Source organism: Burkholderia paludis (assembly GCF_000732615.1).
Lineage (GTDB): Bacteria > Pseudomonadota > Gammaproteobacteria > Burkholderiales > Burkholderiaceae > Burkholderia > Burkholderia paludis.
In genome coordinates, this window is sequence record NZ_JPGL01000034.1 from 56,876 (window position 1) to 100,864 (window position 43,989).

The 43,989-nt window shown below is 68.1% G+C and carries 38 protein-coding genes (1 of these 38 running past the window's edge); 26 read left to right on the forward strand and 12 right to left on the reverse strand.

What is annotated here, in order from left to right:
- A protein-coding gene (locus GQ56_RS0121730) for a CerR family C-terminal domain-containing protein (protein WP_031400637.1) crosses the window boundary here: on the forward strand, window positions 1-102 show its final stretch. Its footprint begins 720 nt before the window's first position; the window shows 102 of its 822 coding nt (coding positions 721-822); its start codon lies beyond the left edge, outside the window; the stop codon is at window positions 100-102.
- Between the two features lie 27 nt (window positions 103-129).
- Here the strand turns inward: GQ56_RS0121730 and GQ56_RS0121735 are convergent, their stop codons facing one another.
- Window positions 130-2,574 (reverse strand): mechanosensitive ion channel domain-containing protein, encoded by a 2,445-nt coding sequence (locus tag GQ56_RS0121735; protein ID WP_031400638.1) that lies wholly within the window; start codon window positions 2,572-2,574, stop codon window positions 130-132.
- Between the two features lie 618 nt (window positions 2,575-3,192).
- Here GQ56_RS0121735 and GQ56_RS40200 point away from each other — a divergent pair.
- The 5 genes from GQ56_RS40200 to GQ56_RS0121760 all read left to right on the forward strand — a co-directional run bounded on the left by GQ56_RS40200 (window position 3,193) and on the right by GQ56_RS0121760 (window position 8,270).
- Window positions 3,193-3,567, forward strand: coding sequence for a lysozyme inhibitor LprI family protein (locus tag GQ56_RS40200; protein WP_052001443.1), 375 nt, complete (start codon window positions 3,193-3,195; stop codon window positions 3,565-3,567).
- Window positions 3,568-4,678: 1,111 nt separating this feature from the next.
- On the forward strand, window positions 4,679-5,575 hold the full coding sequence (locus tag GQ56_RS0121745; protein WP_031400640.1) for an NAD-dependent protein deacetylase: 897 nt from the start codon (window positions 4,679-4,681) through the stop codon (window positions 5,573-5,575).
- Window positions 5,572-6,216: a DUF938 domain-containing protein gene (locus GQ56_RS0121750; protein ID WP_031400641.1), complete on the forward strand. Its 645-nt coding sequence runs from the start codon at window positions 5,572-5,574 to the stop codon at window positions 6,214-6,216. The genes GQ56_RS0121745 and GQ56_RS0121750 overlap by 4 nt, the downstream gene beginning before the upstream one ends.
- A gap of 97 nt (window positions 6,217-6,313) precedes the next feature.
- Window positions 6,314-7,726, forward strand: a complete 1,413-nt coding sequence (gndA, locus tag GQ56_RS0121755; protein ID WP_031400642.1) for an NADP-dependent phosphogluconate dehydrogenase — start codon at window positions 6,314-6,316, stop codon at window positions 7,724-7,726.
- 199 nt (window positions 7,727-7,925) lie between these two features.
- Window positions 7,926-8,270 (forward strand): DUF4148 domain-containing protein, encoded by a 345-nt coding sequence (locus GQ56_RS0121760; protein WP_031400643.1) that lies wholly within the window; start codon window positions 7,926-7,928, stop codon window positions 8,268-8,270.
- 111 nt (window positions 8,271-8,381) lie between these two features.
- On the opposite strand, the gene GQ56_RS0121765 is transcribed toward GQ56_RS0121760, so the two are convergent.
- The gene (locus tag GQ56_RS0121765) at window positions 8,382-8,702 is read right to left on the reverse strand and encodes a hypothetical protein (RefSeq protein WP_031400644.1); all 321 of its coding nucleotides are present in this window, start codon (window positions 8,700-8,702) and stop codon (window positions 8,382-8,384) included.
- Window positions 8,703-9,127: 425 nt separating this feature from the next.
- Between GQ56_RS0121765 and GQ56_RS0121770 the strand changes: the two genes are divergently transcribed.
- Complete coding sequence (locus tag GQ56_RS0121770) at window positions 9,128-9,865, forward strand: peptidoglycan DD-metalloendopeptidase family protein (protein ID WP_031400645.1); 738 nt, start codon at window positions 9,128-9,130, stop codon at window positions 9,863-9,865.
- 58 nt (window positions 9,866-9,923) lie between these two features.
- On the opposite strand, the gene GQ56_RS0121775 is transcribed toward GQ56_RS0121770, so the two are convergent.
- Entirely contained in the window at window positions 9,924-10,562 is a 639-nt protein-coding gene (locus GQ56_RS0121775; protein WP_031400646.1) for a Pr6Pr family membrane protein, read from the reverse strand.
- A 230-nt stretch (window positions 10,563-10,792) separates the two neighbouring features.
- Between GQ56_RS0121775 and GQ56_RS0121780 the strand changes: the two genes are divergently transcribed.
- The 5 genes from GQ56_RS0121780 to GQ56_RS0121800 all read left to right on the forward strand — a co-directional run bounded on the left by GQ56_RS0121780 (window position 10,793) and on the right by GQ56_RS0121800 (window position 16,427).
- Window positions 10,793-11,329 carry a cytochrome b gene (locus tag GQ56_RS0121780; RefSeq protein WP_031400647.1) on the forward strand — a complete coding sequence of 179 codons (537 nt, stop codon included), beginning with the start codon at window positions 10,793-10,795 and terminating at the stop codon, window positions 11,327-11,329.
- 155 nt (window positions 11,330-11,484) lie between these two features.
- Window positions 11,485-11,853: a DUF2946 domain-containing protein gene (locus tag GQ56_RS0121785; protein ID WP_031400648.1), complete on the forward strand. Its 369-nt coding sequence runs from the start codon at window positions 11,485-11,487 to the stop codon at window positions 11,851-11,853.
- Window positions 11,854-11,936: 83 nt separating this feature from the next.
- On the forward strand, window positions 11,937-14,069 hold the full coding sequence (locus GQ56_RS0121790; protein WP_031400649.1) for a TonB-dependent copper receptor: 2,133 nt from the start codon (window positions 11,937-11,939) through the stop codon (window positions 14,067-14,069).
- A 228-nt stretch (window positions 14,070-14,297) separates the two neighbouring features.
- Entirely contained in the window at window positions 14,298-15,389 is a 1,092-nt protein-coding gene (locus GQ56_RS0121795) for an alpha/beta hydrolase (RefSeq protein WP_031400650.1), read from the forward strand.
- A gap of 3 nt (window positions 15,390-15,392) precedes the next feature.
- On the forward strand, window positions 15,393-16,427 hold the full coding sequence (locus GQ56_RS0121800) for a lipase secretion chaperone (RefSeq protein WP_031400651.1): 1,035 nt from the start codon (window positions 15,393-15,395) through the stop codon (window positions 16,425-16,427).
- Window positions 16,428-16,454: 27 nt separating this feature from the next.
- Here the strand turns inward: GQ56_RS0121800 and pdxR are convergent, their stop codons facing one another.
- Window positions 16,455-17,978 carry a MocR-like pyridoxine biosynthesis transcription factor PdxR gene (gene pdxR / locus GQ56_RS0121805; RefSeq protein WP_031400652.1) on the reverse strand — a complete coding sequence of 508 codons (1,524 nt, stop codon included), beginning with the start codon at window positions 17,976-17,978 and terminating at the stop codon, window positions 16,455-16,457.
- Window positions 17,979-18,086: 108 nt separating this feature from the next.
- Between pdxR and GQ56_RS0121810 the strand changes: the two genes are divergently transcribed.
- From GQ56_RS0121810 to GQ56_RS0121830, 5 genes are all read left to right on the forward strand, one after another.
- Window positions 18,087-19,181: an ABC transporter ATP-binding protein gene (locus GQ56_RS0121810; protein ID WP_031400653.1), complete on the forward strand. Its 1,095-nt coding sequence runs from the start codon at window positions 18,087-18,089 to the stop codon at window positions 19,179-19,181.
- A 76-nt stretch (window positions 19,182-19,257) separates the two neighbouring features.
- Window positions 19,258-20,304, forward strand: coding sequence for an ABC transporter substrate-binding protein (locus tag GQ56_RS0121815; protein ID WP_031400654.1), 1,047 nt, complete (start codon window positions 19,258-19,260; stop codon window positions 20,302-20,304).
- A 102-nt stretch (window positions 20,305-20,406) separates the two neighbouring features.
- Window positions 20,407-21,663: an ABC transporter permease gene (locus GQ56_RS0121820; protein WP_031400655.1), complete on the forward strand. Its 1,257-nt coding sequence runs from the start codon at window positions 20,407-20,409 to the stop codon at window positions 21,661-21,663.
- 48 nt (window positions 21,664-21,711) lie between these two features.
- Window positions 21,712-22,548, forward strand: a complete 837-nt coding sequence (locus GQ56_RS0121825) for an ABC transporter permease (protein WP_031400656.1) — start codon at window positions 21,712-21,714, stop codon at window positions 22,546-22,548.
- Window positions 22,549-22,765: 217 nt separating this feature from the next.
- Window positions 22,766-24,184, forward strand: coding sequence for an MFS transporter (locus GQ56_RS0121830; protein WP_031400657.1), 1,419 nt, complete (start codon window positions 22,766-22,768; stop codon window positions 24,182-24,184).
- 113 nt (window positions 24,185-24,297) lie between these two features.
- On the opposite strand, the gene GQ56_RS0121835 is transcribed toward GQ56_RS0121830, so the two are convergent.
- From GQ56_RS0121835 to GQ56_RS0121865, 7 genes are all read right to left on the reverse strand, one after another.
- Window positions 24,298-26,037, reverse strand: a complete 1,740-nt coding sequence (locus GQ56_RS0121835; RefSeq protein ID WP_034199139.1) for a S53 family peptidase — start codon at window positions 26,035-26,037, stop codon at window positions 24,298-24,300.
- Window positions 26,038-26,872: 835 nt separating this feature from the next.
- Window positions 26,873-27,550: a class I SAM-dependent methyltransferase gene (locus tag GQ56_RS0121840; protein ID WP_235212728.1), complete on the reverse strand. Its 678-nt coding sequence runs from the start codon at window positions 27,548-27,550 to the stop codon at window positions 26,873-26,875.
- A gap of 208 nt (window positions 27,551-27,758) precedes the next feature.
- Complete coding sequence (gene acnA / locus GQ56_RS0121845; protein ID WP_031400660.1) at window positions 27,759-30,476, reverse strand: aconitate hydratase AcnA; 2,718 nt, start codon at window positions 30,474-30,476, stop codon at window positions 27,759-27,761.
- Between the two features lie 52 nt (window positions 30,477-30,528).
- Window positions 30,529-31,980 (reverse strand): bifunctional 2-methylcitrate dehydratase/aconitate hydratase, encoded by a 1,452-nt coding sequence (locus GQ56_RS0121850; RefSeq protein ID WP_031400661.1) that lies wholly within the window; start codon window positions 31,978-31,980, stop codon window positions 30,529-30,531.
- Window positions 31,981-32,002: 22 nt separating this feature from the next.
- Window positions 32,003-32,515, reverse strand: a complete 513-nt coding sequence (locus GQ56_RS0121855; protein WP_031400662.1) for a hypothetical protein — start codon at window positions 32,513-32,515, stop codon at window positions 32,003-32,005.
- 205 nt (window positions 32,516-32,720) lie between these two features.
- A complete protein-coding gene (locus tag GQ56_RS0121860) occupies window positions 32,721-33,740 on the reverse strand; it encodes an HpcH/HpaI aldolase/citrate lyase family protein (RefSeq protein ID WP_031400663.1) in 1,020 nt (339 codons plus the stop codon).
- Between the two features lie 182 nt (window positions 33,741-33,922).
- The gene (locus GQ56_RS0121865; RefSeq protein ID WP_014899969.1) at window positions 33,923-34,909 is read right to left on the reverse strand and encodes a malate dehydrogenase; all 987 of its coding nucleotides are present in this window, start codon (window positions 34,907-34,909) and stop codon (window positions 33,923-33,925) included.
- 288 nt (window positions 34,910-35,197) lie between these two features.
- Between GQ56_RS0121865 and GQ56_RS0121870 the strand changes: the two genes are divergently transcribed.
- The 7 genes from GQ56_RS0121870 (at window position 35,198) to gltA (ending at window position 41,120) form a co-directional block, all read left to right on the forward strand.
- Window positions 35,198-36,022 (forward strand): GntR family transcriptional regulator, encoded by an 825-nt coding sequence (locus GQ56_RS0121870; RefSeq protein ID WP_034199136.1) that lies wholly within the window; start codon window positions 35,198-35,200, stop codon window positions 36,020-36,022.
- Window positions 36,023-36,192: 170 nt separating this feature from the next.
- Complete coding sequence (sdhC, locus tag GQ56_RS0121875; protein ID WP_031400665.1) at window positions 36,193-36,609, forward strand: succinate dehydrogenase, cytochrome b556 subunit; 417 nt, start codon at window positions 36,193-36,195, stop codon at window positions 36,607-36,609.
- Between the two features lie 4 nt (window positions 36,610-36,613).
- A complete protein-coding gene (gene sdhD / locus GQ56_RS0121880) occupies window positions 36,614-36,982 on the forward strand; it encodes a succinate dehydrogenase, hydrophobic membrane anchor protein (protein WP_031400666.1) in 369 nt (122 codons plus the stop codon).
- 3 nt (window positions 36,983-36,985) lie between these two features.
- A complete protein-coding gene (sdhA, locus tag GQ56_RS0121885) occupies window positions 36,986-38,761 on the forward strand; it encodes a succinate dehydrogenase flavoprotein subunit (RefSeq protein ID WP_031400667.1) in 1,776 nt (591 codons plus the stop codon).
- 22 nt (window positions 38,762-38,783) lie between these two features.
- On the forward strand, window positions 38,784-39,485 hold the full coding sequence (locus tag GQ56_RS0121890; RefSeq protein WP_006479352.1) for a succinate dehydrogenase iron-sulfur subunit: 702 nt from the start codon (window positions 38,784-38,786) through the stop codon (window positions 39,483-39,485).
- A gap of 7 nt (window positions 39,486-39,492) precedes the next feature.
- A complete protein-coding gene (locus GQ56_RS0121895) occupies window positions 39,493-39,765 on the forward strand; it encodes an FAD assembly factor SdhE (protein WP_031400668.1) in 273 nt (90 codons plus the stop codon).
- Window positions 39,766-39,818: 53 nt separating this feature from the next.
- Complete coding sequence (gene gltA / locus GQ56_RS0121900) at window positions 39,819-41,120, forward strand: citrate synthase (protein ID WP_011355741.1); 1,302 nt, start codon at window positions 39,819-39,821, stop codon at window positions 41,118-41,120.
- A gap of 91 nt (window positions 41,121-41,211) precedes the next feature.
- Here gltA and GQ56_RS0121905 read toward each other — a convergent pair whose 3' ends face one another.
- Complete coding sequence (locus GQ56_RS0121905) at window positions 41,212-42,177, reverse strand: helix-turn-helix domain-containing protein (RefSeq protein ID WP_031400669.1); 966 nt, start codon at window positions 42,175-42,177, stop codon at window positions 41,212-41,214.
- A gap of 72 nt (window positions 42,178-42,249) precedes the next feature.
- Here GQ56_RS0121905 and GQ56_RS0121910 point away from each other — a divergent pair, with 72 nt between their 5' ends.
- Window positions 42,250-42,639 carry a VOC family protein gene (locus GQ56_RS0121910; RefSeq protein WP_031400670.1) on the forward strand — a complete coding sequence of 130 codons (390 nt, stop codon included), beginning with the start codon at window positions 42,250-42,252 and terminating at the stop codon, window positions 42,637-42,639.
- Window positions 42,640-42,749: 110 nt separating this feature from the next.
- A partial coding sequence (locus tag GQ56_RS0121915) for a DUF1479 domain-containing protein (protein WP_052007293.1) occupies window positions 42,750-43,989 on the forward strand: 1,240 nt, incomplete at its 3' end.

The following is a 43,989-nucleotide window of genomic DNA, read 5'->3' on the forward strand; positions in this document are numbered from 1 at the left end:
GGGCGGGGGGCGAGCGCCGTGGCGAAACGCACGGCGAAGGGGGGCGCGGCGAAGCCCGCCGCCAAAGGCGCGCGGCGCGCGAACAAGCCTGCCCAGGGTTGAGCGCGGCGGGCCGCCGGTTCCGGCCGGTCAGCCGGGCTTGCGTTCCGGTTCGGCGCTCGGCGATGGCCGGGATGCCGTCGCGGCAGCCGGGCCGTTGACGTCGTTGCCGCCGCTGTCGCGGTTGCCGGCGGGCTGCGATCCGCCCGCGTACGTGACGGCGCTGCGCTGCGGATCGGCGATCCGGATGCCGCGCTCGCGGAACGTCTCCGCGATCCGTCGGTTGAATTCGCGCTGCACGCTCCAGCGCGTCGAGTCGGTGCACTGCATCTGTCCGGCCAGCGCGAGCGCCGCGCCGTCGACCTGGTCGATGCCCCAGTAGCTGAAGTCCGACAGGATGCCGTCGCGGTAGGCCGGATCGTCGCGCAATGCGGCCCCGATCTCCTTCAGCGTCGCGATCGCGCGATCGATGTCCTCGCCGTAAGCGATGCTGACCTTGACGGCCGCATTGCCGAGCCCGCGATTCGTGTTGTTGACGGTCGTCACCGAGCTGAACGGGATCGTGTACAGCGACCCGTCCCCCGCGCGCAGCCGCACGGTACGGATCGACAGGTACTCGACCGTGCCCGACACGCCGGCGAGCGTGACCCAGTCGCCCACCTGCATCGCGTTTTCCATCAGCAGGAAGATCCCGGTGATGAAATCCTGCACGAGCTTCTGCGAGCCGAAGCCGAGCGCGACGCCGAAGATGCTCGCGCCGGCAAGCAGCGGGCCGACGTTCACGCCAAGCTGGCTGAGGCCCGTCAGCACGACGACGAGCGCGATCATCACGAACAGCAGCGAGCGCAGCATCGGCAGCAGCGTGCGCAGCCGCGCCGCGCGCACGAGATTGCCTTCGCGGGTCCAGCGCTGCAGGCGGCGCTCGATCGCGATGTTCGCCGCTTCCCATACGACGAGCGCGACGACGGCCGCGATCGCGATCGTCACGAGCGCCGACGCGAGCCGGTGGCCGATCGTGCCGGTTTCGAACGCGCGGAAGATCGGCACGCCCCAGATCTGCAGCAGCAGCACGACGGTCACGACGCCGAGCGCGCCCGACACGATCTGGCGCAGCAGCGGGTAGTAGCGGGATGCGTGCAGATGGACGAGCGTGCGATCCTCGTCGCTGCCCTGGAACAGCCGCGCGAGCGCGCCGAACACCACGATCGACACGATCCGCATGGCGATCATCACGGCGATCGAGCGGCCGCCGAGCGTGATCAGCACGCGGTAGCCGTTGTGGACGTCGAGCGCCCACACGAACCAGAGCGCCATCACGACGAATACCGATACGGGCGCCCATGCGTCCGCGAGTGCGTTGCCGAGCATCGCGAAGGCCGGACGTTGCGCGCCGGCCGCGCGGATGCGCTCGGCGACCGGCCGGCGGCATGTCAGGATCAACGCGGAGACCATCAGGTGCGCGGCGAGCGCGACGGCTTTCAGCAGCGCGACGTGACCGGCCTCGCTGAGGCCGAAGTTCGCGGCGATCTCGACGGCGGCCGTGCAGGCGCCGACCACGATCACGATCCGGGCGATCGAGCGCTGCGCGAAGCCGGCCCCTGCGTCGCTGACATGCAGCAAGCGCAATTGCCGCGCATCGGGCTGGAAGAACAGCCGGCTGACGATCGTGACGAGCCGGCAGATCACGTAGATGTCGATCAGCGCTTCAAGCGCGGATTCGACCGGGGTGCCCGCGTCGCCGATCGCCGACATCGTCAGGCTCGCGACGCCGACGAACACCAGCAGCGGCACCGTGCGCAGCGCGAGGCTGACGAGCGCGCGCGGCATCCGGTGCAGCAGCGTGGTGTGGCGTCGTGCGTGGCCGCGGCCTTGCGACGACGCGGGCGCGGCGTTCGACGCGCCGGGTGCGGCCGGTGCGTCCGGCGGCGCTGCGTTGCCGTTGCCGGCCGGGCCGGAACGGGGCGCGGCGCGGCGCGACGTGTCGGCGCGCCGCGCGGCCACCGTGGCCAGCGCGCGTCGCAACAGCCGCTTCGCGAACCATTCGACGAGGAGCGCGGGCGCGAGCACGACGACGATGAGCCAGAGCGCGTGCGCGAGATCCGCGCGCGCGTCGGCGCGCACCAGCTTGTCGTGCCACCAGTTTCCGACCGAACCGACGTCGAGCAGCGAGTGCAGCGATTCCTTCAGCGCGCTGCCGATTTCGGTGGCCCACCGCGAGCCCTGGCGGACGAGCATCGATGCGAGCCCGTTCGACGTGAGCGCGGCAGGGGCCGCCGCCGGTGCGCCGCTGGCGGCGGCCGGCCCGCTCGCCGCCAGCGCGGGCGCGCTCAACGCGCCGACGGCCGCGATCGCGCGCAGCGTCGTTTCGACCTGCGCGCGATCGCGGGGATTCTCGAGCACATCCAGTGCCTGCCGGGCCTGTTGCGGCGTCAGTGCGGGCGCGGCGCCGGAGGCGGCCGGCGTGGGGGCGGGGGCGGCCGCGTGGGCGGCCGAGACGACGGCGGCAAGCAGCCAGCCGAGAAGGAAATGTCGCATGGAGTGGGCATGCGGGCGCGCATCGGGGCGCGGCCCGCCGGGCTGAACGATGGACGGAAGTTAACATGATCGCGGCGGGAACCGAATAGTTCCGCAGACGAATCGTCGGATCGGGCGTGCGCGAGGCGGTGCGGGCGCATGCCGCCGGCTCGCGCGTCGCATCGCCGGTTGTGCGTTCGGGCACGCATGCGTCGGGCGCAAACGGTGGTCGGTCCGGCTGGCGAGCACGTCACGTCTGCCTGATCGCGGGACCGGAAGCGCGTGTTTGCCGGTCACGGCCGGCGCTGCGCGTATCGCACCGTATTAATCAGGAATGCTTCTCGATCGTGCTTCCCTTCGCGAAGGACCGGACGCGCGCATGCTTCGGTTGCTTCCGCGATGTCACGCAGGGGCCGTGTCGATCCCGGCTTCGACGCGACCTGACAGGCGCCCGCCACGTGCATGTCCGGTGAATACTGGCGACGTTGCACGGCGGCTGCGAAGCACGGCATGCGCGAATGCCGCCGAGGCTGGGCAGGTCGCTTCGACGCAGCGGGGCTGAAGGCGGCGGGGCGTGCATAATCGGTGCCCTCTGTCATTGAGCGGCGAATCCGGATGAATGCACGGCGGCAAGTAACGATGGGTCTGGTGGCGGGCGCGGCGCTCGCCGTGGCGATATCCGGTGCGCGCGCGGACGAAGCGCAGCGTGACGGGATCTGCAGGACGGCCGAGGAAACGGGCTACACGGCCGATATCCGCAATTGCCTCCGGCTGAAATACGACGCGGCCGACCAGCGGTTGAACGCCGTCTACCAGGCGAAGATGGCGAGCCTCGATGCCCAGGACAAGTTGCGGTTGCGTAACGACGAGCGCCGCTGGCTCGCGGCGAGGGACGCGACATGCGCGGAGTCGCGGCAGCCCGATGCCGGCGGCACGCTCGGGCTCGTGGAGCACGACGGTTGCCTCGTCGACGAAACCGAACGTCGCATCAAGGTCATCGCCGCCTTTCGTTGAGGTGCGGCGCCGCGCCTTGCGCCGCGTGATCCGCAGTGTCGTGCCCGCGCAGCGCGCGACCAGAACGTGGCGCTACGCGTCACGACGGGTGGTCGTGCCGTACCGGCTTCGAATGCGGGCGTCCGGACGGACGAGGGCGGGCCGCGCACGGGCCGCAAGTGCGTGCGGCCGGCGTGAAGCGTTTGCAAGCCGATCGACGTCGACGCACGGACGCAACGGCGCAACGCCGTGAAGCCGTGACGGCGGCGCGGCAGGCGCGGTCGACCGTCATCGAACCAGCGGGTGTTTCAGTTTCGAAACGTTCGTGCATCCGGCCGGTGCGCGAGTCGCGCCGATCGCAGGGATTCGGCCCGCGCGGCCTTGCGGCACGAAGCATGGTGCGCTCCTTGCATGTGTGTACGCGCCGTGAGCGCGGTCGAGGACGCAGTCGGTCCGGCGATCGCTTCAGTGGGTCGGACGCACCGGAGACGGGGACAAGAGAATGAAAAGAGACCGAATCGCAACGTATCGTGTCGCAAACATGAATCGCCGACCTGCCAGGATATTCGCCTCGCCGTTGATTGCGGCGACGTGAGTGCGGCTTTCCGTTCCATCCGAGCAATCGGGTTCGTTCTGAACGACGACGTGCAGGCATGACGCACGAGGCCGACTGGTGCCGGTCGGCCGTCGGGGATGAACCACGAGCGCCCGCGGATGGCCCGGTTTCGATTCCGGATCGTCATTCCGCCGCGCGCAACGCGAGTCGCCGCGCGACGCATGCGTTCGCTTGCCGTGCCCGGCAGCGGCGCGACGGGCACGGACCGGATCGCACCGGGGAGCCGGCGGCGCAGCGATGCGCGCGGCATCCCGGGACCCGCGCAGTTCAGGGGGAGCGTTCGCCGGCCGTGGCGAGGCGGACGCAGCGGAATCGTGCTGTCAGTTGATCCACTACCCCGATGGATCAATTGTTGAAGCGCCCATCGCCCGGTGGCGGATGGGCGTCTTTTTTTGTGCGCCGGCGCGTGTCGCGGGCTCCGGCCCGATCGTGCGGCGTTCTGTATGATGTGCTGGCGTGCCTGGCCGCCCGTGCGGGCGCACGGCTTGCCGGCGCGCCCGATTACGCGTTGCCGACATGAACGATACAACCCTGCACGACCCTTCGACCGCCAGCATCGATCCCGCCGCGCTCGATGCGCTCCATACGTTCGTCGAACGTCATCCACGCCTGCTCGTGCTCACCGGCGCGGGCATCAGCACCGATTCCGGCATTCCCGGCTATCGCGACCGCAACGGGCAATGGATGCGCTCGCCGCCGATCCAGCTCCAGGAATTCCTCGGCTCCGATGCCGCGCGGCGGCGCTACTGGGCGCGCAGCATGATCGGCTGGCCCGTCGTCGGCCGCGCCCGGCCGAACGGGTCGCACGTCGCGCTGGCGCGGCTCGGCGGCGCGGGTCGGATCGAGCGCCTCGTCACCCAGAACGTCGACGGCTTGCACCAGCGCGCGGGCAGCGGCGACGTGATCGAACTGCACGGCGGGATCGACGGCGTCACGTGCCTCGGCTGCGGCGCGCATCATGCGCGCGCGACGATCCAGGTCATGCTCGAAGCCGACAACCCCGACCTGCTGGGCGCGCAGGCCGAACCGGCGGCGGACGGCGACGCGCATCTCGAATGGGCCGCGCTCGACACGTTCCGGATCCCGGCGTGTCCCGCGTGCGGCGGCCTGCTGAAGCCGGCGGTCGTGTTTTTCGGCGAAAACGTGCCGCGCGAGCGCGTGGCGCTCGCGTCGCAGGCGCTCGATGCGGCCGATGCGCTGCTGGTCGTCGGCTCGTCGCTGATGGTGTATTCGGGCTACCGCTTCTGCGTGTGGGCGCAGGCGCAGCACAAGCCGGTCGCCGCGCTCAATCTCGGCCGTACCCGCGCCGACCCGATGCTGGCGCTGAAGGTCGAGGCGCGCTGCGCCCCCGCGCTCGACGCACTGGCGGCGCGGCTGGGGCTTGCGGGCCACGCGGCGGGGCAGCCGTCATGACCGGCGCGACACCTTCGCACGACGATCCGTCCGCGCGGCTGTCGGCGCCGGCGGCCGAGCGCAATCGCGGGCCGATCCTCGACGTGTTGCGCCGCGTCCTGCCGGCGAGCGGCGCCGTGCTCGAGATCGCGAGCGGCACGGGCCAGCACGTGGTCCACTTCGCGCAGGCGCTGCCGGGCCTCCACTGGCAGCCGAGCGATCCGGACGCGCAGGCGCGGCGCTCGATCGCCGCGTGGGTGGCGCACGCGGGCCTCGGGAACGTCGCCGGGCCGCTCGCCTTCGACGTGCGCGATGCGACGTGGCCGGTCGCGGCGCTTGACGCAATCGTCTGCATCAACATGATTCACATCTCGCCGTGGGCCTGCACCGATGCGCTGTTCGCGGGCGCCGCGCGCCTGCTGCGGCCGGGCGGCGTGCTGTTCCTGTACGGGCCGTACCGCCGCGAGGGGCGGCACACGGCGCCGTCGAACGCGGCCTTCGACCTGCAGTTGCGCAGCCGCGACCCGTCGTGGGGCGTGCGCGATCTCGAGACCGTCGTCGCGCTGGGCCTCGATCGCGGGCTCGACTGCGTGGAGGTGGTCGAAATGCCGGCGAACAACCTGAGCGTCGTGTTCCGGCGGCTGCCGCACGCGGAGCAATGACACGCAAACGCGCATCGCAGCCGGGTTTCCACTATCCTTTCGCCTGTGCGCGCGGCCCGGTTCGGGTTGCGCCCCGTTTTTTCCGGAGAATTGACTAATGGGCAAACAAGCAATCGGTGTGATCGGGCTGGCGGTGATGGGCCGCAATCTCGCACTCAATATCGAGAGCCGCGGTTACGCGGTGTCGGTGTACAACCGCAGCCGCGAGAAAACCGACGAACTGATCGCCGAATTCCCCGGCCGCAATCTGGTGCCGACCTACACGCTCGAGTCGTTCGTCGAATCGCTCGAGACGCCGCGCCGGATCCTGATGATGGTGAAGGCCGGCGAGGCGACCGACGCGACGATCGCGTCGCTCAAGCCGCTGCTCGAGAAGGGCGACGTGCTGATCGACGGCGGCAATACGCACTTTACCGACACGATCCGCCGCAACCAGGAGCTCGCGCAGTCGGGCCTGCATTTCATCGGCACCGGCGTGTCGGGCGGCGAAGAGGGCGCGCTGCGCGGCCCGTCGATCATGCCGGGCGGCCAGCGCGACGCGTATGACCTCGTCGAGCCGATCCTCAAGGAGATCGCAGCGAAGGCGCCGTCGGACGGCGAGCCGTGCGTCGCCTACATGGGGCCGGACGGTGCGGGCCACTACGTGAAGATGGTCCACAACGGCATCGAATACGGCGACATGCAGCTGATCGCCGAGAGCTATGCGGTGCTGAAGGACGTCGCGGGCCTGACCAACGACGAGCTCGGCGCGGTGTACACCGAATGGAACCAGGGCGAACTCGACAGCTACCTGATCGAGATCACGTCGAAGATCTTCGGCAAGAAGGACGAAGAGACCGGCAAGCACCTCGTCGACGTGATCCTCGATCGCGCCGCGCAGAAGGGCACCGGCAAGTGGACGAGCCAGAACGCGCTGGATCTCGGCGTGCCGCTGCCGCTCATCACCGAGTCGGTGTTCGCGCGCGTGCTGTCGTCGCTGAAGACCGAGCGCGTCGCGGCCAGCAAGATCCTGTCGGGCCCGGCCGCCGCGCCGTTCGACGGCGATCGCGCCGCGTTCGTCGAAGCGGTGCGCCGCGCGCTGTACCTGAGCAAGGTGATCTCGTACGCGCAAGGCTTCGCGCAACTGCGCACGGCGTCCGGCGAGTACGGCTGGAACCTCGATCTCGGGACGATCGCGAAGATCTTCCGCGCGGGCTGCATCATCCGCGCGCGTTTCCTGCAGAAGATCACGGATGCGTACGCAACGGATCCGGCGCTCGCGAACCTGCTGCTCGATCCGTACTTCAAGGACATCGCCGCGAATTACCAGGCGTCGCTGCGCGACGTCGTGGTCGCGGCGGTGAAGGCCGGCGTGCCGGTGCCGGCGTTCGCGTCGGCGGTCGCGTACTTCGACAGCTACCGTTCCGAGCGGCTGCCGGCGAACCTCGTGCAGGCGCAGCGCGACTTCTTCGGCGCGCACACGTTCGAGCGCACCGACAAGCCCGGCAGCTTCCACGCGAACTGGTCGTAACTGCCGGCGAGCGAAGCATTGTTGCGAAAATCTATTCTTTGAATAGGGTTTTTCTATCCCGGATGCCGACATTGTTGGCTCCGGGGAAACAGTGTTTTCGTTCTTTCATGGTTTTCCCTAGGGGACGCCGGGACTAAACTCTGTTCCATCGCTGCAGACATGGTGTGTGCGGCGGAGCAAAAAAATCCCGGAGGTAATCATGAAATCGCTGATCGCAACGTTCGCCGCAGCTGCCGTCCTCGCCGTTCCCGCCGTCTCGTTCGCCCAACAGAACGTACCCGTCACCCGTGCTCAGGTGAAGGCCGATCTGGTGGCCGTCCAGCAGGCAGGCTACAAGCTGGGCAGCGACCGCACGAACTACCCGGCAAGCATCCAGGCCGCTGAAGCCCGCGTGAACCCGCAACAGAACGTCGCCGCGGCCGACACGACCGGCTATGGCGCGCAACCGGCCGCCGCGCAGGAATCCGGCTCGCCGGCCAAGGCGAAGACCGGCTGGCAAGTCAAGCGCATCGCTGACGACGCCCCGATCTACAAGGGTCGTTAATGGTGCGGCCGCTGCGGCGGCCTGATCCGACCCCTGAAGTACAGGCAGCCCGCCGTTCCGTCATCCGGAACGGCGGGCTGTTTCATTTGGGGGGCGCGTCGCGCGCCGGGGTCAGTGCAGCGGGCGCTTGCCGCGCCCGATATCCCGGAACAGTGCTTCGGCCGGCTCCAGCACCTGCAGCCACGTTTCGTCGTAGCCGCTCAGCGTGTCGAGCGCATCGCGCAGCCGCTCGATCGCGAGGACCGGCAGTTCGACGCTGTGGCGCGTGGCGCCGGTCAGGTGCGCGACGCTCGCCAGCTGCACGAGCGCATCGGCCGCCTCGGCGACGTCGTTCGCGAACAGCAGGTGCCGGTTGAGCAATTCGACCAGGCCGCTGGAACCGGCGAAATCGTCCGCGTTGAGCTGCACGGAAAGAAACGTCGCGTTGTTCATCGTCATGCTCCTCGTTGTCGTTGGGTCGCGTTGCGCACCACCGAGTATAGGCGTCCATCGAAGGGGAGAATGTGACGCGGCCGGGGCGGCGGGCAACGGCGGCGCGGCATGGGTCGGACCCGCGCCGGGCCGGCCCGGCGGCCCGCGCGGCGGGCCTGGCGGGCGTCCGGCGCGCCGGTTCGGCGCCGGAAGATTGTTGCCGGAACAGCCAACTGTCGCGGTCATGACCGCCACAAATGGTATCTTTGCCGGTCGGGACGACGCGAACAAGGGGCCGATGAGCCCATTCGCGCCGACGTTCCGCAGTGGAAACTGACGGCCGCGCGAGCGGTCGGAAACTGGTTGACCCGGCCGTTCGGCCGGACATCGTGCGTCGTGCGCCGGGGGGCGGCGGGCGGCGCGACGACGCAAATCCGGGAGGACCCTTGAGAGAAACTTTTCCCATCCACGATGCGCTGACGCGCTGGTTGCCGCCGGCGGCGCTCGTCGCCGCGGCCATCGCGCTGACAGGCTGCACACTGACGCCGTGGACCGACACCTGGCAGCCGGCTCGCCAGCCGGCACCCTCGTCGGCGGCGACGCCGGGCGTGATCGCCGGTTATTACCGCGTGAACCCGGGCGACACGCTGGCGAGCATCGCGAATGCCTACGGGCAGCGCGTGCAGGACGTGGCCGGCTGGAACCACATGGCGCCTGCCGATGCCGTGTATCCCGGCCAGGTGCTGCGCGTCGCGCCGCCGGCCGTCGCGGCCGCCCCGCCCGGGCAGCCGCCCGCCGCGGCCGCGCAGCCGGGCTCGCTCGCCTGGCCGGCCACGGGTGTCGTGGCGGCGCCGTTCTCGGCCGGCAAGACGCGCGGCATCGTGATCGCGGCATCCGGGCCCGACCACTCGGTCCGGGCCGCGGCCGCCGGGCGCGTGGTGTACGCCGGGTCCGGCGTGAAGGCCTACGGCCCGCTCGTGATCCTGAAGCACGAAAACGGGCTCATCACGGCCTACGGCCACAACGACAAACTGCTCGTCAATGAAGGCGACGCGGTGCGTCAGGGCCAGCCGGTCGCCGAAATGGGCATCGACGCGAGCGGCCGGTCGACGTTCGAGTTCGAGGTTCGCCAGAACGGCAAGGTCGTCGATCCGATGAACTTCCTGCCGCGCAACGGCGGCTGACGGCGCCTGGCGCCACGTGTGCGCCGGGCGGCGCACACGCTCCCGCCGCTTCTCCCTTTCAACCTTCCCTGAGCGTCGCGGCGCCGGGTCGTCGCACGTGATTGCCGAGCCAGCGGATGCCCAGTGCGAGCGCGGCCGCGCCGAGCGCGATCAGCGAGCACTGGATCGCGACCGGCAGATAGCCGTGCGGCCGCGGATCGACGAACGGGTAGGGATACCAGTTCTCCAGCGCGCCGCGCACGAGCGTGTAGCCGAGGTAGACGACCGGAAAGGCGAGCCACGCGAACGCGCTGCGCCGCGGAATCGGCAGGCGCGGCTCCACGTACAGCCAGTCGCACAGCATGACGAACGGCACGATCCGGTGCAGCACCCAGTTGTTGAACGCCGGCGTGATGTGGCGCAGCGCGTCGAGCCGCGCGAGCAGGAGTTCGTAGACGATCGCGGTGATCAGCACGTACAGCACGGCGGCGCCGCGCATCGACTCGTAGCGGGCGGAGCCGGGGCGCGCGATGCGCCAGAGCCCGGCGGCGAGCATCGCGGCCGCGTAGAGGCTGCTCAGTTGCGTGAAGTAGCTGAGGTAGTTGCCGAGACGGAAATCCGGCAGGTGCCAGTAGTTGGCGACGCTGTGCAGCGTGGTGGACACCGCGAGCAACGCGGCGGTCAGCCGATAGGCCGCTACGAAGAACGCCTTGCTCATGATGCCCGCGCGCCGTCGCACCAAAGCTCCATCGTGCCACAGCGGCCCCGGCGCGCGATGCGTACTTTCCATATGAGCACCGGGCCCGCCGCGCCCCGGCGATTCGTCGGATATTTGCGCGCGTCGGGCAAAACCGGGCGCGCGTGCGGCTACAATCGGGGCAGCCTTGCCGGCCTGCCCGGGCCGGTTGCGCCATGCGCCCATTCCCCGCACACAACACGAGACGAAGCATGAGAAACATCCTCGCGAAACAGACGCGCTACAGCTCGCCCGCGATCTTCTTTCATTGGGCCGTATTCCTGCTGGTGGCGCTGGCCTATCTGGCCATCGAGATCCGCGGGCCGAAAGGCAGCGACAGCCGTGTGTTCTGGATGAACGTGCACCTCACCGCGGGCACGCTCGTGCTCGTGCTGTCGGTGCTGCGCGTGCTGTGGCGGGCCGTCAGCCGCGCGCCGCAAGCCATCCCGCAAGCGGCGCTGCTGCGCTGGCTGTCGAAGCTCGCGCATGTCGCGCTCTACGTGTTCATCATCGCGCAGCCGCTGCTCGGCATCATGATGATCAACCTGGGCGGCAAGCCGGTGTCGCTCGACTGGCTCGGCGTGTCGTTCACGCTGTTCGGCCCCGACAAGGCGCTGCGGCCGACGATCAAGGAAGCCCACGAACTGATCGGCAACGCGTTCTACTTCGTGATCGGCCTGCACGCGCTGGCCGCGCTCTACCATCACTTCATCCGGCGCGACGACGTGCTGCGGCGCATGGCGCCCTGAACGCCGCTGTCCGGCAGCTCGCGGCAAGCGGGGGCGCATGGTTGCGTTGACAACCATGCGCCCCCGCTTCGTTTACCGCTTTCCGCACTGGCCTTCGCGGTAAACATTCTGTAACATCTCGGCTGTTTTTACATTCCGCTTACTCGCCGCCGCGCATGCTGCACCGACATCGTCACCTGACCGCCTGGCTTGGCGTGCTCGCGATCTGGTTCGCGATCGCGGCGCCGCTGGTGTCGCAGTGGCGCGTCGCGCAGGCGGCCGCGCCCGACGCGATCGTCTGCAGTACGGAGCATGGCGCGCATCCGTCGAGCGATGCGGGCCGCATGCACGATCATGCGCCGCATCTCGATGCATGCGGCTACTGCGGCTTCTTCGCACACAGCCCCGCGATCGGCGCGCCCGCCGTCGCGCCGGTCGCCACCGTTCCCGCCTTTGCCGTTTCCGCCGCCGCGCCGCCTGCCGTCGCGGCGCGCGCCGACCGCTATCCGCGCGCGTACCCGCGCGCCCCGCCCGAGCGCGCCTGACGCGCTGTTTCCGTTCTTTTCACCGCCACTATCCGTGCGGCCCGTCGAGGCCGCGTGGAGGGCGTCACTCGGGCTTTTTGATCATGACCATTTTCCAGTTGCGCGCGCCGCGGGCGTCACGCAATACCTGTGCGCGGCGCTTGCCGCGGATGCTGAAACTGACCGTTCCCGCGCTGGCCGTCGGCGCGCTGGCCGCGAGCGCTGCCGCCGCCGAGACGGCGCACGCGGCGGGCACGTCCGCGGACGATACGGCCGCGCCGCTGCCGGCCATCGAAGTCGTCGCAACGCCGCTGAAGACGCCGCTCGTCGTCGTCACCGATCCGAAGACCCCGCGCCAGCCGTTGCCGGCCAGCGATGGCGCCGACTACCTGAAGACGATTCCCGGTTTCACGTCGATCCGCAGCGGCGGCACCAACGGCGACCCGGTGCTGCGCGGGATGTTCGGCTCGCGGCTGAACATCCTCGCGAACGGGATGTCGACGCTCGGCGCATGCCCGGGCCGGATGGACGCGCCGACGTCGTACATCGCGCCGGAGAGCTACGACAAGGTCACCGTCGTCAAGGGGCCGCAGACCGTGCTGTACGGCCCGGGCGCATCGGCCGGCACCGTGCTGTTCGAGCGCGTGACGCCGCGCTTCGACAAGCCCGGCATGCGCTTCGAGGGCAGCCTGGTCGGCGGATCGTTCGGCCGCAACGACCAGAACGTCGACGTGACGGCCGGCACGCCGGACGTCTATGGCCGCGTGACCGCGAACCACGCGCATTCGCAGGACTACAAGGACGGCAACGGCAACACCGTGCCGTCGCAGTGGGACAAGTGGAACGCCGACGCGGCGCTCGGCTGGACGCCGGACGACCGCACGCGCGTCGAACTGACCGCCGGCACCGGCGACGGCTACGCCCGCTATGCGGGGCGCGGCATGGACGGCGCGCATTTCCGTCGCGAGACGTTCGGCCTGTCGTTCGACAGGAAGCATCTCGGCGACGTGCTCGACCGGATCGAGGCGCGCGTGTACTACAACGAAGCCGATCACGTGATGGACAACTACACGTTGCGGCAACCGGACCCGACCAGCAGCATGCCGATGCGGATGGCGTCGGAAGTGCGTCGCCGCACGATCGGCGCGCGCGCGGCGGCGACCTTCCGTTTCGGCGACGCGTTCAAGCTCGTGACGGGCGTGGACGCGCAGTCGAACCGGCTCGACTCGCGCTCGGCGATGGGGCGGCAAAACTACGGCGACATGCCGTGGGATGCGCAGGCGACGATGTGGAACGCGGGGACGTTCGGCGAGCTGACGTGGTACGCGAGCGACGTGTCGCGCGTGATCGGCGGCGCGCGCGTCGACTATGCGAGCGCGCGGGACAAGCGCGCGACGACGAGCGGCATGATGATGACCATGCCGAATCCGACCTTCGACGACGATCGCTCGCGCGTGCTGCCGAGCGGCTTCGTGCGCTACGAGCGCGATCTCGCGTCGCTGCCCGTCACGTGGTACGCGGGGCTCGGCCATACGGAGCGCTACCCCGACTACTGGGAGCTGTTCTCCGCGACGCGCGGGCCGGCCGGCGCGGTCAACGCATTCTCGGCGGTCCAGCCGGAGAAGACCACGCAGCTCGACATCGGCGCGCAGTACAGGAGCGACCGGTTCGATGCGTGGGTGTCGGCCTATGCGGGCTACGTGCAGGACTTCATCCTGTTCAACTACGCGGCCGGCATGATGGGGCCGACCACGCAGGCGACCAACGTCAACGCGCAGATCATGGGCGGCGAGGCGGGCCTGTCGTGGCGGCCGGTCGCGCCGCTGCGCGTCGAGACGTCGCTCGCGTATGCGTGGGGGCGCAACGTCGCAAGCGGCGATCCGTTGCCGCAGATCCCGCCGCTCGAGGCGCGCTTCGGGCTCGAATACACGCGCGGCGCATGGTCGGCCGGCGGCCTGTGGCGCATCGTTGCGCCGCAGCATCGTTATGCGCTGAACGAGGGCAACGTGGTCGGCAAGGACTTCGGGCCGAGCGCCGGATTCGGCGTGCTGTCGCTGCATACGCAATACAACGTCAGCAAGACCGTGCAGATCTCGGTCGGCGTCGACAACGTGCTGAACAAGGCCTACACCGAGCATCTGAACCTGGCCGGCAACGCGGGCTTCGGCTATCCGGCGAATTCGCCGGTGATGGAGCCGGGCCGGACCGCGTGGGTGCGCGTGAGTGCGAAGCTGTAACGCATCGCGCGTGTGCGTTGCAGCATGCGCATGCACTGGCGCGGCCCCGCCCGAACGGGCGGGGCGCGTCAACCGATTAGAGAACCGTATCTAGTCGGGGCGCAAACGTTCGCGACTCGTGATTCACTCCCGCATTCGACGCACACGGCGTTCGCGAGGCTGGCGACGCATGATGGGCGTCGATCCGGCTGCATTCGCACCGGCAGCACAATAATCAGGAGAACATGCATGGCCAGATCGATGCGTTCCAGGGTGGTGGCAGGGGCAGTGGCATGCGCGATGAGCGTCGCGCCGTTCGCGGGGGCGACCGCCGTGATGACGCTCGCGACGACACACGCGGCGATGGCGGCGACCGCCGCCGACAACTACGCGGCGACGCGCTATCCGATCATCCTCGTGCACGGGCTGTCGGGCACCGACAAGTACGCGGGCGTGCTCGAGTACTGGTACGGCATCCAGGAGGATCTGCAGCAGCATGGCGCGACCGTCTACGTCGCGAACCTGTCGGGCTTCCAGAGCGACGACGGCCCGAACGGGCGCGGCGAACAGCTGCTCGCCTACGTGAAGACGGTGCTCGCCGCGACGGGCGCCACCAAGGTCAATCTCGTCGGTCACAGCCAGGGCGGGATGACGTCGCGCTATGTCGCGGCCGTCGCTCCCGATCTTGTCGCGTCGGTGACGACGATCGGCACGCCGCATCGCGGCTCGGAATTCGCCGACTTCGTGCAGGGCGTGCTCGCGTACGATCCGACCGGCCTGTCGTCGACGGTCATCGCCGCGTTCGTCAATGTGTTCGGCATCCTGACGAGCAGCAGCCACAACACGAACCAGGACGCGCTCGCCGCGCTGAAGACGCTGACGACCGCGCAGGCCGCCGCATACAACCAGAACTATCCGAGTGCGGGCCTCGGTGCGCCCGGCAGTTGCCAGACAGGCGCGCCGACGGAAACCGTCGGCGGCAGCACGCATCTGCTGTATTCGTGGGCCGGCACGGCGATCCAGCCGACGCTGTCCCTGTTCGGCGTCACCGGCGCGACGGATACGAGCACCGTGCCGGTCGTCGATCCGGCCAATGCGCTCGACCCGTCGACGCTCGCGCTGTACGGCACCGGCACCGTGATGATCAACCGCGGCTCGGGTCAGAACGACGGGCTCGTATCGAAGTGCAGCGCGCTGTACGGCAAGGTGCTGAGCACGAGCTACAAGTGGAACCACCTCGACGAGATCAACCAGTTGCTGGGCGTGCGCGGCGCGTACGCGGAAGATCCGGTCGCGGTGATCCGCACGCATGCGAACCGGCTGAAGCTGGCGGGCGTGTAACCGATGACGGCACGAGGAGGACGCGCGCCGCTCACGCGGCGCGCCGTGGTGTACGGCGTGGTGGGGCTGGCGGCGATCGCCGGCGTCGCGTTGTGGAGCGGCGCCGGGCGGCATCGCGCGACGGGCGCCGCCGGCGATTCCCCGGAGGCGGCGGCGGTGGGCGGCGTGGCTGCCGCCGCGCCGCAGGCCGCCACGCCGGCGAGCGACGGCCTGCCGCCGTCGCTCGCCGGTTCCAGCGCGCCGCGGCTGCCGCTCGATGCCGGCGGCCATCTGGCGAAATCGCGCGCGGTGCGCGATTTCTTCGACTACTGCCTGACCGCGCAGAGCGACCTGGGCGCGGCCGCGCTCGATGCGTTCGTCGCGCGCGAGATCGCCGCGCAGCTCGATGGCACGCCTGCGCAGGTCGAGGCGCTCGACGTGTGGCACCGGTATCGCGCGTATCTCGATGCGCTCGCGAAACTGCGCGATGCCGGCGCGGTCGACAAGTCCGACCTGGGCGCGCTGCAGCTCGCGCTCGACCAGCGCGCGTCGATCGCGGCCCGCGCGCTCGGCGACTGGAGCCAGCCGTTCTTCGGCGCGGAGCAGTGGCGGCAGCGCTACGATCTCGCGCGCCTGAAGATCGCGCAGGATCCCGCGCTGACGGACGCGCAGAAGGCCGAGCGCCTCGCGGCGCTCGAGCAGCAGATGCCGGCGGAGGAACGCGCCGCACAGCAGCGGGTCGACCGGCAGCGCGCCGCGATCGACCAGATCGCGAACCTGCAGAAGAGCGGCGCGACGCCCGACGCGATGCGTGCGCAACTGGCGCAGACGCTCGGCCCCGAAGCCGCCGCGCGTGTCGCGCAGATGCAGCAGGACGACGCCTCGTGGCAGGGCCGCTATGCGGACTATGCGGCGCAGCGCGCGCAGATCGAGGCGGCGGGCCTGTCGCAGCAGGATCGCGATGCGCAGATCGCGGCACTGCGGCAGCGCGTGTTCACGAAACCCGGCGAGGCCGTGCGCGCGGCCTCGCTCGATCGCGGGGCGGGCGGTGCGCCGTGACGCCGGCGCGCCGCGGGCGATCGCCGGCTATGCCGCGCGCGTGACGTGCCGCGGCAGATGCTGCTCGATGGTGTCCGCGAGCGTGTCGAATGCCGGGCCGATGTTTTCGTGCGGGACGCACGCGTAGCCGAGCAGCAGGCCGCGCTGCGCGGTGTCGAGCTTGCTGTAGTAGCTGGTGAGCGGGCGCACGATCACGCCCGCATCGAACGCGCTCTGCGTGACCGCGCGATCGTCGCAGGCGTCGGGCAGGCCGAGCACGAGATGCAGGCCGGCCTCGTCGCCCATCACCGGCAGCGCGTCGCCGAAGCGTGCGCGGATCGCGTCGATCATCAGTTGCCGGCGCTCGCCGTACAGCGTGCGCATCCGCCTGACGTGCGAAGTCAGGTGGCCGTCCATGATGAATTCGGCGAGCACGGCCTGCTGCATCAGCTGGCCCTCGCGATACAACTCCGACAGCCCGGTGCGGAAGGTGTCGACCAGATGCTCGGGCACGACCATGTAGCCCATCCGCAGCCCCGGGAACAGCATCTTGCCGAGGCTGCCCACGTAGATCACGCGGCCGCTGTCGTCGAGCCCCTGTAGCGACGCGAGCGGGCGGCTGCCGTAGCGGAATTCGCTGTCGTAGTCGTCCTCGATGATCCAGCAGCGGTGCTGGCGCGCATATTCGAGCAGCATGCGCCGGCGGGCGAGGCTCATCACCATCCCGAGCGGATACTGGTGCGACGGCGTGACCAGCACGAGCCGCGGCGGATGCTGCATGTCGCCGGCGCGCGGGGCCAGCCCCTCGTGGTCGACCGGCACCGGCGCGAGCGTGAGGCCGGCCGCCTGCAAGACACTTCGCACCCCCCAGTAACAGGGCTCCTCGACCCACGCGGGATCGCCGATGTCGGACAGCAGCCGCACCGCGAGATCGATCGACTGGTGGATGCCCGTCGTGATGACGACCTGGTCGGGCGAGCACTTGACCGAGCGCGCGACGCGCAGGTAATCGGCGAGCGCGCGCCGCAGCGGCCGGTAACCGCCGCCCGGCGCATAGGTCAGCAGCTCGGGATTCGCCTCCTTCCACAGCCGCGCCTGCAGGCGGCTCCACGTGCGGCTCGGGAATTCCGACACGTCCGGCACGCCCGGCATGAATGCCCCCCACTGGCGCCGCGACACGCCCGCATGCTCGATCAGCCGCCGGCCGCGCATCGACAGCCCGCCCTGCGCGTCCGGCTGCGGCGGCGCATCGGCGCTCGACGGCGCCGGCGCCCCGCCCGGCGCGGGGATCGCGGCGGCGTCCGGCCGCGTGTCCGCCACGTACGTGCCGCTGCCGGTGGTCGTCAGCACGTAGCCCTCGGCGGTGAGCTGGTCGTACACGTGCAGCACGGTATTGCGCGCGATCGACAGGTCGGCCGCGAGCGTGCGCGAGCTCGGCAGTTTTGTTCCTGGCCCCAATTCCCCGGTCAGGATGGCCTGCTGCATCAGCTGCAGCAACTGGCGATACATCGGCTCGGGCGAGCCACGGTCGAGGCGGGCGGAGAGCCAGTCGGCGACGATCACGGTGTCCAAAGTGGTCCCATGCGGAATATTGAAATGGTTCCCTATTGTAGAACCGTACGCGCCGTATAGTGGCTCGCATCTTGAAAACGTATGTCGCGGAGCAAGGGGACAGCCACGATGAAGTCAGATGATGTGATCGTCAGTTTTCGCGGCGTGCGGAAGACTTACGACGGCGAGACGCTGGTCGTCAAGTCGCTCGATCTCGATATCCACCGGGGGGAATTCCTGACGCTGCTCGGGCCGTCGGGCTCGGGCAAGACGACCTGCCTGATGATGCTGGCCGGCTTCGAATTCCCGACCGGCGGGGAGATCCGCCTCGACGGCGAGCTGCTGAACAACGTGCCGCCGCACAAGCGCAACATCGGCATGGTGTTCCAGAACTACGCGCTGTTTCCGCACCTGACGGTCGAGCAGAACGTCGCGTATCCGCTGACCGTGCGCAAGCTGCCGGCCGCCGAGCGCGCGGAGCGCGTCGCGCACGCGCTGAAGATGGTGCAGATGGAGCGCTTCGCGAAGCGATATCCGGCGCAGTTGTCGGGCGGCCAGCAGCAGCGCATCGCGCTGGCGCGCGCGCTGGTGTTCGAGCCGAAGCTCGTGCTGATGGACGAGCCGCTCGGCGCGCTCGACAAGCAGCTGCGCGAACACATGCAGTACGAACTGAAGGCGCTGCACGAAAAGCTCGGCGTGACCTTCGTGTACGTGACGCACGACCAGGGCGAGGCGCTGACGATGTCCGATCGCGTCGCGGTGTTCGACAAGGGCATCGTGCAGCAGCTCGACACCGTCGACCGCCTGTACGAATCGCCGTGCAACGAATTCGTCGCGAACTTCATCGGCGACAGCAACCGGCTGCGCGGCACCATCGCGCGCGTCGACGGCGATTTCTGCGAATTCCGGCTCGACGACGGCACCCGGCTCGTCGGCCGCCGCATCGGCGAGGCCGCCGAAGGTGCGCCGGCCGTCGCGTGCATCCGCCCCGAGCGCATGAGCCTCGCCGCGCACGGCGGGGCCTGTCCGGCCGCGAACCGGCTGAGCGGCGAGGCGCGCAGCCTCATCTATTTCGGCGATCACGTGCGCATGCGCTGCGCGCTGCCGGGCCAGGACGAATGCTTCGTGAAGGTGCCGCTCGGCACCGGCGCGCTCGACAGCTTCGCTCCCGGCGCACCGGTCGCGCTCGCGTTCGCGCCCGAACACCTGCGCGTATTCGCGTAAGCCGGCTTTCCCGATTTTCCGCAGCACGTCGTCCACAACAACTGCCCACTTCCACTACAAGAGGAGAGGAACCACCATGAACCGAGCAAGCTTTACCGCGCGTCGCACCGCGCTGGCACTGGCGCTCGCCGTCGTCGGCGCATCGGCTTCGGCCGCCGAGCTCACGGTCGTCAACTTCGGCGGCGCGAACGGCGACGCGCAGAAGGCCGCGTTCAACCAGCCGTTCGAGAAGACCACCGGCAACAAGGTCACGGCCGTCGAATACAACGGCGAGCAGGCCAAGGTGAAGGCGATGGTCGAGGCGAAGCACGTCAACTGGGACGTGGTCGAAGTCGAGTCGGGCGACCTGAACCGCGGCTGCGACGAAGGGCTGTACGAGAAGCTCGACTGGTCGAAGATCGCGAAGAAGTCCGACCTGATCCCGGAAGCGCCGCAGGTGTGCGGCGTGGGGTTCTTCGTGTGGTCGACGGCGCTGTCGTACAACGCGGACAAGCTGAAGACGGCGCCGACCGGCTGGGCGGATTTCTGGAACGTGAAGAAATTCCCGGGCAAGCGCGGGATGCGCAAGGGCGCGCGCTATAACCTCGAATTCGCGCTGATGGCCGACGGCGTCGCGCCGAAGGACGTCTACAAGGTGCTCGGCACGAAGGCCGGCCAGGACCGCGCGTTCAAGAAGCTCGACGAGCTGAAGCCGAACATCCAGTGGTGGGAGGCGGGCGCACAGCCGCCGCAGTTCCTCGTCGCCGGCGACGTCGTGATGTCGACCGCGTACAACGGCCGCATCGACGCCGCGCAGAAGGAAGGCAAGAACCTGAAGGTCGTGTGGACCGGCAGCATCTACGACCTCGACTACTGGGCGATTCCGAAGGGCACGCCGAACAAGGCGCTGGCCGAGCAGTACATCGCGTACTCGCTGACGCCGAAGCCGCAGCAGGCGTATGCGCAGCACATCGCGTACGGCCCCACGAACCTCGCGGCGATCAAGTCGCTCGACGCGAAGACGCTCTCGAACCTGCCGAACTCGCCGGCCAACGGCAAGAACGCGGTGCTGGAGGACATCGGCTTCTGGACCGACCACAGCGACGAGCTCGAACAGCGTTTCGCCGCGTGGGCGACGAAGTAAGCGCCGTTCAGGTGTCCTGATGCAACCGGCCGCGCGACGCGTCGATCGCGTCGTGCGGCCTTCCGCCGAAACCTGTCCGGCCGGAGAGAACCGTTGAATACGATGACGATCGCGCCTGCCCAGCCGTCGACCGCCGCGCTCAAGCGCGAGCTGAAGGCCGCCGAAGCCCGCAAGCGCTCGATGGCGCTGCTGCTGGTCGCGCCGCTTGCGATTTTCCTGCTGCTGATCTTCGTCGTGCCGATCGGCGCGCTGCTCACGCGCGCCGTGCAGAATCCCGAGATCGCCACCGCGTTGCCGGACACGATCGCCGCGCTGTCGGGCTGGGACCGCAAGGCGTTGCCGGCCGATGCCGCGTACGTCGCGCTCGCGGCCGACATGACGAAGGTGGCCGACAGCGAGGCGATGGGCGCGCTCGCACGGCGCCTGAACACCGAGATTCCCGGCTATCGCTCGCTCGTCGCGAAGACGGCGCGCGCGATGCCGTTCAAGGGCGACAGCGACGCGGCGCTGACGCCTGCGCAGACGCGCGCGAAATTCATCGAACTCGATGCGCGCTGGGGCGACGTCGCGTACTGGCAGTCGATCGCGAAGAACGGCAGCCAGGTGTCGCCGTTCTACCTGCTCGCCGCGCTCGATCACAAGCAGGACGGTTTCGGCCACGTCGTGCAGGCCGATCCCGACCAGTCGATCTATCTCGCGATCTTCGGCCGCACGTTCGTGATCGGCGTGGCCGTCACGCTGTTCGCGCTGCTGCTCGGCTATCCGCTCGCATACTGGATCTCGACGCTGTCGGAGCGGCGCGCGAACCTCGTGATGATTCTCGTGCTGATCCCGTTCTGGACCTCGGTGCTCGTGCGCGTCGCCGCGTGGATCGTGCTGCTGCAGAGCGAAGGGCTCGTCAACAAGGCGCTGATCGGCAGCGGGCTGATCTCGCAGCCGCTGGCGCTGCTGTTCAACCGCGTCGGCGTATACATCTCGATGACGCACATCCTGCTGCCGTTCATGATCCTGCCGCTGTACAGCGTGATGAAGTCGATCCCGCCGACCTACCAGCGCGCGGCCGTGTCGCTCGGCAGCCATCCGTTCGCGGCGTTCTGGCGCGTGTACGTGCCGCAGACCTATCCGGGCGTCGGCGCGGGCGCGCTGCTCGTGTTCATCCTCGCGATCGGCTACTACATCACGCCCGCGCTGCTCGGCGGGCCGAACGACCAGATGGTCAGCTACTACGTCGCGTACTTCACGAACGTGACGATCAACTGGGGCATGGCGTGCGCGCTCGGCGGTCTGCTGCTCGCGGCGACGCTCGTGCTGTACGCGGTATACGGGCGCTTCACGCGCACCAGCGTGAGCCTCGGCTGAACGCCGGACCCGGCAAAAACGCACGGAAACGGGAAGGGGAATCCGACCATGAAACTCGCCAGGCCGCTGTTCGCGCCGCACATGTCGTTCGTCGAGCGCGCGTGGTACGTCGCGCTGCGCGTGCTCGTCGTACTCACGCTGCTGTACCTGATCCTGCCGGTGCTCGCGATCGTGCCGCTGTCGTTCTCGTCGAGCACGTTCCTCGTCTATCCGATTCCGGGCTTCTCGCTGCGCTGGTACGAGAACCTGATCGCGTCGGACGAGTGGCGGATGGCCGCGAAGAACAGCTTCATCGTCGCGCCGTCGGCGACCGTCGTCGCGACCGTGCTCGGCACGCTGGCCGCGATCGGCCTCACGAAGGCCGATTTCCGCGGCAAGGGGGTGCTGATGGCCGTGCTGCTGTCGCCGATGATCGTGCCGGTGGTCGTGGTCGGCGTCGGCATGTACCTGTTCTTCGCGCCGCTCGGGCTCGCCAATACCTACACGGGGCTGATCGCCGCGCACGCGGCGCTCGGCGTGCCGTTCGTCGTGACGACGGTCGCCGCGACGCTGCAGGGCTTCAACCAGAACCTGGTGCGCGCGAGCCTGTCGCTCGGCGCGAATCCCGTGTCGACCTTTTTCCGCGTGACGCTGCCGGTGATCGCGCCGGGCGTGATGTCGGGCGCGCTGTTTGCGTTCGCGACGTCGTTCGACGAAGTCGTCGTCACGCTGTTTCTCGCCGGCGCGGACCAGACGACGCTGCCGCGCCAGATGTTCACGGGCATCCGCGAGAACATCAGCCCGACGATCGCTGCGCTCGCGACGATCCTGATCATTTTCTCGACGAGCCTGCTGCTTGCGCTCGAATGGCTGCGCGGGCGCAATGCGCGGCGCGCGATCACCTGACGGCGCCGGCACGCGCGGCCTGCATCGCCGTGCGCGAGGCTGGGCGCCGCCGCCGCTTTCATTTCGCTGACTGACGAGGCGGCCGCCTGCACGTTCGATGCGGCTCTGCAACAATACGGGGGCGCGGCGGCGGCATGCGGTGCGGTTCGACCGGAATGCCGCCGCGACTCCAATCCGCGACGCGGCGTCATGCGTCGCTTGTCAGCCGAGCCTCATCTTGTCCGAATTCGCTTCCCCTGCCGGCGCGCCTGAGCCGGCCGTCAACTGGCGCGCGCTGTCCGCCGTGCTGCTGGCCGTGGCGCTCGCGACGCTCGACACCGCGATCGCGAACACCGCGCTGCCCGCGATCGCGGCCGACCTGCATGCCACGCCGGCCGCGTCGGTGTGGATCATCAATGCGTACCAGCTCGCGATGGTGGCGACCTTGCTGCCGTTCGCGTCGCTCGGCGACATCGTCGGCCACAAGCGCGTCTATATCGCCGGGCTCGCGGTGTTCACGCTGGCGTCGCTCGGCTGTTCGCTCGCCGCGACGCTGCCGATGCTGACGGCCGCGCGGATCGTGCAGGGCTTCGGCGCGAGCGCGATCATGAGCGTCAACGTCGCGCTGATCCGCGGCCTGTTTCCCGCGCACCGGCTCGGGCGCGGCGTGGGCTTCAACGCGCTCGTCGTCGGCGTGTCGTTCGCGGTGGGGCCGACGATCGCGTCGCTGATCCTGTCGGTCGCCGCATGGCCGTGGCTGTTCGCGGTGAACGTGCCGCTCGGCGTGTTCGCGCTCGCGGTGGCGATTCCGTCGCTGCCGCAGACGGCGCGCGGCAAGCATGCGTTCGATCCGGTCGCCGCGCTGTTCAACGTGATCACGTTCGCGTCGCTGATCTTCGCGCTCGGCGAATTCGCGCAGCGCGGCCCGCTGCACGTCGTGCTGGCGGCGGCGGGCGTCGCGCTCGCGTTCGGCTGGCTGCTGATCCGCCGCCAGGCCGGGCACCCGGCGCCGATGCTGCCGGTCGACCTGTTTCGCCGGCCCGTGTTCACGCTGTCCGCGCTGACGGCCGTGTGCGCGTTCGCCGCGCAGGGGCTCGCGTTCGTGTCGCTGCCGTTCTATTTCGAGACCGTCCTGCATCGCGACGCGGTCGAGACGGGATTCCTGATGACGCCGTGGTCGGCGATCGTCGCGCTCGCCGCGCCGATCGCGGGGCGCTTGTCGGATCGTTATCCGCCCGGTCTGCTCGGGGCGATCGGCCTGGCGTTGCTGAGCGCGGGCATGGTGTCGCTCGCCGCGTTGCCGGGCGCGCCCGGCGTCGTCGACATCGGCTGGCGGATGATGCTGTGCGGCGCGGGCTTCGGCTTCTTCCAGTCGCCGAACCTGAAGGCGCTGATGTCGAGTGCGCCGCCCGAGCGCAGCGGCGGCGCGAGCGGGATCATCGCGACCGCGCGGCTGATCGGGCAGGCGACGGGCGCCGCGCTCGTCGCGCTGTCGTTCGGGATCGCGGGTCGCCACGGGCCGACGCTCGCGCTGATGCTCGGCGCGGGCTTTGCCGGGGCCGCGAGCGTCGCGAGCGGGTTGCGGCTCTTTGCGCCGTCGCATCGGGCCGGCGTGCCGGCCGCGCCGGAGCGCGCGGGCGAGGGCGCGGCGAAGTAGGTGGAGCAGGCGGCGCGCGCGGATGCGCGCAAGCCGGTAACCGGCGACCGTCGCGGGACGGTCGCGGCCGGCGCGCGGCGACCCTCCGCCGCGCGCCGGTTTTCACGCATCGCTCAGAACCCGCCCGACTTGATCAGCTGGTTGAGGTTCGAGATGTTCAGGCTGCCGAAGCCGGTCGTGTAATCCCAGCCGGTGCCTGCGTTGTAGCCATACCCCTGATAGCCGTTGTTCCCCGAGACGACGTCGTAACGCACGAGCGACGGGTTCGACGGAATGTCGGCGTAGAAATTGCCGGCCGGGAAGCCGAGGCCCGTGCCGTTTGCCGCGAGCAGGCGCGCCCACAAGCCGGTGAAGATCGGCGCGGCGAGGCTCGTGCCGCCGATCTGCTGCAACTGGCCGTAGTTGTAGATGTACGCCCCCGTGCTTTGCGCGGCGTCGAACGCGACGTCCGGCAACTGGCGGTTGCTGCCCGACTGCCACGACGGTGCGGGCAGGATCGTGCTGACGCCGCCGCCCGTCGCCCACAGCTTGCCGTTGCCGTCGAGCCCTTCGTTCCACACCGTTTCGCTCGAGAACGCACCGGCCGACGTGGTGTAGAGCGTCGTGCCGCCGATCGCGAGCACGTGCGGCGACGAAGCCGGCCACGACACCGTGTAGTTCGAGCCGTCCGGATAGCCGCGGTTGTTGCACTCGTACACGCCTTCGTCGCCCGACGACACCGAGAACGTCTGGCCCTGCGCGACGCCGGTCGTGAAGATCTGCTCCTCGGCGTTGAGCGTGCCGTCCGCGTTCGCGTCGGTCTCGCACCAGCCGAGCGACACGTTGATCACCTTCGCCGTGTTGTCCGACACCGCGCGGTTGAACGCCTGCGTGAGGCCCGTGTTGCCGGATGCATTCAGGTCGGCCATGTAGAACACCAGCTTGCCGACCTGGCCGCCGGCCGAGCCCACGATCGACTGGCTGTCGAGATCCCATTCGCCCTGGCCGTCCTGGTCGTCGCTGTAGCTGCCGCTCGTGCCGGCGCCATTGGTCTTGACGGTCTGCGTCGAGACCGTGCCGTAACCGTTGCTCGACGTGAACTGCTTCAGGTCGGTGAGGGTCTGCGAGACGCCGCCGATCGTGATGATGCCGACGGTGACGCCGGCCGCGGTCGGCACGCCGGTCGCGTTGTAGAGGCCCGGGAATTCCTTCGGATAGTGGCCGGTCGCCGTGCCGGCTGCGAGCGCCTGCGGCTTCGACACGTTGCCGATGCGCAGCAGCGGCCGTGCGCGTGCGACGTTCTGCAGCCCGAGCACCGAGCCGACGACGTCGCCGAGTGCGCGCGGCACCTGGGCGGTCGACGCGTTCGCGAAGCCCGAGCGGCCCGCATAATCGAAGTGCACGAGCGACGTGTTGAAGGCCGCCTTCACCGTGCCGGCCGTGCCGCGTGCGGACACGAGCAGCCGGTTCGGCGCGACCTCGATGTCGACGAAGCCGCTCTTGCGCAGATAGTCGACGACCGACTTGACCTGTGCTTCGGTCGGCGCGTAGTTCGCCAGGAACTGCTCGTGCGTGAGGAATCGGCGATAGTGTGCGTTGCCGGGGCGATTCACGTCGCGTGCGAGCTGCTTGAGCTGCGCGGCGTTGCGCAGGTTCAGGCTGACGACGACGTTGGTGGTTTCACCGGCCGCGAGTTCGAGCGACGGTGCCGCGCTGCGCGCCATCAACTGCGGGCCGGTCAGAAAGGCCTTCGTGTGAGTATCGACCCAATCCGTTGTCGCATGCGCCGCCGCGGCGGCGAACACGAGCGGTGCCACACACGCGAGGCGGCGGGGCGACGGAAGGGGAAGGGCAAACCAGGTGTTCCTTTTCATCGGGAGTCCTTTTTAGGAGAAGCGACGCTACTGGAACCCCCGGCCCTTGTGGGGCCGCGAGCGGAGACGAGCGTAGGGCGTCGGTGCCGTTCGGGTAGCTGCCATTTTCCATAGCTGTCAGTTCTGACATCGGCGCACGCGCACGCACGCGTTGCATCGCATGCGCAAGCGACCGCGGCCGCGCGCGTGGAACCGGTCCGGGGTACGCCGGCGCGGCAAGGCGTGACGTTCGCGCGCACGAGTCGCTCGTCGCCGCATCGGAACGTGCGCGATCGCGGAGCGGGGCGCCGCGCGGATGCATCGCGCGTGTCCGGCAGGCCGCGGCGTGCTGCGTCGCACTATGTGGTCAAACGAAGCGGCGCGGCCGAAACGGATTCGCACGTGCACAAAAACGGGGCCGGTCGGGAGCCGGCGTTTCCCGAACTGTGGAACGGCGCATCGGGCAGTCTTGCAGACGCCTTTCGGATTGCGCGCCGCGATGTCCGATTAGAGGGAATACTCGAATTCGAAGGCGGGCATACGCCGATGCGATTGGGCGCGCGCCCGCCGTGCAGGATCGCGCGATGCGGCTCGCCCGGGCCTCGTAGCGGGGAGCCCGCGCAGGCGCGAGCGGCGATGCCGGAGACGGGGTGTGCGGCGCTTGCGTGAGCCCGCGATCCGATGCCTCGTTCGGCGCATTCATCTGCGTGACGTGTTCAGCGATGGCCATGCGCGATCGCTGCGCGCGGCGCCTGACCGCCATCGCCCGGCATGCGGGCAGCGGCGGCTTGGCGAAGGCAGGGGCGGAAGCGAACGCGAACGCCGTGCCCGGAGCGGTCGCCGGGCCGTGGCGGGCCTACTGGTTCGTCGACGACGGCCGCTCGAGGACGATTTCCCAGGCCGCCTTGGGCTGGCGATATTTGTCGGTCATGACGTGCTCGAGCGCGAGCGTATTCCAGCCGTCGGCGAACAGCCGGCGCACCGCGTTTTCGTCGAAGAACCGTTTCGGCTGCCCGTCCACCAGAAAATAGCCGGGCTCGATTTCCTCGTGTCCCTCTGCACCGAAGTTGCTGTCCAGCGTGGAATTCAGTCGGCAAAGCAGCACGCCGCCCGGGCGTATCGCCGACCTGACTCGATCCACGATCGACACGGTTTCGTCCCAGGAGAAGTAGTGAAGCGACAGGCTCGCCAACGCCACGCCTACGTCCGTCGCGTCGTCGGGCAGCGGATCCCGAATGTCGCGTCGTGCGATCTTCGCGGAAGGCACCCTGATTTTCGTCGCCGCCACTGCCGCGAGGGAGAGATCGAAGCCGATCACGTGCAGGCCGGCGCTGGCCAGGGTCGCGGTGTCGTCGCCGTAGCCGCAGCCGATCTCGAGCACGGGCCGGTCGGCGGCGCGTGCGTTGATCAAGGGTAACCATCGGTCCAGCCAGGGATCGGGAAACATGCGTACGTATTCCGGAGTAGGTTGTTTGAACGATTTCGGTTGCGGGCCCGACGTCGCGTCGAAGCCGGTGAAGCGGATTTCGAGCATACCCGATGTGCGTGTGAAATTCGGGTCAGTTGGCCGCCTGCGGCAAAATGCTCGGAGCGGCCGACGCCGTCGGCATCCGGCCGGACGCGAGCCCGCTATCGCGCGGCCCGGAATGCCGCGACGAAAAAAAAAGCCCGACACGAGGTCGGGCATCCAAATCGGCCGCAACCGCCGCGAGGCGGCTGCGGCACCTGCAAAAGCAGGCCGCTTACGCTGCGAGCAGCGAGCGCAGCACGAACGGCAGGATACCGCCGTGCTTGTAGTAGTCGACCTCGATCGGCGTGTCGATGCGCAGCAGCACCTGCACGCGCTGCGTGTCGCCGTTCTTGCGGTTGATCACCAGCGTGACGTCCTGCTGCGGCTTGAAATCGTCGCCGAGGCCTTCGATGTCGAACGTCTCGTCGCCGGTGATGCCGAGCGACTGGACGCTGTCCGCGCCCTTGAACTGCAGCGGCAGCACGCCCATGCCGACCAGGTTCGAGCGATGGATGCGCTCGAAGCTGCGTGCGATCACGGCCTTCACGCCGAGCAGCTGCGTGCCCTTCGCGGCCCAGTCGCGCGACGAGCCCGTGCCGTACTCTTCGCCCGCGAACACGACGGTCGGCGTATCGGCGGCGACGTACTGCATGGCCGCGTCGTAGATCGACTGCTGTTCGCCGCTCGGCTGGTGAATCGTCAGGCCGCCTTCGACGCGCGTGCCATCCGCCTTCACCGGGATCATCAGGTTCTTGATCCGGACGTTCGCGAACGTGCCGCGCATCATCACGTCATGGTTGCCGCGGCGCGAGCCGTAGCTGTTGAAGTCGGCCTTCTGCACGCCGTTTTCCTTCAGCCACTTGCCGGCCGGCGAGTCTTCCTTGATCGAGCCTGCCGGGCTGATGTGGTCGGTCGTGACGGAGTCGCCGAAGATGCCCAGCGCGCGGGCGCCCTTGACCGTCGGGATCGACGCGGCCGGCTCCATCGAGAAGTCGCTGCCGAAGAACGGCGGCTCCGCGATGTAGGTCGACTTCGGCCAGTCGTAGACCTGGCCCGATTCGCCCTCGATCTTGCTCCAGAGGTCGCCCTTCTTGGTCAGGTGCGCATAGTTCTTCTCGAACTTTTCCGGATCGAGCGCGAACTTGAGCAGCGCGTGGATTTCCTCGCTCGACGGCCAGATGTCGCCGAGGTAGATGTCGTGGCCGCCCTTGCCCTTGCCGACCGGTTCGGTCATCAGGTCGCGCGTGATGTTGCCGGCGATCGCGTACGCGACGACCAGCGGCGGCGACGCGAGGAAGTTCGCGCGGATGTTCGGGTGAATGCGCGCTTCGAAGTTACGGTTGCCCGACAGCACGGCCGCCGCGACGATGTCGTTCTTCGTGATCGCGTCGTTCAGTTCCGGCGTCAGGTCGCCCGCGTTGCCGATACAGGTCGTGCAGCCGTAGGCGGCGACTTCGAAGCCGAGCTTCGACAGGTAGGGCAGCAGGCCCGTCTTCGTCAGGTACTCGGTGACGATGCGCGATCCCGGCGCGAGCGAGGTCTTGATCTTCGGGTCGACCGTGAGGCCGGCCTCGACCGCCTTCTTCGCGAGCAGGCCGGCTGCCAGCAGCACGCTCGGGTTCGACGTGTTGGTGCACGACGTGATCGCGGCGATCAGCACGTCGCCGTTCTTCACGTCGACGCCGTTGCTCGTCGTGTACTGCGTGTCCAGGTCTTCCGCCTTCTTCGCGAAGCCGTTCTCCGCGACCGGCTTCGAGAACAGGTCGGTGAACGTCGACTTGACGTGGCCGATCTCGATGCGGTCCTGCGGACGCTTCGGGCCCGCCAGCGACGGTGCGACCGTCGCGAGATCCAGCGTCACCGTCTTCGTGTAGTCGATCTCGCCGGCCTTCGGAATGCCGAACAGCTTCTGCGCCTTGAAGTAGTTCTCGAACGCGGCGATTTCCGCCTTCGTGCGGCCCGTGCCTTCGAAGTAGTCGATCGTCTTTTCGTCGACCGGGAAGAAGCCCATCGTCGCGCCGTATTCCGGCGCCATGTTGCCGATCGTTGCGCGGTCCGGCAGCGACAGCGACTTCGTGCCTTCGCCGAAGAACTCGACGAACTTGCCGACGACCTTCTCCTTGCGCAGCATTTCGGTGATCGTCAGCACCAGGTCGGTGGCCGTCACGCCTTCGCGCAGCTTGCCCTTCAGTTCGACGCCGACGACGTCCGGCGTCAGGAAGTACACCGGCTGGCCGAGCATGCCGGCTTCCGCCTCGATGCCGCCCACGCCCCAGCCGACCACGCCGATGCCGTTGATCATCGTCGTATGGCTGTCGGTGCCGACGAGGGTGTCCGGGTAGTACACGGTGTCGCCGCCGTCCGCCTTCTTGTGGACGCCGCGCGCGAGGTATTCGAGGTTCACCTGGTGGACGATGCCGACGCCCGGCGGCACGACCTTGAACGTGTCGAACGCCTGCATGCCCCACTTCATGAACTGGTAGCGCTCGTTGTTGCGCTGGAATTCCAGCTTCATGTTCAGGTCGAGCGCGTCCTTCTGGCGGAAGTAGTCGATCTGGACCGAGTGATCGACGACGAGATCGACCGGGACCAGCGGTTCGATCTTCTTCGGGTTCTTGCCCGTGCGCTCCGCGACGCCGCGCATGGCCGCGATGTCGGCGAGCAGCGGCACGCCCGTGAAGTCCTGCAGCACGACGCGCGACACTACGAACGGAATCTCGTCGACGCGCTTCGCGGCCGGCTTCCAGTTCGCGAGCTGCTCGATGTGCTCTTCGGTGATTTTCTTGCCGTCGTAGTTGCGCAGCACGGACTCGAGCACGATGCGGATCGACACCGGCAGGCGTTCGATCTTCGTCTTCAGCTCCTTGCCGAGTTGCGGCAGCGAGTAGAACTTGCCTTTGCCGGAACCGCTGTCGAATTCCTTGAGGGTCTTGTGGAGATTGTGGGCCATGGTGATTTTCCTGGGTTTAAGGCTAGGAAACAACGTGTCCTGTATCTGACGGCTATATCACATACAAGTCGACGTACTCATCGACCGGCATCGCTTCGAGCTTTGCCTGGTCCAGCGACACGTCGAGAATCGCTTGTTGCTGCTTTGCCGGAAAACGACGGGCAAGGTTGGTCCTGAACTTCTCGACCAGGAGCGGGATGCCTTCCGTGCGCCGCCGCCGATGGCCGAGCGGATACTCGACCGCCACTTCGGCGAGCGTCGAGCCGTCCGTGAACTCGATCGTCAGCGCATTCGCGATCGAGCGCTTGTCCGGATCGTGGTAATCCTTCGTGAACTGCGGATCCTCGACGCAGACGGTTTTCGCGCGCAGCGCGTCGATGCGGGGATCGGCGGCGGCCGAATCTTCGTAGTCGGCCGCGGTCAGCCGGCCGGACAGCAGCGGCACGGCGACCATGTACTGGATGCAGTGGTCGCGGTCGGCCGGATTGGCGAGCGGGCCCTGCTTGTCGATGATGCGGATCGCGGCCGCGTGCGTGCGGATCGTGATCCGGCCGATGTCGTCGGTCGTGCGGCCGGCGGCGGCGAGCTGCGCGTGCAGCTGCAGCGCGGCCTCGACGGCCGTTTGCGCGTGGAATTCGGCGGGGAACGCGATCTTGAACAGCACGTTTTCCATCACGTACGTGCCGTAGGGGCGCTGGAAGCGGAACGGCCGCCCGTCGAACAGCACGTCGTAGAAGCCCCAGGTTTTCGCGGTGAGCGCCGACGGGTAGCCCATTTCACCCGTTTTCGCGATCAGCGCGAGGCGCACCGCGCGGGCGGTCGCGTCGCCGGCCGCCCATGACTTGCGCGAGCCCGTGTTCGGCGCGTGGCGGTAGGTGCGCAGCGCCTGGCCGTCGACGAAGGCGTTGGACACGGCGTTGATCAGCTCGTCGCGGGTGAGCCCGAGCAGCCGGCCGACGACGGCCGTCGACGCGACCTTCACGAGCAGCACGTGGTCGAGCCCGACCGCGTTGAACGAATTCTCGAGCGCGAGGCAGCCCTGGATTTCGTGGGCCTGGATCATCGCGACCAGCACGTCGCGCATCGTGAGCGGCTTCCGGCCGGCCGCGACGGCCGTGCGGGAAAGCCAGTCGGCCGTCGCCAGGATGCCGCCGAGATTGTCGGACGGATGCCCCCATTCGGCGGCGAGCCAGGTGTCGTTGAAGTCCAGCCAGCGGATCATTGCGCCGATGCCGAAGGCGGCCTGGACAGGATCGAGCTGGAAGGACGTGCCGGGCACCTTCGCGCCGTTCGGCACGATCGTGCCGGGCACGACGGGGCCGAGCAGCTTGGTGCAGGCAGGGTAGGAGAGCGCCTCGAGTCCGCAGCCGAGCGTGTCGATCAGGCAATGGCGCGCCGTCTCCAGCGCGGGCGCGCTGTCGATGCCGGCATTCAGCACGTAGTCGACGATGTCGACGAGTACCGTATCCGGAGCAGGGCGGGCGTTGGAGACCGGGGCGGACATCGAGGGGCCGATGGAAACGCGCTTAGTTCGTGGCCGGCTTCAGTTCGTTCGACTGGGTCGGTGCCGGCGTGCCTTGCGCCATTTCCGGCGTCACGCATTCGTCCGCGAGGCGTTCGCCGCCGTTCGCGTCGGAGAACAGCATTGCCTTGGTCGGGATCACGACCAGCTTGAAGCCGGCTGCCGGATCGTAGAACGTGTCCGCGCCCGTGGTCGTGGCCTGACGCGGCAGCTTGTAGTTCTTCTTCGCCCAGTGAACCGTGACGACCTGGTCGCGCTTCATGTCGCCGGCGAGGTCGAACGACAGGCCTTCCTTGCAGGACCACTTGACCGCGCCGTCCGGTACCGGATCGACCTTGGCCGCGGCACGCGCCTGCGCCTTCTTGCTGCGCGGGATGATGCGCTTGGCCGGCGCCGGGCGCTTGGCCGTGGCCTTTTTCGCGGCCGGAGCCGAAGCCTGGGCGAACGCGCTCGGAGCCGAGACCAGCATCGTGGCGGACAAGGCGCCGATGGCGGTGGCGATCAGGAGTTTCTTCATGGATTCAGAACCTTTCGATAATCAGTTGACAAGGGCCGGCAATCCACGCTGCCGGCCGGTTTGAAACTGCACGCGCCCCGAAAGCGCGCAGCGGCCGCTATTTTCACCTATTTGGCCGTGCATTCATCAGGTTTTCGGGCTCCGTTACGTTTTTTGTCGTTTCTCCGGCCACGCCGCGGTTCGCGCCTCGTCGAATGCGCGAAGCTCAGGCGGCGGCCGGCGGCGCGCCGTCCGTCGCGGCCGGGCCGAACAGCGGCGCGGTTTCGGCCGGTACCGGCTGGCCGGCGGCCCGCGCGCGGCGCAGCACCGACCAGTAATAGCGATAGCTCGCGCGATCGTGCAGCGTATCACCGTGGCGTGTCGGGCCCCAGTCGGCGGCCTGCGCGGCCAGCAGGATCTCGGCGGCCAGCGCGACCTCGTCGGCGCGCGGCGCGAATGCGTCGACGATCGGACGGATCTGCGCGGGGTGGATGCTCCACATCCGCGTGAACGCGAATTCGTCGCGCGCGCGGCGCGCATCGCCGGCGGCGACGCTCATGTCGCGCACTTCGGTGGTGACGTTGTGCGACGGCGTCTTGCCGTGCGCATGGCAGGCCGCGGCGATTTCCAGCTTCGCGCGGCGCACGAGCGGGTGGTCGAACTGGCCGGGCGAGCGCATCGCGGAATCGGGAATCGCGCCGTGGTGCGCGGAGACGAAATCCATCAGCCCGAAGCTCAGCGTGCCGACCGTCGGCAGCGCGGCGAGCGCGGCCGCCTGCGCGAGCGCGCCGTGGGTCTCGACCAGCACGTCGACCGGGATCGGCTGCGCGATGCCGAGCTCGCGGCGCGTGCCTTCGATGAAGGCGGTCATTTCGGCCGCGTCGGCTGCGCTGGCGATCTTCGGGAGCGTGACGTAGGCGGGCGCGCGCGCGGCGCGCAGCACGATGCGCACGTCGTCGCGCCAGTGCGGGTGGGAAAAGTCGTGGATCCGGACGCCGACGCGGCCGAAGCGGTTCTCGGCGCTGCCGAGCAGGTCGGCGACGAGCGCCGCGTGCGCGGCTTCCTGGCCGACGGACGCGCCGTCCTCGCAGTCGAGCGTGATGTCGAATACGGGGCCCGTTTCGGCCTGCAGCGCGAGCGACTTGCGCATCAGCTTTTCGCTGCCCGCGTAGTGATCGCAGCAGGGCAGGATCGCGGGCGGGGACGCCCCGTCGTACAGCACTTGTGCAGGAGTGAGCGCGGCCATCTCTTCGACGTCAGGGAAGCGGGTCAACGTGGAGCAAATCGGATTCGGGCGCGTTCTGGGCCGGTGCGCGGCGGGCGCGAGGCGGCAAAACGTGCACGGATCGGATCGGTCGGCAGGGCCGGCGAGGCCGGCCCGGGCCGAAACCGTACGGCCCGCGGGCCGCACGGCAACGTGCAGGATGCTTAGTTCTTCAGCAGGTGGGCGACGCCATCGCGCTCTTCGAGCAGCTCGGCCAGCGTGCCGTCCATCTTCTCGCGCGAGAACGCGTCGATTTCCAGGCCTTCGATGCGCTTGTATTCGCCGTTTTCGCACACGACCGGCACGCCGTAGATGATGTCTTCGGGGATGCCGTACGAGCCGTCCGACGGGATGCCCATCGTGACCCACTTGCCGTTCGTGCCGAGCACCCAGTCACGCACGTGGTCGATCGCCGCGTTGGCCGCCGACGCTGCCGACGACAGGCCGCGCGCTTCGATGATCGCCGCGCCGCGCTTGCCGACGGTCGGGATGAACGTGTCGCGGTTCCACACGTCGTCGTTGATCAGCTTCAGCAGCGATTCGCCTTCGACGGTCGCGAAGCGGAAGTCGGGGTACATCGTCGGCGAGTGGTTGCCCCACACGGCGAGCTTCTCGATCGATGCGACCGGCTTGCCCGACTTGGCCGCGAGCTGCGACAGCGCGCGGTTGTGGTCGAGGCGCAGCATGGCCGTGAAGTTCTTCTTCGGCAGGTCCGGCGCCGACTTCATGGCGATGTACGCGTTCGTGTTGGCCGGGTTGCCGACGACCAGCACTTTCACGTCGCGGCTCGCGACTTCGTTCAGCGCAGCGCCCTGAACCGTGAAGATCTCGGCGTTCGCCGACAGCAGGTCCTTGCGCTCCATGCCCTTCGAGCGCGGACGTGCGCCGACCAGCAGGGCGACGTCGGCATCCTTGAATGCAACCTTCGGATCGTCGGTGATCACGACGCCCGCGAGCAGCGGGAACGCGCAATCGTCGAGTTCCATCACGACGCCTTTGACGGCGGCTTGGGCTTGCGGGAGGTCGAGCAGTTGCAGGATGACCGGCTGGTCCTTGCCGAGCAGGTCGCCGTTCGCGATGCGGAACAGCAGGGAGTAAGCGATTTGACCTGCGGCGCCGGTGACGGCAACACGCTTTGCGGGCTTAGCCATTGAAAATCTCCAGGACGGGTGAAGCGTTGGACGCTAGCGAAAACGCCATTCTATGCGCGTTGTGCGTAACGTTGCATTGAAGCAGGGCGGAGGACTCGCGATGGCAGACGCGGTGAACCTGGAGACGGCCGTGGCACGTAGCCGGGGACGCGCTTTTGCACCCGCGAACCCTTGCTCGACCGGGAGTGTAGGAGCCGTCACGCGCAAAGTCAAACGGTATCATATGTCTTATATAAGACAGATGTTTTGCGGAAATTGAGTGGACGAAAAAGAGCGGTTTGTGATGAAATGCGCGCCATGACATCGAACCAGGCGAATACCGCGAATCAGACCGGCGCAGGCGGCCCAGGGCAGCCGGGCGCGAGCGATCCCGCGCCGTCGCCTGCGGCCGCGCCGTCGCCGACGTTCAGCCCGTTATACCAGCAGATTAAGTCATTGATCACGCAAAGTCTCGAATCCGGTGAATGGAAGCCGGGCGAGATCATCCCGAGCGAGGTGGAGCTCGCGGCCCGCTACAAGGTCAGCCAGGGCACCGTCCGCAAGGCGATCGACGAGCTGGCCGCCGAAAACCTCGTGGTCCGGCGCCAGGGCAAGGGCACTTTTGTTGCAACGCACAATGAGGATCGCGCGCAGTTCCGCTTCCTGCGTCTGCTGGCCGACGACGGTGCCGAGCACCCGCACGTGAGCCGGCTGCTCGAGTGCCGGCGCCTGCGCGCGCCGGCCGAGATCGCGCGGCAGCTCGACCTGAAGCCGGCCGATCCCGTCGTGCAGGTGCGCCGCCTGCTGGAGTTCGAGCGCGAGGCCACGGTGCTCGACGAGATCTGGCTGCCGGGCGCGATGTTCCGCGGGCTCACGTTCGAGCGGCTGAGCGAGTACAAGGGGCCGCTCTACGCGATGTTCGAGACGGAGTTCGGCACGCGGATGATCCGCGCGACGGAGAAGATCCGGGCGGTGGCGGCGGAGCCGGCGGTGGCCGACCTGCTGCACGTGCCGGCGGGTTTCCCGTTGCTGTCGGTGGAGCGTGTGTCCTATACATACGGAGACCGGCCGGTGGAAGTGCGTCGCGGCTGGTATGTCACAACCGGGTATTACTATCAAAACGACTTGAGCTGACGACGTATCGGTGCAAGCCGTGTGCATTCGCGTTCCCCACGCTCGCGAAGCACGTTTTGGGCCGCCTTTGTTCTTGTTCGCGCAATTATCCAGAGCAGACTTTCGCTGCAGCGCGATATAAAAAGGCGCTAAAATCGCGGATTAGTGTGACAACATAGTAGGGGTCTAGCATGACTGACGCTGTAAGAAAACCGAGACCGGAATATCGGAACATCGGAATCGTCGACATCACGATGAATTACCGCCTCCCGCCGGCGGCGATATTGTCGATTCTCCATCGAGTCAGCGGCGCGCTGCTGTTCCTGTTCCTGCCGTTCCTGCTGTTCCTCTTCGACCAGAGCCTCACCTCCGAGCTCAGCTTCGAAGTCTTCAAGGCATTCCTCTCCAACATCGTCGTCAAGTTGGTCGTCCTCGCGCTGTCCTGGGCCTTCCTCCACCATTTCTGCGCCGGCATTCGCCACCTGCTGATGGACGTCAATCACGACGCCGTCACCAAGGAAGGCGGCAAGCGCACGGCCGTCGTCGTGTTTGCCATCTCGATCGCGCTGACGATCGTCGTTGCGCTCAAACTGTTCGGAGCATTCTAAGAAAATGGCCACCAACAACCGAATCGGCTCGAAGCGCCTCGTCGTCGGCGCACACTACGGCCTGCGCGACTGGCTCGCGCAACGCGTCACCGGCACGATCATGGCCGTCTACACGATCATCCTGCTTGCCCTGTTCTTCGGCGCACGCGACTTCTCCTACGAAGGCTGGGCATCGATCTTCGCGGCGCAATGGATGAAGCTTGCAACCTTCGTGACGCTGCTTTCCCTCTTCTACCACGCATGGGTCGGCGTGCGCGACATCTGGATGGACTACGTGAAGCCCGTCGGTGTGCGCCTGCTGCTGCAATCGCTGACCATCGTCTGGCTGCTCGCATGTGCGGGCTACGCTGCGCAGATTCTCTGGAGAGTGTAAAGAATGGCTGCAATCAAAACTTCCCTTCCGCGTCGCAAGTTTGACGTGGTGATCGTCGGCGCGGGCGGCTCCGGCTTGCGCGCAGCGCTGCAACTGTCGCGCGCGGGCCTGTCGGTCGGCGTGCTGTCGAAGGTGTTCCCGACCCGCTCGCATACGGTGGCCGCGCAGGGCGGCATCGGTGCGTCGCTCGGCAACATGAGCGAAGACAACTGGCACTTCCACTTCTACGACACGATCAAGGGTTCCGACTGGCTCGGCGACCAGGACGCGATCGAGTTCATGTGCCGTGAAGCGCCGAACGTCGTGTACGAACTCGAGCACTTCGGCATGCCGTTCGACCGCAACGCGGACGGCACGATCTACCAGCGCCCGTTCGGCGGCCACACCGCGAACTACGGCGAGAAGCCGGTGCAACGCGCCTGCGCGGCCGCCGACCGTACCGGTCACGCGCTGCTGCACACGCTGTACCAGCAGAACGTCGAGGCGAAGACGCAATTCTTCGTCGAATGGATGGCGCTCGACCTGATCCGCGACGCGGAAGGCGACGTGCTCGGCGTGACGGCCCTCGAGATGGAGACGGGCGACGTCTACATCATGGAAGGCAAGACGACGCTGTTCGCGACGGGCGGCGCAGGCCGGATCTTCGCGGCATCGACCAACGCGTTCATCAACACCGGCGACGGCCTCGGCATGGCCGCCCGCTCGGGTATCGCGCTGCAGGACATGGAGTTCTGGCAGTTCCACCCGACCGGCGTGGCCGGCGCGGGCGTGCTGATCACCGAAGGCGTGCGCGGCGAAGGCGGCATCCTGCGCAACTCGAACGGCGAGCGCTTCATGGAGCGCTATGCGCCGACGCTGAAGGATCTGGCGCCGCGCGACTTCGTGTCCCGTTCGATGGACCAGGAAATCAAGGAAGGCCGCGGCGTCGGTCCGAACAAGGACCACGTGCTGCTGGACCTGTCGCACATCGGCGCCGAGACGATCATGAAGCGTCTGCCGTCGATCCGCGAAATCGCGCTGAAGTTCGCGAACGTCGACGCGATCAAGGAACCGATTCCGGTCGTCCCGACGATCCACTACCAGATGGGCGGCATCCCGACCAACATCCACGGTCAGGTCGTCGGCACGTCGCGCGGCCACAAGGATCCGGTCAACGGCTTCTACGCAGTGGGCGAGTGCTCGTGCGTGTCCGTGCACGGCGCGAACCGCCTCGGCACGAACTCGCTGCTGGACCTCGTGGTGTTCGGCCGTGCGGCCGGCAACCACATCGTCGAGCACGTGAAGAACCAGAAGGATCACAAGCCGCTGCCGGCCGACGCGGGCGAATTCTCGCTGGCGCGCCTGGCGAAGCTCGACAAGTCGACGTCGGGTGAATACACGCAGGACGTCGCGAACGACATCCGCTCGACGATGCAGAAGCACGCGGGCGTGTTCCGCACGTCGGAACTGCTGAAGGAAGGCGTCGACCAGATGGCCGGCCTGAAGGCGCGCGTGGAAAACATCCACCTGAAGGACAAGTCGAAGGTGTTCAACACCGCGCGCGTCGAAGCGCTCGAGCTGGAGAACCTGATCGAAGTCGCCCGCGCGACGATGGTGTCGGCGGAAGCGCGCAAGGAAAGCCGCGGCGCGCACGCGCACAGCGACTACGAACACCGCGACGACGACAACTGGCTGCGCCACACGCTGTGGTACAGCGAAGGCGATCGCCTCGACTACAAGCCGGTTCAAATGAAGCCGCTGACGGTCGAATCCGTGCCGCCGAAGCCGCGCACGTTCTAAGCCGAGTCCAAAGGAATCCGAAATGGCAAAACGCATTTTTGAAGTCTACCGCTACGATCCGGACAAGGACGCAGCGCCGCGCATGCAGACGTACGAACTCGAGATCCAGCATGAACGCATGCTGCTCGACGCACTGGTCAAGCTGAAGGCCCTGGACGAGACGCTGTCGTTCCGTCGTTCGTGCCGTGAAGGCGTGTGCGGCTCGGACGCGATGAACATCAACGGCAAGAACGGTCTGGCCTGCCTGACCAACCTGAACGACCTGCCGCAGAAGATCGTGCTGCGTCCGCTGCCGGGCCTGCCCGTCGTGCGCGACCTGATCGTCGACATGACGCACTTCTTCAACCAGTATCACTCGATCAAGCCGTACCTGATCAACGACGCGCCGCCGCCGGAGAAGGAACGCCTCCAGTCGCCGGAAGAACGCGACGAGCTCGACGGCGTGTACGAGTGCATTCTGTGCGCGAGCTGCTCGACGTCGTGCCCGAGCTTCTGGTGGAACCCGGACAAGTTCGTCGGCCCGGCCGGCCTGCTGCAGGCTTACCGCTTCATCGCGGACAGCCGCGACACGGCGACCGGCGAGCGTCTCGACAACCTGGAAGATCCGTACCGTCTGTTCCGTTGCCACACGATCATGAACTGCGTCGACGTTTGCCCGAAGGGCCTGAACCCGACGAAGGCGATCGGCAAGATCAAGGAACTGATGGTTCGCCGCGCGGTTTAAGGTCGAGATGAGCGACGATTCGCATCAATCCGACCCGCACCGTCGCGCGCGCCTTCGCTGGCGCGCGCGGCGGGGTCTGCTGGAGAACGACATCATTTTCGAGCGTTTCTTCGGCAGATACGAGCATGACCTCACCGATGCAGACGTAGGCGCGTTGTCGCGCCTGCTCGATCTGAGCGACAACGACCTGATGGACTTGCTCCTCGCGCGCAAGGAACCAGAAGGCGACCTAGACAGCCCGGATATTCACCGGCTGTTGGAGATGCTGCGCAACGTGTAACGCGTTACGCCCGTTATCGAATCCCGTTTCTTTATTTCGATTGAGGATGTGCCATGACTCCGTCTGATGTTAAAGCCACGCTATCGTTCAGCGACAACTCGCCGAGCGTCGAACTGCCGATCTACAAGGGCACGATGGGCCCGGACGTAATCGACATCCGCAAGCTGTACGGTCAGACCGGCAAGTTCACGTACGACCCGGGCTTCATGTCGACGGCAGCTTGCAATTCGGCGATCACGTACATCGACGGCGACAAGGGCGAGCTGCTGTACCGCGGCTACCCGATCGACAACCTCGCGCAGAACGCGGACTTCCTCGAAAGCTGCTACCTGCTGCTGAAGGGCGAGCTGCCGAACGCGGCGCAGAAGAAGGAATTCGTCGACACCGTCACGAAGCACACGATGGTGCACGAGCAGATGCACTTCTTCTTCCGTGGCTTCCGCCGCGACGCACACCCGATGGCGATCCTGGTCGCCGCAGTCGGCGCGCTGTCGGCGTTCTACCACGACTCGCTCGACATCAACGATCCGCGTCACCGTGAAGTGTCGGCGATCCGCATGATCGCGAAGCTGCCGACGCTCGTCGCGATGGCGTACAAGTACAGCATCGGCCAGCCGTTCGTGTATCCGAAGAACTCGCTGTCGTACAGCGCGAACTTCATGCACATGATGTTCTCGAACCCGTGCGAAGAGTACAAGGTCAACGACGTGCTGGTTCGCGCACTCGACCGCATCCTGATCCTGCACGCCGACCACGAGCAGAACGCATCGACGTCGACCGTCCGTCTGGCCGGCTCGTCGGGCGCGAACCCGTTCGCATGTATCGCGGCCGGTATCGCCTGTCTGTGGGGCCCGGCGCACGGCGGTGCGAACGAAGCCGCGCTGAACATGCTCGAGCAGATCGGTTCGCCGGACAACATCCCCGAATTCATCAAGCAGGTGAAGGACAAGAATTCGGGCGTGAAGCTGATGGGCTTCGGCCACCGCGTGTACAAGAACTACGACCCGCGTGCGAAGCTGATGCGCGAGACGTGCTACGAAGTGCTGAACGAACTGGGCCTGCACGACGACCCGCTGTTCAAGCTCGCGATGCAGCTCGAGAAGATCGCGCTGGAAGACGAATACTTCGTGTCGCGCAAGCTGTACCCGAACGTCGATTTCTACTCGGGCATCGTCCAGCGCGCGCTGGGCATCCCGACGTCGATGTTCACGTGTATCTTCGCGATGGCACGTACGGTCGGCTGGATCGCACAGTGGAACGAAATGATCGGCGATCCGGAACAGAAGATCGGCCGTCCGCGTCAGCTGTTCATCGGCGATACGCCGCGCGAAGCGAAGCCGCTCAACGCACGTTAAGCCGTGCGCGGCGCGAACGGCCGGCAGGCCGCTCGCGCCGGGTGGAACGCAACGCCACGACACCCCGGCGGGTCACCCCGTCGGGGTGTTTTCATTTGCGCGCCGGATCGGCGCGGCGCTCCAGCGACGGCGGGCGGGTGTCGAGCGCCGGCGCATCGTCGTCGGGCGCGCGGCCGTGCCGCGCGAAAAACTGCCGGTATGCGCGAGGCGTCATCCCGCGCGCGGCGAGGAACTGGCGGTTGAAGTTCGCGGGATTCGGGATGCCGCAGCGCGCGGCCACCGTCGCGATCGGCCAGTCGGTGCCGACGAGGTGACGGCACGCGTGCGCGAGCCGCAGCCGCTGCACGTAGCGGCCGACGCTTTCGCCGAGATGCCGGACGAACAGGCGCTGCAGCGTGCGTTCGGACAGGTGCGCGGCAGCGGCGAGCGCGTCGATGCGCAGCGGCTCGTGGAAGTGCCGGTCGATCGCGTCGAGCACGCGGTCCAGGCGTTCGGCTTCGGGCGCCGTCGCGTCGGCGTGCGGCGGCGCGCCGTCGGCGCTCTCTCGGGCGTACGCGGTGGCGAGCGGCTCGCCGCCGGCTTCCGCGAGACCGGCGAGCGTGTCGAGCGCGGCCGCGAGCCGCGCGCGCGGCGACGGATCGAGCAGTCGCGGCAGCGCCGCGCGCATCGCGCGGGCGGCATCCGCGTCGAAGCGCAGGCCGGGCGCGGCCCGGCGCAATAGCGAGCGCAACGGCGCGTATTCGGGGCAGCAATCGGCGAGCCGGCGCACCCAGTCGCCGTCGAACCAGATGACGACCGCGACTTCGGGTGCGTCGCGATCGATGCGCGCGTTCGACGACCAGGTATGCGGCAGGTTGGGCGGCACCAGCACCAGGTCGTCGTCCGCGTAGCGCGCGACATGATCGCCGATGAAGCGCCGGCCGCGGCTGTTGAGCGTCAGCGTCAGTTCGTACTCGGGGTGGCGATGCCATTCGAACGGAATGCGCGCGAGCTGCCGGTGATACACGCGGATCGAACAGCCGGGGGCGAACGTCACGTGCTCGTACTGCGGTTTCATCGCGGCCTCCGGGCAAGGTCGGGCATCGAGCCGTGGCATGATCGTGAGCACTCTTCACGACGGAGCGATGCGATGTTTTCACATGTCTGCGTGGGCGTGAGCGATACGGCGCGCGCCTACGATTTCTACGCGCCGCTGTTCACCGAACTCGGGCTGCGCCTGAAGTTTCGCGAGCCGGACGGCTGGTCGGGCTGGATGCCGGCCGACGCGGATCGCCCGCTGTTCTTCTTCGGCCTGCCGCTCGACGGCCGCGCACCCGAACCGGGCAATGGCCACACGATCGCGTTCGTCGCGCCGACACGCGCGCACGTCGATCGCTGCCATGCGCTCGCGCTGCGCCACGGCGGCGCCTGCGAAGGGCCGCCCGGCCTGCGGCCGGACTATCACCGCGACTACTACGGCGCGTATTTCCGCGACCCGGACGGCAACAAGCTCTGCGTGGTCTGCCATCGTCCCGAGTGACGCACGGTTGTCAGGATTGTATCGATAGTTGGCGGGATAGAGGTGATCGCCGCGAAGCGCCGGCCGTACGCTGGCTGCACGTCGCGACCCATGCCGGCGAGGAGACCCCGATGCAACTGACGATTGACGATCTGCCTGCCGCGATCCGCGCGGCGAAACGGGCGCTGCGCGCCGGCCTGCCGGGTTACGCGGCCACGTTCCGCGAACTGGAGGGCGACATCGCGCGGCAGGTCGACGCGATCCGCCGCGCGCATGCGCATGGCCATGACGCGATTCCGGTGGTGCCGTTCGCGGATCTCGCCGGCGGCGCCGTCGCGCCGCACGCGATCGATGCGATCCGCACCCGGGGCGCGGTCGTGATCCGCGGCGTGTTCGATGCGCGGCAGGCGCGCGACTGGAACGACGAGATCGGCGCCTATCTGGACGCGAACCGCTTTGCCGAGCGGTTGCATGCACGCGCGGAGGATCGCTATTTCGGCAACCTCGCGTCGGGCAAGCCGCAGATCTACGGCGTCTACTGGTCGCGGCCGCAGGTGGCCGCACGCCAGTCGCCGGCCCTGACGCAGGCGCGCGTGTTCCTGAACCGGCTGTGGCGGCACGCGGACGGCGCGCGCACGCACTTCGATCCCGAGCGGGTGCCCGCCTATGCGGACCGGATTCGCCGCCGGCCGCCCGGTTCGGCGTCGCTCGGGCTGTCGCCGCATGTCGACGGCGGGTCGGTCGAACGCTGGCTCGGCGCGAACTTCCGGCAGGTCTACCGTCACGTGCTGGCGGGCCGCTGGCGCGACTACGATCCGTTTGACGCCGCGTTCCGTCCGGAGGCCGAGGAGATCCCGTCGCCGGCCGTGTGTTCGATGTTCCGCACGTTCCAGGGCTGGACCGCGCTGACGCCGCAGGGGCCCGGCGACGGCACGCTGCAGTTGATTCCGGTCGCGAACGCGATGGCCTATGTCGTGCTGCGCGCGTTGCAGGACGATGTCGCGGACGACGATCTGTGCGGCGCGCGCCCGGGCCGCGCGCTGTCGATCCGGCCCGAATGGCACGCGCTGCTGCTCGACGCGCTGGTGCCGATCCCGCACATGGAGCCGGGCGACGCGGTGTTCTGGCACGGCGACGTCGTGCACGCGGTGGAGGACGCGCACGGCGGCACGCACGACAGCAACGTGATGTACATCGCCGCCGCGCCCGGATGCGCGAAGAACGACGCGTACCTGCGACGCCAGCGGGACGCGTTCCTGCGCGGCGAGAGCCCGCCGGATTTCCCGGCCGATCATTTCGAGGCCGGATTCGACGGGCGGGGCGGGGAGGCGCGCCCGGGGGCCCGCCAATGGACGAGATCGGCGTCCGCCC

Excerpts from the sequence above, each read along its gene's own strand:
- GQ56_RS0121735 (WP_031400638.1), bottom strand. The coding sequence starts at position 2,574 with ATGCGACATTTCCTTCTCGGCTGGCTGCTTGCCGCCGTCGTCTCGGCC.
- GQ56_RS40200 (WP_052001443.1), top strand. The coding sequence starts at position 3,193 with ATGGGTCTGGTGGCGGGCGCGGCGCTCGCCGTGGCGATATCCGGTGCG.
- GQ56_RS0121745 (WP_031400640.1), top strand. The coding sequence starts at position 4,679 with ATGAACGATACAACCCTGCACGACCCTTCGACCGCCAGCATCGATCCC.
- GQ56_RS0121750 (WP_031400641.1), top strand. The coding sequence starts at position 5,572 with ATGACCGGCGCGACACCTTCGCACGACGATCCGTCCGCGCGGCTGTCG.
- gndA (WP_031400642.1), top strand. The coding sequence starts at position 6,314 with ATGGGCAAACAAGCAATCGGTGTGATCGGGCTGGCGGTGATGGGCCGC.
- GQ56_RS0121760 (WP_031400643.1), top strand. The coding sequence starts at position 7,926 with ATGAAATCGCTGATCGCAACGTTCGCCGCAGCTGCCGTCCTCGCCGTT.
- GQ56_RS0121765 (WP_031400644.1), bottom strand. The coding sequence starts at position 8,702 with ATGAACAACGCGACGTTTCTTTCCGTGCAGCTCAACGCGGACGATTTC.
- GQ56_RS0121775 (WP_031400646.1), bottom strand. The coding sequence starts at position 10,562 with ATGAGCAAGGCGTTCTTCGTAGCGGCCTATCGGCTGACCGCCGCGTTG.
- GQ56_RS0121780 (WP_031400647.1), top strand. The coding sequence starts at position 10,793 with ATGAGAAACATCCTCGCGAAACAGACGCGCTACAGCTCGCCCGCGATC.
- GQ56_RS0121785 (WP_031400648.1), top strand. The coding sequence starts at position 11,485 with ATGCTGCACCGACATCGTCACCTGACCGCCTGGCTTGGCGTGCTCGCG.
- GQ56_RS0121790 (WP_031400649.1), top strand. The coding sequence starts at position 11,937 with ATGACCATTTTCCAGTTGCGCGCGCCGCGGGCGTCACGCAATACCTGT.
- GQ56_RS0121795 (WP_031400650.1), top strand. The coding sequence starts at position 14,298 with ATGGCCAGATCGATGCGTTCCAGGGTGGTGGCAGGGGCAGTGGCATGC.
- GQ56_RS0121800 (WP_031400651.1), top strand. The coding sequence starts at position 15,393 with ATGACGGCACGAGGAGGACGCGCGCCGCTCACGCGGCGCGCCGTGGTG.
- GQ56_RS0121810 (WP_031400653.1), top strand. The coding sequence starts at position 18,087 with ATGAAGTCAGATGATGTGATCGTCAGTTTTCGCGGCGTGCGGAAGACT.
- GQ56_RS0121815 (WP_031400654.1), top strand. The coding sequence starts at position 19,258 with ATGAACCGAGCAAGCTTTACCGCGCGTCGCACCGCGCTGGCACTGGCG.
- GQ56_RS0121820 (WP_031400655.1), top strand. The coding sequence starts at position 20,407 with ATGACGATCGCGCCTGCCCAGCCGTCGACCGCCGCGCTCAAGCGCGAG.
- GQ56_RS0121825 (WP_031400656.1), top strand. The coding sequence starts at position 21,712 with ATGAAACTCGCCAGGCCGCTGTTCGCGCCGCACATGTCGTTCGTCGAG.
- GQ56_RS0121835 (WP_034199139.1), bottom strand. The coding sequence starts at position 26,037 with ATGAAAAGGAACACCTGGTTTGCCCTTCCCCTTCCGTCGCCCCGCCGC.
- GQ56_RS0121840 (WP_235212728.1), bottom strand. The coding sequence starts at position 27,550 with ATGCTCGAAATCCGCTTCACCGGCTTCGACGCGACGTCGGGCCCGCAA.
- acnA (WP_031400660.1), bottom strand. The coding sequence starts at position 30,476 with ATGGCCCACAATCTCCACAAGACCCTCAAGGAATTCGACAGCGGTTCC.
- GQ56_RS0121850 (WP_031400661.1), bottom strand. The coding sequence starts at position 31,980 with ATGTCCGCCCCGGTCTCCAACGCCCGCCCTGCTCCGGATACGGTACTC.
- GQ56_RS0121855 (WP_031400662.1), bottom strand. The coding sequence starts at position 32,515 with ATGAAGAAACTCCTGATCGCCACCGCCATCGGCGCCTTGTCCGCCACG.
- GQ56_RS0121860 (WP_031400663.1), bottom strand. The coding sequence starts at position 33,740 with ATGGCCGCGCTCACTCCTGCACAAGTGCTGTACGACGGGGCGTCCCCG.
- GQ56_RS0121865 (WP_014899969.1), bottom strand. The coding sequence starts at position 34,909 with ATGGCTAAGCCCGCAAAGCGTGTTGCCGTCACCGGCGCCGCAGGTCAA.
- GQ56_RS0121870 (WP_034199136.1), top strand. The coding sequence starts at position 35,198 with ATGCGCGCCATGACATCGAACCAGGCGAATACCGCGAATCAGACCGGC.
- sdhC (WP_031400665.1), top strand. The coding sequence starts at position 36,193 with ATGACTGACGCTGTAAGAAAACCGAGACCGGAATATCGGAACATCGGA.
- sdhD (WP_031400666.1), top strand. The coding sequence starts at position 36,614 with ATGGCCACCAACAACCGAATCGGCTCGAAGCGCCTCGTCGTCGGCGCA.
- sdhA (WP_031400667.1), top strand. The coding sequence starts at position 36,986 with ATGGCTGCAATCAAAACTTCCCTTCCGCGTCGCAAGTTTGACGTGGTG.
- GQ56_RS0121890 (WP_006479352.1), top strand. The coding sequence starts at position 38,784 with ATGGCAAAACGCATTTTTGAAGTCTACCGCTACGATCCGGACAAGGAC.
- GQ56_RS0121895 (WP_031400668.1), top strand. The coding sequence starts at position 39,493 with ATGAGCGACGATTCGCATCAATCCGACCCGCACCGTCGCGCGCGCCTT.
- gltA (WP_011355741.1), top strand. The coding sequence starts at position 39,819 with ATGACTCCGTCTGATGTTAAAGCCACGCTATCGTTCAGCGACAACTCG.
- GQ56_RS0121905 (WP_031400669.1), bottom strand. The coding sequence starts at position 42,177 with ATGAAACCGCAGTACGAGCACGTGACGTTCGCCCCCGGCTGTTCGATC.
- GQ56_RS0121910 (WP_031400670.1), top strand. The coding sequence starts at position 42,250 with ATGTTTTCACATGTCTGCGTGGGCGTGAGCGATACGGCGCGCGCCTAC.